This window comes from Haemophilus haemolyticus (assembly GCF_003490935.1).
In the GTDB taxonomy this organism is placed as follows: domain Bacteria; phylum Pseudomonadota; class Gammaproteobacteria; order Enterobacterales; family Pasteurellaceae; genus Haemophilus; species Haemophilus haemolyticus_M.
Genome location: NZ_QQGD01000009.1, coordinates 1 through 57671 on the forward strand (window position 1 = coordinate 1; position 57671 = coordinate 57671).

Here is a 57671-nt window from a genome sequence, read left to right on the forward strand (position 1 = left end):
AGAACATAGATAGAAGTAAGAATACAAGTTATCAAAGAATTATCCTGGCGGCGATAGTGCGGTGGAACCACCTGACACCATACCGAACTCAGAAGTGAAACGCTGTAATGCCAATGGTAGTGTGGGGCATCCCCATGTGAGAGTAGGGCACCGCCAGGTTACCAAATACGAATCTAAATAAAATGAAAACAGAAGAACCCCGTGTCGAAAGATATGGGGTTTTTACTTTTCTATTTTTCACGTAAGGTGAGGCTTATTACATATCCACTATTCCACTATCAATAAAGACCTTCTCAAAACCAATTATACTTTAGGTGCGAATGTTATTTTTCCTACTAACTTAAAATTTTTTAAAGGTAAGGTTTAGCCTACTATTTACATTTCTTTAATCTGTCTTATTTTTAATAATTATTCTCAAATTTTAACCCAGTATACTGGGTTTATTCTTTCTTGACAGAAAGAATAAAACAATACTGTTAAACAATTTGGTAGGTTTTATGTGTGATGTGAATACTCAAAATATTTGCAAGCAGATGCATGTTTACTGGAGAAATGAGCATTTTCAAACTTTGCTCAAAAATAATAAAGGTAATTTAGATCAAAAAGCCATTTCTGAAATAAATAGCCTTATTCGAAAAATTGAATCCTCTAATTTCGTCGTTTGCCAACAAAATGTCGTGCTATTGAATTATATCTATGATGATTTACAGAAGGGAGATTTTTCTGAGATTAATCAATTCCTTCAGGAAATTAAGAAAAATATGTCTAATTTGGCATAATATGAGGCGAAAATAATGATTAGAAAAAGTTTATTTATTTTGATAATAGTAATGGGATTATCCGCTTGCCATTCAGGATTACACGTTTGGTATAACTCATCGCCACAAAATGCAAGACTAATTTGTGGTGGACAATTTGTTGGCTATACGCCTTATAACGCTTATTACAATATCTCTGAGCAAGATATTCAACGTGGTATAGTTCAAGTTGTGCCTTGCCAAGCAGTTTGGATGAGTGGAGTAACCGAACATTATCGTAATCAATTCCCAGTTAATTCAGATAGTCATTCTTATAGCTTAACAGCAGTAAGTAATAATGCATCAGCTGCAGATATTCAATTTGATTCATCGCAACGTGCGGCCGACCAAGCTCAACAAGAGCAAACTAACCAAATTATTCAGGGGATTGGGCAAAGCCGTCCAAAAAACACCTATTGTAACCGAATTGGCAACCAAGTTTTTTGTAACACTTATTAAGGAATAAAAATGAAAAAATTACTTTCCATTACTGCAATTTCTTTGCTCTTATCTGGCTGTTTTAGTAGTGTCGATTTGCCAAATTCAAATAGTTATTCTTCTCCCAATATTCAGCTGTCTTCAAATGAAAGTGATTTTTTAGGAACTCACCTAGCGATTGCGAAGGCTTGTATCGATAGTAGAGCAAAGTTGGCTAAACAATGGGAATCTTTATTTAGTAATTTAGGTGCTTTTTCACAACAATTAGATAGAAAATCAAATAGTGAGGTATTTCGTTTAGTTTTTAACTATTATGGCGCTTATATGACAGAAAAACATATTCCGCTCACAGGGGATAATCTTACTAAAATTATTACGCAGGCAGGAAGTGATAAAAAATTAGCTTATGATGTGGCACGAACATTTTTAAAACAAAGTCCTCCAGGGACGAATCCGTGCGGTACTGTTAATGAAGTTGAAGTTGCTTTCAAGCAATTAGTTGCAAGTAAAATGCGTTAAGATCTCAAATACCTGTTTCCTGAGAAACAGGTATTCTAATCTGCTCCCTTTTTAGCTATCTTTAGCACAACATTTCAATAAATAGGCATTAAATAATTATTCGCATCAAATTTATTAAACTGATGACGTTCTGTTATTACAAAGCTTGAATACGCCCTTTTCTACCCATTTCCCTCTCATTGTGCTAAAATTTCAGGAAATTCTATCCTTAAAAACAAGAGAAATTATGACCGCACTTAATGTATTAATTTATCCTGATGATCACTTAAAGGTTGTCTGTGAGCCTGTTACTGAAGTTAATGATGCAATTCGTAAAATTGTTGATGATATGTTTGATACGATGTATCAAGAAGAAGGTATTGGTTTAGCTGCACCTCAAGTAGATATTTTGCAACGTATTATTACTATTGATGTTGAAGGTGATAAACAAAATCAACTTGTCCTCATCAATCCAGAAATTTTGGCTTCTGAAGGCGAAACGGGAATTGAAGAGGGGTGTTTATCCATTCCGGGGTTCCGTGCGTTGGTTCCTCGTAAAGAAAAAGTGAAGGTGAGAGCGTTAGATCGTGATGGAAAAGAATTTACTTTAGATGCTGATGGTTTGCTTGCGATCTGTATTCAACACGAAATTGATCATTTAAATGGAATTTTATTTGTTGATTATCTTTCTCCACTTAAACGCCAACGTATTAAAGAAAAATTGCTGAAATATAAAAAACAAATTGCGAAACAATAAGTTTCTTATTCTTAATTAAAGTGCGGTTGATTTTAACCGCACTTTTTCCTATCAATCACCATAACGTAGAACATTATGAAATCACTTAATATTATTTTTGCTGGTACGCCAGATTTTGCTGCACAGCATTTACAAGCCATTCTAAATTCTCAACATAATGTGATCGCTGTTTATACTCAACCAGATAAACCAGCTGGTCGGGGTAAAAAACTGCAAGCAAGCCCTGTTAAGCAACTTGCTGAGCAAAATAACATTCCCGTTTATCAGCCTAAATCCTTACGTAAAGAAGAGGCGCAGTCTGAACTAAAAGCGTTAAATGCAGATGTAATGGTTGTTGTCGCTTATGGATTAATTTTGCCTAAAGCTGTATTAGATGCCCCTCGTTTAGGTTGTTTGAATGTGCATGGTTCTATTCTTCCTCGTTGGCGAGGAGCGGCACCCATTCAGCGCTCAATTTGGGCTGGTGATGCACAAACTGGTGTAACCATTATGCAAATGGATGAAGGTTTAGATACAGGTGATATGTTACACAAAGTCTATTGTGATATTTTACCGACTGAAACTTCAACAACTCTTTATAACAAACTTGCTAAGCTTGCTCCATCAGCATTAATTGATGTTTTAGATAATCTTGAAAACGGTAAATTTATAGCCGAAAAACAAGATGACAGCCAAAGTAATTATGCAGAAAAACTTTCTAAAGAAGAGGCACAATTAGATTGGTCACTTCCTGCAATGCAACTTGAGCGTAATATTCGTGCTTTTAATCCTTGGCCGATTGCTTATTTTTCAACAGAAGATAAGGATGGCAATGTACAAACTTTAAAAGTATATCAAGCGGAAGTGTTGCCTCATCAATATAAACCAGCGGGAACTATTTTAAGTGCGGATAAAAATGGCATTCAAATTGCGACTGTTGATGGTGTATTAAACTTATTGAAATTACAACCCGCAGGTAAAAAGCCTATGTCTGCACAAGATTTATTAAATGGCCGTGCAGAATGGTTTACTATTGGTAAGGTGCTTGCATAATGAAAAAATTCTCTTCTAAAACTATCAAAGCAAAAAACTCAGTAAAAATGACCGCACTTTCGACCAGGGCTATTGCAGCAAACTTAATTTTGCAAGTATTAGATGAAGGTAAATCCTTGTCGGCGTTAATTCCAGAAGTGCAACTTTCTGTAAAAGTACAAGATTTGCCCTTACTACAAGAAATTTGTTTTGGCGTGTGTCGTGTATTGCCTCGCTTAGAGCAAATTATCAAACGTCTTGTAGATAAGCCGCTTAAAGGTAAAACTCGCATTGTTCATTGCCTGTTACTTGTAGGGTTATACCAATTGCTTTATATGCGAGTGCCTGCTCATGCAGCAGTTGATGAAGTGGTGAACGCAACAAAATCATTAAAATCTGATAGTTTTAGAGGATTAGTGAATGCGGTTTTGCGTAGATTTTTACGTGAGCAAGATGAAATTTTGGCCATTATCGATAAAAATTGGCAAACGCTTCACCCTGAATGGTTCCTGAATAAATTAAAAAAAGCCTATCCGAATTGGCGTGAGATCATTGAGGCGAACAATCAGAAACCACCAATGTGGCTACGAGTGAATTCACAAAAAAACTCCCTCGAAACTTACCGCACTTTCCTTGAAGAACACGGTGTTTCTGCAAAAACAAGCCATCATCCTAATGCGCTATGTTTAGATATACCGATTGCGGTGCAAAAATTACCGCACTTTGAAGAAGGGGCGGTTACGGTGCAAGATTTGAGTGCTCAATGGGCGGCAACTTTGCTTGAGCCAAAAAATGAGGAGTGGATCCTCGATGCTTGCGCGGCACCAGGTGGTAAGACAACTCATATTTTGGAATTGGCACCTCAAGCTAATGTGATTGCATTAGATGTAGAATCCCATCGCTTAAAACGAGTAGAAGAAAATCTTGAACGTTTAAATCAGCAAGCGATAGTTGTGTGTGGTGATGCAAGTCAACCTGACGAATGGTTAGCTGAAATCGGTAAAAGTGTGGTGAAATTTGACCGAATTTTACTTGATGCCCCTTGTTCTGCAACAGGAGTGATTCGACGCCACCCTGATATAAAATGGTTACGCAAAGAAACCGATATCGCTCAGCTTGTTGAACTACAGAAGAAAATTCTGAGTGCACTTTGGGAAAAACTGAAGCCAAACGGTGTTTTGCTTTATGCGACTTGTTCTGTATTGCCAGAAGAAAATTGCGAACAAATCCAAGCATTTTTAAATGCTCACTCAGATGCGGAGTTATTGCCATTACCCTTTAGTGATGATAAAAGTGCGGTGGGTTTTCAATTCATTCCGCAACCAAATGGTGGCGATGGGTTCTATTATGCGAAGTTACGTAAATGTGCTTAGAGACTAAAATGTTTGCCAATATTGATGTCATTATTCCTTGCTATAATGCAGAACAAACGCTATCTCGCGCAGTGCAATCCGTATTGTCTCAAACTTATTTGGGGAAAATTTGGTTGATTGATGATGGCTCTAAAGATAACACGTTAGCTTTAGCGCAAGAATGGGCTGCGCAATATCCAGAAAAGATAGTTGTCGAGTCTATGCCGAGAAATAGCGGCGTGGCGAAAGCTCGCAATTGGGGCGCTTTGCAATCAAGTAATGAATTTATTGCTTTTTTAGACGCTGATGATGCTTATGAACAGGGCGCATTAGAAGTTGCTGCGGCGACTTTTCATTTTCAACCAGATACATCAGTGGTACGTTTAGCATTAAAACCGATTGATTTGCCAGCGCGTTACGCTGAACATCCTAATTTTGAGTTTGCATGGCAACATATGCGAATGACCTGTGGTGGGAGTGTGGTTTTTCGTCGAGCCTTTTTCTTGGCATGTGGTGGTTTCCCACAAGATGAATTATTTCGTCAATTAGGCGGTGAAGATGGTGCACTTGGTATTGCGACAACTAAGATAGCTAAAGTTGCAACGTTATTTAATGATGTTGGCATACTTCATTACTGCAGAGATGGAATGCATGCAGAACGGATATTGGATGCGATTTTATTCCAAAAAGCGCCACTGGAGATTACTGAAGAACAAATGGCGCAGGCTAATGGGGTGACAGATGAAATTTGTCGTCAAATTAACGCATTAAAGTGCGGTCTAAATTCATCAGAAATAGGCATTCGTCCTCTTGTATTAGAACGAACGGAGTAAGCGATGAAAATTATTATTTTGGGTGCAGGTCAGGTAGGAACAACGCTTGCCGAAAATTTGGTTAGTGAAGATAACGATATCACACTCGTTGATAACGAGTCCCCACAGTTACAAGCCTTACAAGAAAAGCATGATTTGCGTGTGGTGCAAGGCTCTCCATCATCACCAAAAGTGCTTCGTGATGCAGGTGCGGCCGATGCAGATTTAATGGTTGCCGTAACAGCTTCTGATGAAATCAATATGGTAGCCTGCCAAATGGGCTATACATTATTTAATACACCAACGCGTATTGCCCGTATTCGTAATTCAGAATATTTGCGTGAAAAAGATAAGTTATTCAATGATGAGAATGTTCCTATTGATCATTTGATTTCGCCTGAAAATCTTGTGACAGATGAAATTACACGCTTAATTGCTTATCCTGGGGCATTACAAGTTGCCCATTTTGCTAATAATCGTATTAGCATGGTTGTGGTAAGAGCTTATTATGGTGGTCCTTTGGTTGGATATGCACTTTCCGCATTTCGTGAACATATGCCACATATCGATTGCCGTATTATGTCTATTTTGCGTAACGGCAAACCGATTCGCCCACAGGGTTCTACTATTGTTGAAGCTAGTGATGAAATTACTTTTATTTGTGCAACTGAGCATATAAAAGCTGTAATGAGTGAACTTCAACGCTTAGAAAAACCTTATAAACGCGTAATGATTGTTGGTGGCGGAAATGTTGCCGCTGGTGTAGCGAAATGTTTGGAAAATGTTTGTACTGTAAAATTAATTGAGCGTGATGAAGAACGGGCTAATTTGTTAGCTGAAAAACTTTCAAAAACCTTGGTTTTTTATGGTGATGCGTCTGATCAAAATTTATTGTTTGAAGAGCATATTGAAAATGTTGATGTATTCCTTTCATTGAGTAGTGATGATGAAGCGAATATTATGTCCGCTTTATTGGCAAAACGTTTGGGTGCTAAGAAGGCAATGGTGCTGATTCAACGAATTGCTTATATAAACCTGATTCAAGGTGGAAGTATTGATATTGTGGTTTCGCCACAGCAAGCGACAATTTCTGCTTTGCTTGGTCATGTTCGTAAAGGGGATGTGAAAAATGTGGCTACATTACGACATGGTATTGCTGAGGCTATTGAAATTGTCGCGCATGGTGATGAAAGTACCTCCAATGTGGTTGGGCGCAAAATTGGTGAGCTGCGTTTACCTATGGGAACCATTATTGGTGCTTTATTGCGTGGTAATGATGTGATTGTTGCACGACGCCAAGTTGTGATTGAAGAAGGCGATCATGTGGTGATTTATTTGAGTGATAAGAAGAATGTGCCTGAAATTGAAAAATTGTTCCAGCCAAGTGCATTCTTCATTTAACGATTTATTTACTTTTAAGAGCGACTCATTATAATAGGCGCTCTTTTATTCAATCTCTAAAGGAAAAATTATTATGAGTTTTATTAAAGAATTTCGCGAATTTGCAATGCGCGGTAATGTTGTAGATATGGCTGTCGGTGTGATTATCGGCGGTGCGTTTGGTAAGATCGTAAGTTCACTTGTTAGTGATATTTTTATGCCTGTGCTTGGTATTTTAACGGGTGGCATTGATTTCAAAGATATGAAATTTGTATTAGCTCAAGCACAAGGCGATGTTCCAGCTGTTACTTTAAACTACGGTGTGTTTATTCAGAATGTGATTGATTTCATTATTATTGCTTTTGCAATCTTTATGATGATTAAGGCACTTAATAAAGTGAGAAAACCAGAAGAGAAAAAAGCAGGTCCGACATCGGAAGATTTGCTCACAGAAATTCGTGATTTATTAAAGAATAAATAATAAAATTGAAAAATAAAGGTTGGTAAATATGCCAACCTTTTTTATTGTTATTTTTTTAGGCTATAATCGCCCCCTAAAATTTAAGGAATTAAAAATGGAAAAATATAATAAACTCCGTATTGAATGGGATTGCCGCCGAGGAATGTTGGAGTTGGATAAAATCATTATGCCTTTTTATTTGAAGCATTTTGATGAATTAACAGATGACAAAAAAGATATATTTATTCGTTTATTAGCAAGTACAGATCTTCAGCTGTTTTCTTGGTTTTTTAATCGTGGTCAATCATCAGATTCAGAAATTCAATCTATGGTGGAATATATCCAAAACGTACAAAAAATCACAACTAATTAAAATTATTAAGATACGTATGAACTTTTTTCACACACTTGTGTCTGAGATTGCAACAAGAGCTTGCTGTCTTGAATATTAAGGCGTGTTAGATATTGGCATAGGAGAAATATGGCTGAACAGCTAACAGATCAGGCTTTGGTAGAAAGAGTGCAGCAAGGGGATAAGAAAGCTTTCAATTTGTTGGTTTCTCGTTATCAGAATAAAGTGGCGGGGCTTTTGACTCGCTATGTATCACGTAACGATATTCCTGATGTGGTGCAAGAATCCTTTATAAAGGCTTATCGCTCAATTGAATCTTTTCGTGGCGAAAGTGCTTTCTATACATGGCTTTATCGAATTGCCGTCAATACGGCAAAAAATTATTTAACGGCTCAAGGGCGTCGTCCACCTAATGAAGATATTTTAGCTGAGGATGCTGAAAATTATGATGTGGGTACGCACTTGCGGGATGTAGATACACCCGAAAATGAAATGTTATCTAGTGAACTTGAACGAATCGTGTTTAGTACGATTCACAGTTTGCCAGAAGATTTAAAAACAGCAATCACCTTGCGAGAGCTAGAAGGTTTAAGCTATGAAGAGATTGCAGAAATTATGGATTGCCCTGTTGGTACTGTTCGTTCTCGTATTTTCCGTGCAAGGGAAATTATTGAGAATAAAATTCAGCCACTGATGCAACGCGAATAAAAATGTCGGAGTTTACTATGCAAAAAGAGCAACTTTCAGCCTATATGGATGGCGAACAAGTCGAGGCTGGCTTGACAGATGCTTTATTGAAAGACGAAGAATTACAAGAATCTTGGCAGGCATTCCATGCTGTACGAGCAGTGATGCGTAAAGAAAGCGCCTTGTTTCTAGGGGCTGATTTTACCGCTAAAATGGCTGGTTTAATTGAATCTGAAGAAGTGAAGAAAGTCGATGTCATTGCCGTGTCTCAACCTGAACCAGAAGACGCACACAATTCTGCATTTATGCAAAAATTAAAAGCGTTCTTTGCGCCAATGACACAAGTTGCGGTTGCAGCTGGTGTATGTTTAGTGGCGGTACTTGGTGTTCAATCTTTCAATAATAAAAACGATGCGTCTAATTTACCTGAGACTCCAGTATTGCAAACCTTGCCATTTAATAATGCGGTTCAAGAGGTTAGCTATAATGCGCCGAGTAAAGATACATTGACATCGGATCAGCTTGAACAAAAAAGTCGCCGTATTGGTGCGATGTTACAGAACTATGAATTACAACGTCGTATGCATGCAGATGCATTAAATGTAAGTAGTAATAGTCAGAAATAATACGATTAGTTCAGTTAGTTTATGTTAATTCACCACCTAATATATTATTTAGCGTGGTGAATTTTTATCCTTTAAATTTATTTTTATGAAAAAAATCGCGTTAAAATTCACCGCACTTTCTCTTTCTTTGCTATTAAGTAGCATTGTTTCTGCTGAAGATTTTTCTGCTAAGCAGTCTTTAGATAAAATGACACAAGCATTGGATAATCTCAATTATGAAATTGCCTTTGTTCAAACAACGCCATCAAATATGGATTCCTTTCGCTATCGTCATATTAAGAAAGATAATAAAACTTATGCGCAATTAGTGACGCTTGATGGTCGTCAACAAGAAATTATTCAACGTGATAATTTAGTCAGTTATTTTCAGCCAAATACTCAAGCATTTACGCTTAATAGTGGCAATATAGTCGATGCAATGCCGGCTGTTGTTCGCGCTGATTTTGATAAACTTTCTTCAGTTTATGATTTTATAAAAATAGGCAAAGATCGAGTGGCTGGGCGTTTTGCTGACACGATCCGTATAGTCCCTAAAGATGATTTTCGATACCAGTATTTAGTGTTTGTCGATGAAGAAAATGGTTTATTGTTACGCGGCGATATGCTTGATAGCGAAGGTAAATTACTTGATCAGTTTAGAGTTGTAACGCTTTATATCGATGATAGACTAAGAGGGTTGACGGAGTATATTAACAAAGTCTCGATGCCCCCTTTGTTGAAAGAAAGTAAAAATGAACAAAGCTCAGATATAACTTGGTCTGCAGGTTGGTTGCCACAAGGTTTTTCTTTAATTCGATATACTCAAGAAACATTGGAAAATGAAGTTATAGATAGTGCGCTATATAGCGATGGTTTGTTTACTTTTACGCTATTTGTTTCTAACGCAGGATCTAATATTTTGCCGGAAAATACTTGGAAACAAGGGGCCTATACGATTTATAGTGAAGTGAATGGTGGAAAAGAAATTACTTTTATCGGGCAATTGCCCATAGCTGCAGCTAAGCGTATTGTACAAGAAGTTAAATTTCGATAAGAAGTGCGGTGATTTTTCACCGCACTTTTGTCTTTAACGATTAGTGTAATTTTAATCTTGGTTTTAAATAACGATTAAGTTTATCAACCAGAATAATCAATCCAATTTTAATGCAACCATGTAAAGCATGTTGGTGCATTCTATACAAAGATACATAGGCAAATTGTGCAAATTTACCTTGAACGGTAAGGGGATTTTTTCCAAATTTATTCGAAATACTGCCTAATGCAGTAAAACTCGAAAGAGAAACCAAGGTGCCTTTATCGTTATATTTAAATGCTTTTAATGGTTTTTGCTCAAAAAGTGCAAAGATATTTTTTGCACAAGCTTTTGCCATTTGATGTGCGGCTTGAGCTCTTGGTGGGACTAATTTACCGTTTGGTTGCGTTAATGCTGCACAGTCGCCAATGGCAAAAATACTGTCATCAACGGTTGTTTGAAGCGTGTCTTTTACCACTAATTGATTTATTCGATTGAGTTCTAATCCATCAAATTGTTGTGTCACTGTTGAAGTGCGAACGCCTGCCGCCCAAACAATGAGATCTGCTTTAATTTCTTCTCCATCTTTGGTGATAAGGGTATTGGGTTGAGCTTCGGTGATCATTGTATTTAATTTCACGTTCGCGCCCATTTCTTGCAACTCGTCTAATACCGCAGCAGATAAATCTTCGGGTAGTGCTGGCAGTAAGCGAGGTCCCGCTTCAACGAGAGTGACTTGTAAACATGAGTTATCAATTTTGCCATAGCCGTAAGAAGATAAATCTTCCGTGGCATGATAAAGCTCAGCGGTTAATTCCACGCCGGTTGCGCCACCGCCAACAATCGCAATATTGACTTTGCTTTCATCGACTAATTTCTGTTTAAATTCTTCTTCACCAATATCATCTAAAGCACGGTTTTCAGAGAATTTAAGGAATAATTCCAACATTTTTTGCTGAAAGCGTAACGCTTGATCTGAGCTGTCTAAGAAAATACAGTTATCAGCTACACCTTTTGTGTGGAAATCATTTGATTTGCTGCCAATAGCAACCACTAAATAATCATAAGGAATTCGGCGAGCAACAACGAGCATATCGCCTTCTTGCCCATAAACAGGGGCGAGTTCAACATATTTTTGTTCGCGATTAATACGAGTGATTGAACCCTGTTCAAAACTGAAATGGTGATTTTTACCATGTGCGCGGTAGCTAAGAGAATCTACGCCATCATCCATTACGCCAGTTGCAATTTCATGTAATAAGGGTTTCCATAGATGCGTGGCATTGCGATCCACAAGTGTCACTTTAGCTTGTTTTTTTCGACCTAATTTATCACCTAAGAATGTCGCTAATTCAATGCCGCCAGCGCCCCCGCCAACGATCACGACGTTTTTCATAAAGCTCTCCTAAAAGTTTAAATTGTTAAAAATGTTAAATTAATGTAATGATAACATAACAACTAAACAGGGCGAAAAACTTTCATGAAAATAACCGCACTTTTATTGATGGCAATATTCGTAGATTGGTTGTAATGCTTGAATAGTTTGAGTGATAAAAGATATGGGATTTATTTGACTGAGTTCCGATTTTTCAATGCTTTTCCCTATGCACCAAAAATCTTCATCTGAGCGTAAAATGAGATCGTTTTTAGTCATTTGTTTTACTTGGCGAAAATCATCATATTCACTTTCATCCTCTCGCCAAATCTCAAAATCAGCAAATTGTTTGAAATCAAATTGATCAAGCCACTGATTATATTGTTGCACATTAATTTGTGAGCGATCTGCGCGATAGCAATGCCAATCTAAACATACTCTTAGTCGGCGACGATTTAATAACACTGAAAAAATGGCTGCAGAATTTTGATTAAACTCGTATTTAAAATAAGCGAAGAAATGAGCCCGCACTTGCCAACCATTGGTCCAACTTTCAATATGCGGTTTCGCAAAAGGCATGCCAAGTTGCTTTGCCACTTCTTGAATAATCGCTTTCCAATTATCCCAATGTAATTTGTAATCCGCTTTAATTGCCGGAATATCTTCTGGACAGAATTTTTTCATTTGGGCGAATTGATAGAAAGGAATATTGAACAGTTCACAAGATTCAGTAGTAAGCGAGAGCATAGTGTTTCCTTAAAAATCACTGTAATTTTTGACCGCACTTTGCGTGAAGAACTGTTTGTCTTCCCAACGCAACATAGTCATTCGATTATTCCACACACAACCAGTATCCAAAGCATAAATACCTTGTGGTGTAGGTTCATCCACTAAACTTGCCCAATGCCCAAAGACAATGGGAATTTGTTTATAAAGTGGATTATCTAAATTAAACCAAGGCGTGAGCTCCTCTGGTGCATCTTTTAAAGGGGATTTACAAGCAAAATCAAAACGATGATCGAAATAGCAAAAACGCATTCGAGTAAAAGCATTAATGATGTAACGATGACGCGCTAAGCCCTGCAAATCTGGCGACCAGCGATCAGGCTGTTCAGAATACATATTTTCAATAAGATAATGAAAATCACCGTGTTGTAAAATCTGTTCAACTTCAGCTGCACAAGATTTCGCAGTTTCCAAATCCCAATCAGGCGCAATGCCTGCGTGTGCCATCAGGAAATTTAACTCTTTACTATGGACAAGTAATGGCTGATGACGTAACCAATGAATCAGTTCACCAAAATCTGGAGCATTAAAAATGGCATCAACACGATCACGTGGTTTTACTTTTTTAATACCCAGTGCGGTTGCAATTAAGTGTAAATCGTGATTCCCTAGTACGGTTTGCGCTGCATTACCAAGTGATTTTACAAAACGAAGACATTCAAGTGATTTATCCCCACGCGCCACAAGATCCCCCACAAGATAAAGTTTATCTTGCGTAGGATTGAAATCTACACGTTCTAATAAAAGCTGTAATTCATCATAACAGCCTTGCAAATCACCTACGAAATAGGTCGCCATTTTTGCTCTTCTATAAATAAATTTTGAGAATTCTAACACAGACTTTTATTGTTGATTTATTCTTTTCGTATAGTAGAATGAAAAAAATTAGTTATTTCCATTTTTATTTATATATGAGTGCTATTGAAAATATTGTCATTAGTATGGAAAATGCAACTGAACGTCGCAAACATATTACTGAGCAATTTGAATCAAAAAAACTTTCATTTAGTTTCTTTAATGCGTACACTTATCAATCAATCAATCAATCAATCAATCAATCAATCAATCAATCAATCAATCAATCAATCAATCAATCAATCAATCAATCAATCAATCAATCAATCAATCAATCAATCAATCAATCAATCAATCAATTAATCAAACCCATATTACATAATATAGAGGAATCCAAAATACTTACTAAAGGAGAAAAAGGCTGTTTAATTAGCCATTTCTTATTATGGAATAAGTGTGTGGATGAAAATTTGGAATATCTTACAATTTTTGAAGATGATGTAATTCTTGGCGAGAATGCGGAAGTATTTTTGAACCAAAATGAATGGTTAAAAACACGTTTTGATTTTAATGATATTTTTATTATTCGTTTAGAAACTTTTTTACAGCCAGTTAAACTTGAGAAACAAACTAAAATTTCACCTTTTTATTCTAGGAATTTTGATATTTTAAAATCAACTCATTGGGGGACTGCTGGTTATATTATTTCTCAAAGTGCGGCTAAATATGTAATTGAATACTTAAAGAATATTCCTTCTGATGAAATTGTTGCAGTTGATGAACTTATTTTTAATAAATTAGTTGATGCTGATAATTATATTGTCTATCAACTAAATCCAGCAATTTGTATTCAAGAACTCCAAGCTAATCAAAGTAAAAGTGTATTAACAAGTGGATTGGAAAAAGAACGAGAAAAACGTCCAAAAATCCGTAAGAAAAAAACATTGAAACAGCGTTTAACTCGGATAAAAGAAAATATTATACGAGCTTTAAATAGAAAAAAATGGAAAGAACAACAATGCATTAAAGAAATGCAAGGTAAAAAAATTGTTCATTTTATGTAGATAGACTTATGAAGTGATTTGTATAGGCTTAATTGTTTAAGCTTATTCATAGATGACCACTAGACATGATAATTCTCTAAAGTTTGAAATTTACCAGAGAAATTGGCGGTTATAAACTATAAATATAAAATCATCATACAATAAATGAGTAAGATTAAAATATGCGATAGAAAAATTTATATTTTATTTCTTTAATTATTCTTTTAACTTTCTTTCTAAAAGCAACAACATCAAACTCAGCTTTAAAACTCGGATAACTATTACAGATTTCTTTAAATAGTGAATACCCTAAATTGGCTTTTAAGTGAGAACTTCGACTAGACCAAAACTTATCAGGTCCTGGATAATGGTAAATAACTGCAGGAAATTGAATTTCTCGTTCTTTTCGATATTTTATATAGCCAGATTCAGATGGCGTGAAGTTAAATCTTGTATTTATAAATTTAACATCGTCTTTGAAAATACCATTTAAGATACCCTGATCTTGATACTTTATAACATCCTTATATTTATTTAACCAGGTCAGACTCACCTCTAGAACATTCAATTCTCGCCATCTTCGCATATTGATAAGAAGTACACCAGCATTAAAATAATGATGATTTTCTAAGCCAATTTTAGTCTTGTAATCTGCTTGCTCAATTTCAATAAAGAAATCCTTACATGCGGCAAGTGAATACTGTTCGATATCAGTATTCCATAAATCATCTAATGAGCCATTTGTTAGCGTATCAACATCAATATAAAGTAACTTATCTACATCAGGGATATATTGAGTTATATTTAATCTGGCATAGGTTGCTAAAGAAATATAATTTATTGTAATAGGAAAGTTAGCAAATTCATCTTTATCCACGCTTATAAATTTGATACTTTTTCCATGATTGCAAACGATACTTTCTATAATTTCTTTATTGTTATTATCAATCCCAAAATCCAAAACATAGAAACTAATTTCAGATTTCGAATTATTTTTTAATACACTTAATATGCTAATGGCTAAATATGGTGCATAGTTATTATCAGATGAAAACGCGATATTCATATTAGTCTTCACTTAACTCTAAAAATTTATCTCCATCTAAATCAGCTGGTGGATTGTCTGCCAACCAGTTTGCTAAACGCGCATAATCTGCGATAGCCAAATTTTCTGCGCGTGCATTTAAATCAATACCAAGTGCGGTCAGATTTTCAGGTGAAAATAGTGTTGAAAGTGCATTGCGTAATGTTTTTCGACGTTGATTAAACGCTTGGGAGCAAACACGGTTCAGCCAATATAAATCTTTTACAGGGTGTGGCAATTCTTTATGCGGAATTAAACGCACAACGGCAGAATCCACTTTCGGTGCTGGTTTGAATGCAGAAGGCGGCACTTCAAGCACAGGCATTACCTGGCAGAAGTATTGCGCCATAATGGTTAAGCGGCCGTAGGCTTTACTATTTGGTCCTGCACATAAGCGTTTCACCACTTCTTTTTGTAGCATGAAGTGCATGTCTTGAATCACATCATGATACTTAAACAAGTGGAACATCAATGGCGTAGAAATGTTGTATGGCAAGTTACCAAACACACGTAATTTCTGATCTTTTTCTGCCAAATTTGCTTTTGCATAAAGCTCACCAAAATCAAATTGCATCGCATCCGTTTCAATAACAGTCAGTTTCTGATGTAAAAATGGATGATGACGTAAACGTTCTGCAAGGTCTCGGTCAAGTTCTACCACAGTCAGATGATCAACAAGTTCACCAACCGGCTCTGTTAAGGCGCCAAGCCCTGGACCAATTTCCACTAAGAATTGATTGGGTTGTGGGTAAATCGCTGCCACGATACCTTGAATCACAGAGGTATCATGTAAAAAGTTTTGACCAAAGCGTTTACGCGCCGTATGGCCTAAGTGTTTTTTTGAATTCATAAGTATTATTTAATAAGAAAAGTGCGGTTATTATAGAGCCTATATTTCTTTTGTAAATTTTAGTGTAACTGTCATAGGTAATATCATTTAGCGATGAGTTCCAGTATTGCTTTAATATGATGACTCAAACTTGGATTATAACGAATACAGTCCATTGGATTGAGAATACGATGTTGATGTTCAGATGCTTGTTTTACTGATTTTTGAATTGCATCATCCAATGTATCCGTGTTTTCTCTAGAAAATATATAGCCAAATTCGTTTTGTAATACTTCTAGGCACCCCATGTTTTCAGAAAAAATAACTGGCGTACCAGATAATATAGATTCTAGCCCAATCAGCCCAAATGGCTCATATTGAGATGCCATAATGGTGAAATCTGCCGCTTGATATAATTCAGGCATATTTTTGCAAAAACCAAGTGAAGAGATTTTAGGATTTTCTTCTACAGGCGTTCCTGCTACCACTAAGCGAATAGGTAACTGAGTTTTTTCAAAATATTTTTGCAAAATATCGAAACCTTTTCGTGTATGCCCAGTAGAAGGGAATAGGTAAATGATTTCATCTTTTTTGAAACCCAACTTTTCTCTGAGCTTTATTCTTTCTTCTTCATTTATTTGTATGAATTTATCTGTATTAATAGGGGGATAAATCACATCAATTTTGTTTTCTGAGATATGATATAACTCAACAAGTTCTTTTTTCATCAAGGCAGAATGAGCGATGACATATTTGGACTGATTTAAGGATTTTTGTTCACTCATGATTTTAAATCGATCTGACATGCTTGGCTTTTTCTTTGATGCTTGTAGATATCCTTTATGATTTCCACCACAAACGACAACATCAGATAGAGTATAAGAGGTGGTAAGTGAGATTTCTGATGTTTCTTTATATTTATTTGCAAAATAGGAAAGAAACGAGGTCCTCCATTTTTTAGGCACAAAAGAAAGATTAATCTTAACTGGATTAATTAAAGTATATTCAGGTAATGTGGTATCAAACTTGGCAGAGTAAATTTTAGGTGTAATGTTAGCCTGAGATAATCCATTAACAATATCAATAAGATATCGTTCCATACCTCCACCGTATTGAAATTTTTGACAGGTTAATGAAATATTTGGGTGATTATTATTACTTAGTAATGTTTTATTCATTTGTATCTACCTAGTAATGGGGTTATTTATGTTGATTATAGGGGGGGGGGGGGATTTTGTAAATCATTGTTCAGTTATGTCGAATTGAGTTTTTTATGAACAATATTATTTTTTCTTTCGTAGAAAGCTAAAAACGGCTATAATCCGCCCGTTTTTCTTAACTTTTCCGCCTAAAGTGCGGATAAAAAATCGATTATTTTTAGAGGATACAATGGCGAAAGAAGATTGCATTGAGATGCAAGGCACAATTTTAGAGACTTTACCGAATACTATGTTCCGCGTGGAGTTGGAAAACGGTCACGTGGTTACTGCACATATTTCAGGAAAAATGCGTAAAAACTATATCCGTATTTTGACTGGGGATAAAGTGACTGTAGAAATGACGCCTTATGATTTAAGTAAAGGACGTATTATTTTCCGCAGTCGTTAATCATAGAAGATTTGAGATAGGCCGATATTGTTACAATATTGGCCTTCTTTTTTGCTCAAAAAGAACTCAAACTGGTTGCGGAACGTAAAAAAATCGGTATAATCCGCAACCCTTAGCCACATTGAATTTTTCGTTCCTTGCCTTTGCAGATTGGTGGCTAATCTACGTCAAAGGCTGATTAACCCGTAAGGAGCAGTAATGCGTCACTACGAAATCGTGTTTATGGTTCATCCGGACCAAAGCGAGCAAGTACCAGGTATGATCGAACGTTACACCGGTTCTGTAAAAGAAGCTGGTGGTCAAGTTCATCGCCTAGAAGATTGGGGTCGTCGCCAATTAGCATACCCAATTAATAAATTACACAAAGCACACTATGTGCTTATGAATGTAGAAGCGCCTCAACAAGTCATCGACGAGCTAGAAACGACTTTCCGTTATAACGATGCTGTATTACGCAGTCTTGTTATCCATACTAAGCACGCCGTAACAGAAGCGTCCCCAATGAAAGCGGCTAAAGAAGAACGTAAACCTTTAGCTGAAGTTGAAAACAACGATTTTGAGGATGCTGAAGAGTAATTTGAAAATTGATAATCGTTTTTCGGTTATGGGAGTCGTTTCTCAGTTACCAAAGCGATTAAAGAGCCCTAGTGGAATTGAGCATTGCAAGTTTTTGTTAGAACATCGTTCAGATCAGATTGAAAGTGGTTTTACACGTCAAGCTTGGTTAAAAATGCCAGTTCAAATTAGTGGTAATCAATTGATAGAAAAAACTCAAAGCATTACGGTCGGTAGTAAAGTTTTGGTGGTGGGATTTATTACATCACATAAAACCCAAAGTGGTTTATGCCAATTAGTTTTACATGCCGAGCAAATCGAATTTATAGATTAGGAGACTAGCCAAATGGCACGTTATTTCCGTCGTCGTAAGTTCTGCCGTTTCACAGCGGAAAATGTTGTTGAAATCGATTACAAAGATATCGCTACATTAAAGAACTATATTTCAGAAAGCGGCAAAATTGTACCTAGCCGTATTACCGGTACTCGTGCGAAGTACCAACGTCAATTAGCTCGTGCAATCAAGCGCGCTCGCTATTTAGCGTTACTTCCATACACTGACAATCATCAGTAATTAAGGAGACACGGTAATGCAAGTAATTCTTTTAGATAAAATTGTTCACTTAGGTCAAGTGGGCGATCAAGTAAATGTTAAATCAGGTTTTGCACGTAACTTCTTAATCCCACAAGGTAAAGCAGTTATGGCAACTAAAGCTAACATTGAACACTTTGAAGCACGTCGTGCAGAATTAGAAGCAGCAGCGGCAGCAAATCTTGCAGCAGCTCAAGCTCGTGCAGCAGAAGTTACTGCATTAGGTTCTGTGACTATCGCATCTAAAGCAGGTGATGAAGGTCGTTTATTCGGCGCAATCACTACTCGTGATGTGGCAGAAGCAGTAACTGCAGCAGGCGTTAAAATTGCGAAAAGTGAAGTTCGTTTACCAAACGGTCCTATCCGTACTCTTGGTGACCACGATGTTCGTTTCCAACTTCACGGTGAAGTATTTGCAACATTAGATGTAATCGTTGTTGCAGAATAATTTGTCAGATAGGCAAAATAAAACCCGGTCTTAGATCGGGCTTTTATTATTAGTTTAACGTAATAAAAAGGAGCTATAGCTCCTTTTTATTTGTAACTTTTAGTCGTCAAGGAAACTTCTTAATGTTTCTGAGCGGCTAGGATGACGTAATTTACGTAACGCTTTTGCTTCAATTTGACGAATACGTTCGCGTGTAACGTCGAATTGTTTACCCACTTCCTCAAGCGTATGATCGGTATTCATATCGATACCAAAACGCATACGTAATACTTTTGCTTCTCGTGGTGTTAGGCCTTCAAGAACTTCGTGAGTCGCAACTCTTAAGCTTTGTGCTGTTGCAGAATCTAAAGGAAGTTCTAAGGTTGAATCTTCAATAAAATCTCCTAAATGTGAGTCATCGTCATCACCGATAGGCGTTTCCATAGAAATTGGCTCTTTTGCAATTTTCAATACTTTACGAATTTTATCTTCAGGCATTCCCATACGCTCAGCTAATTCTTCTGGTGTTGCTTCACGCCCCATTTCTTGTAATAACTGGCGAGAAATGCGGTTAAGTTTATTGATTGTTTCAATCATATGTACCGGAATACGGATTGTACGAGCTTGATCCGCAATAGAGCGTGTAATGGCTTGGCGAATCCACCAGGTCGCATATGTAGAGAATTTATAACCACGGCGATACTCAAATTTATCTACCGCTTTCATTAAACCAATATTCCCTTCTTGAATTAAGTCTAGGAATTGTAAACCGCGGTTCGTATATTTTTTCGCTATGGAAATTACTAAACGTAAGTTAGCTTCTACCATTTCTTTTTTAGCTCGACGAGCTTTTTGTTCACCTCGAGCGACTGCATCACAAATATCGCGCATTTGGGTAATGGTAAGTTTCGTATTTTCTTCAATGCTAGCTAAGTTGTTTAATGCCTCAAGTATACGTGCTTCATATTTTGGTAAGCGTTTTGCCCATGGTTTGCTTGATTTTAAGGCTTTTTGTACCCATTCAGTATTGCTGCCATTAGTAGTAATGAGTTTCTCAAAATCATCTTTTGGCATTCCTGCAATATCCACTACTATTTTTTGCAACTGACGTTCTTCGTGACGTACAGATTTCATCATTTCTTTCATTGATAAAACGAGTAAATCAAATTGTTTTGGTACTAAACGGAATTGTTTAAAAATTTCACCAAGTTGTGCAATTTGATCTTGGGCACGTTTTCCTGAGCGACCATGTTTTTCAATAACAGCAAGTGTTTTGGTGTGCTGATCTTTTAATTGTTGAAATTTTTCTCTTGCGACTTCTGGATCGATGCTATTATCAGACTCGCTTGAATCTGATGTAGATTCTGCTTCGTTTTCGTCTTCATCTTCGTTGTCTTCAACATCTGCACTTTCTGCTTCTTCTCCGTCTTCAGAAAAGTTTTCATCAATGACATTATGTTCTTCTATTTCTGCATTTGGATCGACAAAACCCGTAATTAAGTCAGCTAAACGGAAGTTTCCTTTTTCCACATCATCATAATTTTTTAGCAACCCATTTAAAGCTTCAGGATAGGCTGCAATGGATGTTTGAACTTCATCAATTCCTTCTTCAATACGTTTTGCAATGCTGATTTCATCTTCGCGAGTAAGAAGATCAACCGTTCCCATTTCACGCATATACATACGGACAGGATCGGTTGTTCGACCGATTTCAGATTCTACATTTGAAAGAATTTGGGTTGCCTCTTCTACCGCATCTTCATCTGGAATGGTGTCATTCAACATCATCTCATCGCTTTCTGGGGCTTCATCTAAGACAGGAATCCCTGCATCATTTTGCAATGTTTGTAGCAACTTATCGTAATATTCAGGGTCGATGACATCTTCTGGTAATAAATCATTAATTTCTGCATAGGTTAAATAACCTTGAGTGCGACCTAATTCCATCAGTTGTTCAATTTGTTCTGAATATTGTTCAGCTGTAGATTGTTGATTTTTTTCCATTTTTATATCCGTTTTGCTTGATGTGATAGTAGCAATATAATTTTTGTTACAAACTTAGAATTTTATCATTGTTATTGCGGATTAACTAACTGTTTTTTCTGCTGTTCTTTACCCGCTAAAAGGTGAATGAGCACTGTTTTTTCCTCGTTAGTAAGTCCTTCAGCTCGTTCTTTAGCAATAAGCATTTCAATATCCCGCTCAATGGCTTGAATATTTAAGCGGCGATAGTTTTGTGAAAATGCATTGATCATTTCTGCTTCGTCTAATAAATGATCCCAAGTTGCCAGTATTTCAAGAGGATTGCTGTAAGGCGTATCACGGAAGTGCTCTAAAATCTGCCCTGTCGTAATCCCTTCTCGTTGGCGACAAAGTGCGGTCAATTTTTCCAGAATTTCAAAACCAGCTTCTGCACGTAATGCTTGCACACCGCTTTCAGACATTCTTTTCACTAATTCAGGATTTTGAAGAAGCAATGAAATGACCATTCGCATTGGTGTCTTCTTGATTTTATTATTAGCAACTTTTTGTTGTGTGTCAGTTTGTTCTAATTGTTTTGGAATAAGATTTTCTAGCTGAGTTTGATCAAAAATCCCAAGTTTCTGAGCAAGCATATTGCGTAGTGATAAGCGCAGCATTTCCCCTGGAATTTGGCGAATTAACGGTGCAGCCAGAGCAACTAATTTTCCGCGCCCTTCTTTGCTAGAAAAATCAACTTGTGGGCTTAAGTGAGCGAACATAAACTCGCTTAAAGATTGTGCACTTTCGATATATTCTTCAAATTTTTCTTTGCCATATTGGCGAATGTAAGTATCAGGATCTTCTCCATCAGGCAAGAAAATAAATTTGAGTTGTCTGCCATCTTCTAAATAAGGCAATGCATTTTCTAATGCCCGCCAAGCTGCATCACGCCCTGCACGGTCACCATCGTAACAACAAACAACTTGCTCAGTCGAACGAAAAATAAGTTGAATTTGTTCTGATGTCGTGGACGTACCTAAAGAAGCTACCGCATAATCCACGCCAAATTGCGCTAATGCGACCACATCCATATAACCTTCAACAACAAGTAATTGTTTTGGTTCATCGTTGGCTTGTAAGGCTTCGTACAAACCATAAAGCTCGTTACCTTTATGATAAGTAATGGTTTCTGGCGAATTCAGATATTTCGGCTTTTCATCCGTTAATACCCGCCCTCCAAAAGCCACTGTACGCCCACGTTTATCGCGAATTGGAAACATAATGCGATTTCGGAATTTATCGTAAATATTGCCACGATCATTTTGAGAAAGCATGCCTAGCTCAATGAGTTTTTGTTGTTCTTCACGATTAACACCAAATTTACGCAGTACCGTATCCATTGCATTCGGTACAAACCCAATTTGGAAACGCTCAATAATTTCAGCCGAAAGCCCGCGTTGTTGTAAATATTCTTGCGCTTGCGTATTTAATGGCAATTGGCTTTGATAAAACTTGGCAATCTCTTGCATTAATTCATAGAGATTTCGTTTGGTTTGATAATTCGCTTGAGGTTTCCCGCTGTTATTCGTGCGTTTTTCGTAAGGTACTTCAAGCCCAGCCATCGCTGCAAGTTCTTCAATAGCCTCTACAAATTCAAGTTTGTCATAATCCATTAGAAAGGAAATGGCATTACCATGTGCGCCACAACCAAAGCAATGATAAAACTGTTTTTTTTGACTAACCGTGAAGGATGGTGTTTTTTCGTGATGGAAAGGGCAACAGGCTTGATAATCGCGGCCAGCTTTTTTTAGTTTTACGCGCGTGTTAATCACATCGACAATATCGGACTTTGTCAGCAAATCATCAATAAAGGGGCGTGGAATAGAACCTTTCATTGTAGAGCCTCCGTGATCGTGGTGTGACAGTGCGGTCGTTTTTGGCGTAGATTTTTGTTGTGCTTAAAGTAACAAAACCGTGAGTCCAAAGGATTCACGGTTTGTCTTAACTCGAGTCAGAAAATACTATAAATTAGTATAAACGGGTATTGCGCGCGTTTTCGCGAGCGTTGCGTTTTGCGTGACGTTTTGCAAGTGTTGCATTTTCACGTTTACGAATTGTAGTTGGTTTTTCGTAAAATTCGCGAGCGCGTACTTCAGCTAAGATTCCCGCTTTTTCACAAGAGCGTTTGAAACGACGTAAAGCTACGTCAAATGATTCGTTTTCACGTACTTTAATTACAGGCATAAGCCAATCACCTCAATGAGTTTAATTTAATTGCAATTTAAAATTTTATTTCCACCAAAGCACCACTGTGCAAATGGTAAATTTAATAAAGGACACAATTCTAATCTACTTTTAGGGAAAAAGTAAAGGAAAGAATGCCAATTCACCTTAATATTTGTGGTTTCAACTGGTTAAAACCGCTTAAACAGGGTAAAATCGCGCAACATTTTAGGTAATAAATTAAGAAAATCAATGAAAATCTTAGGCATTGAAACCTCGTGTGATGAAACGGGCGTGGCGATTTATGATGAAGAAAAAGGGTTAATTGCTAATCAACTTTATACTCAAATTGCCCTGCATGCAGATTATGGTGGTGTAGTTCCTGAATTAGCATCACGCGATCATATTCGTAAAACAGCTCCTCTCATTAAAGCTGCGTTAGAAGAAGCTAAGTTAACGGCGAGCGATATTGATGGAATTGCTTATACGAGTGGCCCAGGGCTTGTCGGCGCATTGCTCGTCGGCGCTACGATTGCGCGTTCTTTAGCTTATGCGTGGAATGTTCCTGCGATTGGTGTTCATCATATGGAAGGGCATTTACTTGCGCCAATGCTTGATGAAAATTCACCGCACTTTCCTTTTGTCGCTTTGTTAGTATCGGGTGGTCATACTCAATTGGTACGTGTAGATGGTGTAGGAAAATATGAAGTGATTGGTGAATCCATTGATGACGCTGCAGGCGAAGCCTTTGATAAAACAGCAAAATTACTTGGATTAGATTATCCAGGTGGCGCAGTACTTTCTCGTTTAGCAGAAAAAGGCACAGCAAATCGTTTCACATTTCCACGTCCAATGACAGATCGTGCAGGCCTTGATTTTAGCTTTTCAGGTTTAAAAACATTTGCCGCGAATACGATTAATCAAGCGATTAAAAACGATGGTGAACTGACAGAACAAACTAAATCGGATATTGCTTATGCTTTCCAAGATGCGGTGGTGGATACACTTGCCATTAAATGTAAGCGCGCGTTAAAAGAAACAGGTTATAAACGTTTAGTGATTGCGGGAGGGGTGAGCGCAAATAAAAAACTCCGAGAAACGCTTGCGCACTTAATGCAAAATTTAGGTGGTGAAGTGTTTTATCCTCAACCTCAATTTTGTACAGATAATGGCGCAATGATTGCTTACACAGGTTTTTTACGTTTAAAACAAGGTCAGCATAGTGATCTGGCTATTGATGTTAAGCCTCGCTGGGCAATGACGGAATTACCGGCAATTTAGGAGAAACAATGGCAAAACTCTACTTCTATTACTCCACAATGAACGCTGGAAAATCAACGACGTTGCTACAATCTTCCTATAACTATCGCGAGCGCAATATGAACACAGTAGTTTATACGGCTGCGATTGATGATCGTTTTGGTGTGGGGAAAGTCACATCGCGTATTGGCATTTCGCAAGATGCCTTTTTATTTCGCTCGGAAACCAATTTGTTTGATGAAATCAATGAGCACTTAAAAAAAGAAAAAGTGCATTGCGTGCTGGTGGATGAAGCTCAATTTCTTAGCAAACAACAAGTTTACCAGTTGAGTAATGTCGTTGATAAACTTAAAATCCCTGTGCTTTGTTATGGCTTGCGTACAGATTTCCAAGCGGAACTTTTTGAAGGAAGTAAATATTTACTGGCTTGGGCGGATCAACTCGAAGAATTAAAAACAATTTGTTATTGTGGCCGTAAGGCTAACTTTGTTTTGCGCTTAAATGATCAAGGCGAGGTTATTAAAGAAGGCGCGCAAATTCAAATTGGCGGCAATGACTCTTACCTTTCTGTTTGCCGTTTACATTATAAAGAAAAGTGCGGTCAACTTTAAATTAGTTTTCAAACACAACACTATAAGGATAATTTTATGTTACAGAATAAAACATTTGGGAGTGCGTTGATTATTGCAGGCACAACCATTGGCGCAGGTATGCTTGCTATGCCGCTTACATCAGCAGGCATGGGCTTTGGTTACACCGTGTTATTGCTCGCGGGCTTGTGGGTTTTGTTGGTTTACAGTGGATTGTTGTTTGTAGAAGTGTATCAAACAGCGGATCAGTTGGATGACGGTGTGGCCACGCTAGCTGAAAAATATTTTGGCGTTCCAGGACGTATTTTAGCAACGTTGAGTTTGTTAATTTTACTTTATGCACTTTCAGCCGCTTATATTACGGGTGGTGGATCTTTACTTTCAGGTTTGCCAACTGCTTTTGGAATGGAAGCGATGTCGCTTAAAACCGCGATTGTTATCTTTACTGTGGTATTAGGTTCTTTTGTCGTTATAGGAACGAAAGGCGTAGATGGTTTAACTCGCGTGTTATTTATTGGTAAGTTAGTCGCCTTTGCTTTTGTGCTCTTTATGATGCTTCCCAAAGTGGCAACAGATAATTTAATGGCATTGCCTTTGGATTATGCTTTTGTAGTTTCTGCTGCACCGATATTTTTTACCTCTTTCGGTTTCCACGTCATTATGGCGAGTGTAAATAGCTACTTAGGTGGAAGTGTAGAAAAATTCCGTCGTGCTATTTTGATTGGTACCGCGATTCCATTAGCTGCTTATCTTGTATGGCAGTTAGCAACTCATGGTGTATTAAGTCAAAGTGAATTTGTGCGTATTTTACAAGCTGACCCAACGCTAAATGGCTTAGTGAATGCAACACGTGAAATCACAGGTTCTCATTTTATGGGGGAAGTGGTGCGCGTGTTCTCATCACTCGCTTTAATTACTTCATTCTTGGGTGTAATGCTTGGTGTGTTTGAAGGATTAGGTGATTTATTCAAACGCTATCACTTGCCAAATAATCGCTTTGTATTAACCATTGCCGCATTTTTACCGCCACTTGTATTTGCATTGTTTTATCCTGAAGGATTTATTACTGCGTTAAGTTACGCTGGTTTGTTGTGTGCGTTCTATTGCTTAATTTTACCAATTGGCTTGGCATGGCGTACACGTATTGAAAATCCAACATTGCCATATCGTGTTGCTGGCGGTAATTTTGCTTTGGTGTTTGCGTTATTGATTGGCGTGGTGATTATGGTCATCCCATTTTTAATTCAATGGGGATATTTACCGGCCGTAGCGGGATAAGGTAAAGAAAAGTGCGGTGAAAAAGATAATAAAAATAAACTGAAAATTAACCGCACTATTTAGCTTAAAAGATATAACAAGTTAAATTACAACTTGTCTGAATGATGAATCATCACAAAGCGTTCCCAAAGCTGTTCTTCGGTTTCTTGATGTTCTGGATCGGGCTTAATGCAGTTCGTGATTGGGCAAACTTTTTGGCAGGTTGGCGTGTCGTAATGGCCGACACATTCCGTGCAAAGTACAGGATCGATCATATAAATCTCATCGCCAATGGAAATGGCTTCGTTCGGGCATTCTGGTAGGCACATATCGCAGTTGGTACATTTGCTAGTGATGAGTAATGCCATTGTGATCCTTAATAGAAAGTTGAAAGCGGCGAATTATAGCTGACAAAAACTTGATTGACAAAAACTAAACAAAATTTATGAAAAAATTCACTTCCACCCTTTCTCTTATTGTCCTCGTTGTATTAGCAATTTGGCAATATTTTACCGATTCAACCAAAACTAAAAATCAATCATCTTCTCCCATAATAGAACAGACTAAGCGAACACAAGTATCTGAGCCTAAATTTGAGACAAAACAGACGGATATTGAAAAAAGTGCGGTGAAAAATCCGAATGTTTTTGCCAATTATGATGTGATTATGCGCGATGATCCTATCGGGCAAAATGCAAAGGCGCCTGTCGATTATTATATGTTGGCATTATCTTGGTCACCTGGGTTTTGTGATATTCAGCGTGAAAAATATGGTAATCAGCTGCCTTCCTCCGCTCAATATCAATGTGGAAGTAACCGCGCTTTAGGTTGGGTCGTTCATGGGCTGTGGCCTCAAAATGCAAATGCACTTTCAGTGACGGATCATCCACGTTTTTGCAAGGGCGATTTACCCGCATTGCCAAAAGATTTATTAGCACGATATTTGGCTATTTCACCAGGTGAACAATTATTGCAAGGTGAATGGGAAAAACATGGCAGCTGTGCGTTTGATTCTGCCCAGCAATATTTTGCTAAGGAGCAGGAATTATTTAGCTCATTAAAATTACCGAATCAAAATTTAAGCCGCAATGAACTTTTTCGTTGGATGAAACAACATAATCCACAATTAAAAAATGCTTATTTAGGTGCAAGCCGAAACGAATTATTCATTTGTTATGATAAAAAATGGCAAGTAATTAATTGCCAAAGTAAATAAGAATTTCTTTGATCTAAATCGTTACAACCTAGCGCGAAGTAGGTATAATACGAGAAGTTTTCAATTTTAATTTTAACTTAACAAGAGGATAGATTATGTCAGTAATCAAAATGACCGATTTAGATTTAGCCGGTAAACGTGTATTTATCCGTGCAGATCTTAATGTGCCAGTAAAAGATGGCAAAGTGACCTCAGATGCGCGTATTCGTGCGACCATTCCTACTTTAAAATTAGCCTTAGAAAAAGGCGCAAAAGTGATGGTGACTTCTCACTTAGGTCGTCCAACTGAAGGTGAATTCAAACCAGAAGATTCTTTACAACCAGTTGTTGATTACTTAAAAGACGCAGGCTTTAATGTTCGTTTAGAACAAGACTATTTAAACGGCGTAGATGTTAAAGAAGGCGAAATTGTTGTTTTAGAAAACGTACGCGTGAACAAAGGTGAAAAGAAAAACGATCCTGAATTAGGTAAAAAATATGCCGCACTTTGTGATGTATTCGTTATGGATGCATTCGGTACAGCTCACCGTGCGCAAGCATCAACTTACGGTGTTGCAGAATTTGCACCAATCGCTTGTGCAGGCCCATTATTAGCTGCTGAATTAGATGCATTAGGTAAAGCCTTAAAAGAGCCAGCTCGTCCAATGGTGGCTATTGTTGGTGGTTCTAAAGTTTCAACTAAATTAGAAGTATTAAATTCTCTTTCAAAAATCGCTGATCAAATTATTGTGGGCGGTGGTATTGCAAATACTTTCATTGCGGCAGCAGGCCACAATGTAGGTAAATCTTTACATGAAGCTGATTTAATCCCAGTTGCGAAAGAATTAGCTGCAAGCACAGATATTCCTGTGCCAGTTGATGTACGTGTTGGTTTGGAGTTCACAGAAACTGCAGCTGCAACAGAAAAATCAGTGACTGAAGTGAAAGATGATGAGTCTATCTTCGATATCGGTGATAAATCTGCAGAACAATTGGCTGAAATCATCAAAAATGCAAAAACCGTTTTATGGAATGGCCCAGTTGGCGTGTTCGAATTCCCTAATTTCCGTAAAGGGACTGAAATCATTTCTCACGCAATTGCAAACAGCGATGCATTCTCTATCGCAGGGGGTGGTGATACTTTAGCGGCTATCGATCTATTCGGTATTGCAGACAAGATCTCTTATATTTCAACGGGTGGCGGTGCGTTCTTAGAATTCGTAGAAGGCAAAGTATTACCAGCAGTAGAAATTCTTGAAAAACGTGCGAAAAACTAACCGCACTTTTCCTATGTGACATATCGATGTCGATCATTAAAAATGTCGCCATCAATAAAAAGTCAAAAAATTCTCAAATTGCGGGCTTGTCCCGCTAAACATAAAAAGGAAACACAAGTATGGCTAAATTATTAGATATCGTGAAACCTGGTGTCGTAACAGGTGAAGATGTGCAAAAAATCTTTGCTTATGCAAAAGAGCATAACTTTGCTATCCCAGCAGTAAACTGCGTAGGTTCTGACTCAGTTAATGCCGTGTTAGAAACTGCTGCACGCGTAAAAGCGCCAGTTATTATCCAATTTTCTAACGGTGGTGCAGCGTTCTATGCGGGTAAAGGTATTAAACCTGCAAGTGGTGCTCGTCCTGATGTACTTGGTGCGATCGCCGGAGCGAAACACGTTCATACTTTAGCTAAAGAATACGGTGTTCCTGTTATTCTTCACACTGACCACGCTGCGAAAAAATTACTTCCATGGATTGATGGTTTACTTGACGCTGGTGAAAAACACTTCGCAGAAACTGGCCATCCATTATTCTCTTCTCACATGCTTGACCTTTCTGAAGAGCCAATGGAAGAAAATATGGCAATCTGCCGTGAATATCTTGCTCGCATGGATAAAATGGGCATGACCCTTGAAATCGAAATTGGGATTACTGGTGGTGAAGAAGATGGCGTAGATAATTCTGGTGTTGATGAGTCTCGTTTATACACTCAACCATCTGACGTGCTTTATGTTTACGACCAATTAAATCCAGTAAGCCCTAACTTTACCGTTGCAGCAGCATTCGGTAACGTACACGGTGTTTACAAACCAGGTAACGTAAAATTAAAACCATCTATTTTAGGTGCATCACAAGAGTTCGTTGCGAAAGAACGTAATCTTCCTGCTAAACCAATTAACTTCGTTTTCCACGGTGGTTCTGGTTCTAGCCGCGAAGAAATCCGCGAAGCAATTAGCTACGGTGCAATCAAAATGAACATTGATACTGATACTCAATGGGCATCTTGGAATGGTATTTTGAATTTCTATAAAGCAAATGAAGCTTATCTTCAAGGTCAATTAGGTAACCCAGAAGGTCCAGATGCACCAAACAAAAAATACTACGATCCACGTGTTTGGTTACGTAAAATGGAAGAATCTATGTCTAAACGCTTAGAACAATCTTTCGAAGACTTAAATTGTGTTGATGTTTTATAATCCACAAAAATAACATAAAATACGACCGCACTTTCAAGTGCGGTTTTTTATTTTAGCGGAGAATTTATGGAAAAGATCTTAGTTATTCGTAACGATAAATTAGGCGATTTTATGCAAGCATGGCCCGCTTTTGCTATGCTGAAGTTATCGAATCCTTCTTTAAAATTAACCGCACTTGTTCCGAGTTACACAGCGCCTCTAGCGGAAGCTTGTCCGTTTATTGATCATGTTATTATTGATAGCAAAAAAAATAATAAAACGGATTTCAATCGTCTTGTGCAGGAAATCAAAGCGCAGCAGTTTGATGGAATGATTAGTTTCTTTTCCAATACCCATAATGGAAAGCTCGCTTGGAAAAGCGGGATTAAATATCGCCTTGCACCTGCGACTAAATGGGTTCAAATTCTCTATAATCACCGTTTAACACAACGCCGTTCTCGTTCTGAAAAATCGGAAGCTGAATACAATCAAGATTTAGTCCGCGCTTTTTTGCACAAGCATAATATGCCAGTTGTTGAACCTAAACCGCCTTATTTAACCTTTGAGAAAAGTGCGGTGGAAAATCAACGTGTTTTCTTGCAAGAGAGCTTAGGGCTTTCTGCAAATAAAAAATGGATCTTTGTGCATAGTGGTTCTGGTGGCTCAGCAACGAATCTTTCTTTAGCGCAATATGCAGATTTAATTAAAGGCTTATTGGCTGAGTTTGATTGCAATGTTGTGCTGACAGCAGGACCGGGAGAAAGTGAAAAAGCCCACGAATTGGCAAATTTGGTGGATGATTCACGTGTAGCCATTTACGATAAGAATAAAGGTTTAGTGGATTTTGCTCATTCTTTAGCTTGTGCGGATTTATTTATTGCGGGATCTACTGGGCCATTGCATTTGAGCAGTGCGTTTAATATTCCGACAATCGGGTTTTATCCAAATAGCCGTTCTTCTCAGCCGAGACGCTGGAAACCGATTAATGATGTCGATAAGCATCTCTCATTTTGCCCACTCGCAGGAAAAGAGACTCAAATGAATCTAGGGTTAATTTCTATTCAACAAGCATTACAAGAGATAATCCCTTTTGTTAAGAAAATGTGTTATTCTAGTGATAACATTTAAAATTCACCAATCAAATTAAAACTGGCGGACATTTTCTGTTACTGCCAGTAAAATCCTTTTCTCTCTACCATCTAAATTCTATATTTCTTATTTTAATGGTTAATCGTTTGCTTCAGTTTTTATTTCTGAAAATGTGATCTCGCTCACATTTTCAAAATTGTCTATTTTGTTACCATTGCGTACAATACAAGACCATTTTAAAAGGGGGACATTATGTTAGCTTCACTTCAAGATATTCTCGATACTGTTAAAGCCAATAATCTGACTTATCATCAAAAATTAATGACATTAGGTAATATTGCTGAGCGTTTATTTGATCCTCGCGATTTGCTTGGCTATACTGATGAAGAATGGGGCTTTTTACAGAATCAGATGATTTGTGATTTATGTGAAGGTTACGCAATTTATCGTCCTCGTTATATCCTGCCTGATTATAATGTGTATATCCAAAGAGGCTGCGAATTTTTAGAGTTGCCGCCACCAAAAGATCTTGATGAGGCGCTTGATGGATTATTGATTCTTTACTCTCACGTACCATCCATTACAACTTACCCTGTTTATGTTGGTCGTCTTGATGTATTGCTCGAACCTTTCATTACTGATGAAGAAAAAGACTACATCAAAATTAAACGTTTCTTAAATCATATCGACAAAACTGTGCCTGATTCATTCTGTCATGCCAATATTGGGCCTTATGATACGAAAGCGGGTCGCTTGATTTTACGCGCGGTGATTGAGCTTGAAGCGCCAACACCGAATATGACGATTCGTTATGATAAATCCAAAACGAGCCGTGAGTTTGCTGAACTTGCAGCAAAAGCCTGTTTATTAGTTTCTAAACCATCTTTTGCGAACGATGCTTACTATATTTCTGATCTAGGTGAAGAATATGGCGTAGCAAGTTGCTATAACGCACTTCCCGAATGTGGCGGCGCTTACACATTAACACGTTTACGTCTAGGGACGATTGCGCGCGCGTGTAAAAGTGCGGATGAAATGGTGAACGAATTATTACCACGTGTGGCGAAATGTGCTCTTTCAACCATGGATAAACGCCATAAGTTTGTAGTGGAAGAAAGTAATTTCTTTAACAGTTCATTCCTTGAAAAAGAAGGCTTTATCAAACGCACTAATTTTACGGGGATGTTCGCAATTGTGGGCTTGGCAGATGCAGCAAACCACTTATTGCAATGTGAAGGCTTAAATGAAACCTTTGGTAAGAGTGCTCGTGGTGATGAAATTGCGACAGCAATTATGGATAAACTTAAAGAAATCACCGATGCACATGAAGGGGTTTATGCAGAACGCACAGGCAATCGTTATTTATTACATGCGCAAGTCGGTGCAAGTAACCACGAAGAAGACAAACGTAACGCACCGGCTCACCGTATTCGTGTAGGCGAAGAACCAACGTTACTTACACATTTGAAACAGTCTGCACCGTTCCATAAATATTTCCCATCTGGTACAGGGGATTTATTCGCCTTTGATCAAACTTATGTAGATCACTGCGATGCGGTGGTGGATATTATTGATGGTGCATTCTCTTTAGGCTATCGCTACATTACTACCTATTTGAAAAATACAGATTTAATTCGTGTTACAGGTTATCTAGTGAAGAAAAGCGAAGTTGAAAAATACCGTAAAGGCGAAGTCGCATTACGCGATACAACCTGGTATGGCTCGGGTACGGATGAATGTGCCAACGTGTTTGATCGCCAGTTACGCGATGAAAAAGATGTCACTGCTGAAAAATAATTGGAAAAATGACCGCACTTTCTGAGATTTTTGTGCCGTTGCATCGGATTATTCCTTTTTCAAATGTAGAGGGGCAAGGCAATCGTTCGAGTATTTTTCTGCAAGGTTGTAAGTTAAATTGCTTGTATTGCCATAATCCAGAAACTATTCCTCGTTATACGGAAAATGCGAAATTGGTTAGTTTGCAGTATTTGTATGAACAGGTTATGGAGGCGGTTCCATTTATTCGCGGCGTAACAATTTCAGGCGGTGAACCGACTATCCATCATAAAAAACTCGTCCCGCTATTTGAGGCTTTACGTTCGCAAGGATTAACCTGTTATTTGGATAGTAGTGGTTTTTTTGAATTTGATCGTATTCGTTCGTTAATCGATGTCACTGATAAATTTTTATTCGATCTGAAAGGAGAGGGCGCTGGTTTACAAACGCTCTGTTTTGACCGACAAAATCAAACAGGAATCGTGCCACAGAAAGTGATACCAGAACGTTTACATATAAAAAACGATAAGCTTGAGCGAAATTTGCAAAATCTGGCTGCCTTGTTACCGTTAAATAAAGTGGAAGAGGTGCGGTTAGTTTTTTTAAAGAATTTTTTTGATGCTGAACATTTGGTGGGCAACGTTGCGCTACTTTTACGAAATTATCCTGATGTGGCATTAAAAATTATCCGTGTGCATAGTAAAGGTGCGCGCGATGAAACTGGGTTATCAACGCACATTCCAAGTGCGGAAGAAACTAATGCATTGGCTGCTTATGCGCGTCAATGTGGAATTAACAAGGTTTTGACTATTTTGTAGTCGCTTACAAGAAAGTGCGGTGAAAATTCGCCGACTTTTTGTAAGAAAACAAGTAGAATAAGCCGACTTTTTTATTAACTTAACCAATCTAGGGGAATCAAATGAGTGTGTTAAGCAGCATTTTGGGAATGGTCGTATTAATCGCTATTGCCGTGTTACTTTCCAATAATCGTAAAGCGATTAGTATCAGAACCGTACTCGGGGCGTTAGCAATCCAAGTTGGATTTGCCGCCCTTATTTTATATGTGCCAGCAGGTAAACAAGCACTTGGTGCAACTGCTGATGCCGTATCAAATGTTATTGCTTACGGTAACGAAGGTATTAACTTTGTATTTGGTGGTTTAGCTGATCCAAGCAAACCTTCAGGTTTCATTTTTGCAGTGAAAGTATTACCAATTATTGTGTTCTTCTCTGGCTTAATTTCTGTGCTTTACTATCTCGGCATTATGCAAGTGGTAATTAAAGTATTAGGCGGTGCATTACAAAAAGCATTGGGTACGTCAAAAGCAGAATCCATGTCAGCAGCTGCTAATATTTTCGTCGGTCAAACTGAAGCACCATTGGTTGTTCGCCCTTACATTAAAAATATGACCCAATCTGAATTATTTGCCATCATGGTGGGTGGTACGGCGTCTATCGCGGGTTCAGTGATGGCTGGTTATGCTGGAATGGGCGTGCCATTGACATACTTAATCGCTGCGTCATTTATGGCGGCACCAGCAGGTTTGTTGTTTGCGAAATTAATGTTCCCACAAACAGAACAATTCTCTGATAAACAACCAGAAGACAATGATTCAGAAAAACCAACTAACGTACTTGAAGCAATGGCGGGCGGTGCGAGTGCAGGTATGCAACTTGCGTTAAACGTAGGTGCAATGTTAATCGCATTCGTTGGCTTAATTGCATTAATTAACGGTATTTTAAGTGGTGTTGGTGGCTGGTTCGGCTATGGCGACGTAACTTTACAATCTATCTTTGGTTTAGTTTTCAAACCATTAGCATACTTAATCGGTGTGACTGACGGTACCGAAGCGGGTATCGCAGGACAAATGATCGGTATGAAGTTAGCGGTTAACGAATTCGTAGGGTACCTTGAATTTGCAAAATATTTGCAACCGGATTCTGCGATTGTATTAACTGAAAAAACCAAAGCAATTATTACTTTTGCACTTTGTGGTTTTGCTAACTTCAGCTCAATTGCAATCTTAATCGGTGGTTTAGGTGGAATGGCGCCAAACCGTCGTAGTGATGTTGCACGTTTAGGCTTAAAAGCGGTAATCGCGGGTACTTTAGCAAACTTAATGAGTGCAACGATTGCTGGCTTGTTCATCGGACTCGGTGCAGCAGCGCTTTAATTCTCGGATAAGTGCGGTGAAAAATGACCGCACTTTTTATTTTTACATTTGAAAAAAGGAAGAAAAATTATGACTCCACATATTAACGCGCCTGAAGGCGCATTTGCTGATGTTGTTTTAATGCCAGGTGATCCACTTCGTGCAAAATACATTGCAGAAACGTTTTTGCAAGATGCAGTAGAAGTAACAAATGTTCGTAATATGCTTGGTTATACTGGTACTTATAAAGGTCGTAAGATTTCTATTATGGGCCATGGTATGGGGATTCCATCTTGCTCTATTTATGCGAAAGAATTAATCACTGAATACGGTGTGAAAAAAATTATCCGTGTAGGTTCTTGTGGCGCTGTTCGTATGGACGTAAAAGTGCGCGATGTAATTATCGGTTTAGGCGCATGTACTGATTCAAAAGTAAACCGTATTCGTTTCAAAGATAACGACTTTGCAGCTATTGCTGACTTCGATATGGCACAAGCCGCTGTTCAAGCTGCAAAAGCAAAAGGCAAAGCTGTTCGTGTCGGTAACTTATTCTCGGCGGATTTATTCTATACGCCTGATGTTGAAATGTTCGATGTAATGGAAAAATACGGCATCTTAGGCGTGGAAATGGAAGCTGCAGGAATTTATGGTGTGGCTGCAGAATATGGTGCAAAAGCATTAACAATTTGTACCGTGTCTGATCATATTCGTACTCACGAACAAACCACAGCAGAAGAACGTCAATTAACATTCAATGATATGATTGAAATTGCGTTGGATTCAGTATTAATTGGTGATGCACAATAATATCTTCTAGCGGATTTAAGAAGTGCTTGAAAAACAACCGCACTTTTTATATAATCCGCGCCCATTATGAGCCGTTCTCGGCTCATATTTTTGTGTGGTGCAATATGTTGCACTGAAAATTATCGGGGAGCTATTTAATAGCGTTATGACCCAATTAGAGGAAAACTAAAATGGCAAAAAAAGTCCAAGCCTACGTTAAGTTGCAAGTTGCAGCTGGTATGGCAAACCCATCACCACCAGTTGGTCCTGCATTAGGTCAACAAGGTGTGAACATCATGGAATTCTGTAAAGCATTCAACGCTCGTACTGAGAGCTTAGAAAAAGGTTTACCAATTCCAGTTGTTATCACTGTATATGCAGACCGTTCATTTACTTTCGTAACTAAAACTCCACCAGCAGCAGTATTATTGAAAAAAGCTGCAGGTATCAAATCTGGTTCTGGTAAACCGAACAAAGAGAAAGTGGGTAAAGTAACTTTAGATCAAGTTCGTCAAATCGCTGAAACTAAAGCAGCAGATATGACTGGCGCGTCTATCGAAACCAAAATGAAATCAATTGCTGGTACTGCTCGCTCAATGGGCTTAGTGGTGGAGGAATAATACGATGGCTAAATTGACTAAAAAAATGAAAGCAATCAAAGCTGGCGTAGATTCTACTAAAGCATACGAAATCAACGAAGCGATCGCGGTATTAAAACAATTCGCAACAGCTAAATTTGTTGAAAGTGTTGACGTTGCAGTAAACTTAGGTATCGATCCTCGTAAATCTGACCAAAACGTGCGTGGTGCAACTGTATTACCACACGGTACTGGTCGTGAAGTACGCGTAGCTGTGTTCACTCAAGGTGCTAACGCAGATGCAGCGAAAGAAGCTGGTGCTGATTTAGTCGGTATGGAAGATTTAGCAGAGCAAATCAAAAAAGGCGAAATGAACTTTGATGTTGTTATCGCTTCTCCTGATGCAATGCGTGTTGTTGGTCAATTAGGTCAAGTATTAGGCCCACGTGGTTTAATGCCAAACCCTAAAGTTGGTACTGTAACTCCAAACGTTGCTGAAGCAGTTAAAAATGCTAAATCTGGTCAGATCCGTTATCGTAATGATAAAAACGGTATCATCCACACCACTATTGGTAAAGCAAACTTCTCTGAAGTTCAATTAAAAGAAAACCTTCAAGCATTATTGGCCGCTTTAAACAAAGCAAAACCAACTACTGCAAAAGGTATCTTCATCAAGAAAGTAAGCATCTCTACCACTATGGGTGCAGGTGTTGCTGTTGATCAAACTTCTTTATAATTTAAAGAATTGATAGATTTTAAACCGCACTTTTTGAAGTGCGGTTTTTTATTTCATAAAATTTCTCCATAAGTTTTAAACTTGACGAGAAAGCTGCATTCATTTAAAATCTACCGCCTTAAAATTAGCAAAGATTCAGATTGATTTTCAATCAATTTTTACCTTTTATTGTTTAATTTAACCGTGTTTTTGATATAAAGCACATCCATGCAATGGCAAATTCACCGTTATTTGTTGTTGTTTTGCTCAAGTTGTCGTCCAATGTAATTTGAGTTGTCACCCCACTACAGAAGTAAGGTTCAGAGTGCGGTCATTTTAACGGTCATTCACGTCACAGTTAGTTTGTGGCTAAGTCACTGAACAGTTAGCAGAGGAAAACCAATGGGTTACTCCTATTCTGAAAAAAAACGAATTCGTAAAGATTTCGGTAAACGTCCGCAAGTTTTAAATGTTCCTTATTTATTAACCATTCAGTTGGATTCTTTTGATAAATTTATTCAAAAAGATCCTGAAGGTCAGCAAGGTTTAGAAGCGGCATTCCGTTCTGTATTCCCTATTGTAAGCAATAATGGCTATACAGAATTACAATATGTAGATTATCGTTTAGAAGAACCTGAATTTGATGTACGTGAGTGCCAAATTCGTGGATCAACTTATGCAGCAGGCTTACGTGTAAAATTACGTTTAGTGAGCTACGATAAAGAATCTTCTTCACGCGCAGTTAAAGATATTAAAGAAAATGAAGTTTATATGGGTGAAATCCCATTAATGACTGATAATGGTACTTTCGTAATTAATGGTACCGAGCGTGTTATCGTTTCACAATTACACCGTAGTCCAGGCGTATTCTTCGATTCTGACAAAGGTAAGACCCATTCTTCAGGTAAAGTGCTTTATAACGCACGTATTATCCCTTACCGTGGTTCTTGGTTAGATTTTGAATTCGATCCAAAAGATAACTTATTTGCACGTATTGACCGTCGTCGTAAATTACCGGCAACAATTATTCTTCGTGCATTAGGCTACACCACTGAAGAAATCTTAAACTTATTCTTTGATAAAATTACCTTTGAAATCGCTGGCGATAAATTGTTAATGACTTTAGTGCCAGAACGTTTACGTGGTGAAACGGCTTCTTTTGATATTGAAGCAAATGGCAAAGTTTATGTTGAACGAGGTCGTCGTATTACCGCACGTCATATCAAGGCATTAGAAAAAGATAAAATTTCACAAGTCGTTGTACCTTCTGAATATATTTTAGGTAAAGTTGCATCGAAAGATTATGTTGATTTAGAGTCTGGCGAAATTATTTGTCCTGCAAATGGCGAGATTTCTTTAGAGACTCTTGCAAAATTAGCACAAGCAGGTTACACCACGATCGAAACTTTATTTACTAATGATTTAGATTACGGTCCATATATTTCTGAAACACTACGTGTAGATCCAACTTATGACAAAACCAGTGCGCTTTACGAAATTTATCGTATGATGCGTCCAGGCGAACCACCAACACCAGAATCTTCAGAAGCGTTATTCAATAATTTATTCTTCTCTGCAGAGCGTTATGATTTATCTGCTGTTGGTCGTATGAAATTCAATCGTTCTTTAGCGATCGCAGAAGGTGAAGGTTCAGGCACTTTAACCAATGAAGATATTATTGCGGTAATGCGTAAATTGATCGACATCCGTAATGGTCGCGGCGAAGTGGATGATATTGACCACTTAGGTAACCGTCGTATCCGTAGCGTAGGTGAGATGGCGGAGAACCAATTCCGTATTGGTTTAGTGCGTGTAGAAAGAGCGGTGAAAGAACGCTTATCTTTAGGTGATTTAGATGCAATCACACCGCAAGACTTAATTAATCCAAAACCAATTTCTGCAGCGGTGAAAGAATTCTTTGGTTCTTCACAACTTTCGCAATTTATGGACCAAAATAACCCATTATCAGAAGTCACGCACAAACGTCGTATTTCTGCATTAGGTCCAGGTGGTTTAACTCGTGAGCGCGCAGGCTTTGAAGTGCGTGACGTACATAATACCCACTATGGTCGTTTATGTCCGATTGAAACCCCTGAAGGTCCAAACATCGGTTTGATCAACTCACTTTCTGCGTTTGCACGCACTAATGATTATGGTTTCTTAGAAACGCCATATCGTAAAGTGGTTGATGGCCAAGTTACTGAAGAAATTGAATACTTATCTGCAATTGATGAAGCAAACTATATCATTGCACAGGCAAACTCAAACTTAGACGAAAATAACCGTTTTACTGATGCCTTTGTTACTGCACGTGGTGAACGTGGTGAATCAGGTTTATATAAACCTGAAGATATTCACTATATGGACGTTTCGACACAACAAGTGGTATCTGTTGCGGCTGCATTAATTCCATTCCTTGAGCATGACGATGCGAACCGTGCGTTGATGGGTGCGAACATGCAACGTCAAGCAGTTCCAACATTACGTGCGGACAAACCATTAGTTGGTACAGGTATGGAAAAACCAATCGCACTTGACTCAGGTGTTGCGGTTGTTGCAAAACGCGGTGGTACAGTTCAGTACGTCGATGCTTCTCGTATCGTTATTAAAGTAAATGAAGATGAAACCATTGCAGGTGAAGCAGGTATTGATATTTATAACTTAATCAAATATACCCGCTCTAACCAAAATACTTGTATTAACCAAATTCCTTGTGTGAATTTAGGCGATCCAATTAATCGTGGTGAAGTATTAGCAGATGGTCCTTCTACTGATTTAGGTGAGCTTGCATTAGGTCAAAATATTCGCGTGGCGTTCATGCCTTGGAACGGCTATAACTTCGAAGACTCAATGTTAGTTTCTGAACGTGTTGTTCAACAAGACCGTTTCACTACCATTCATATTCAAGAATTATCTTGTGTTGCGCGTGATACCAAGTTAGGTGCAGAAGAAATTACTGCAGACATTCCAAACGTAGGTGAGTCAGCGTTAAGTAAACTTGATGAATCTGGTATTGTTTATGTTGGCGCTGAGGTTAAAGGTGGTGACATCTTAGTCGGTAAAGTAACGCCTAAAGGTGAAACTCAATTAACCCCAGAAGAAAAACTTTTACGTGCAATCTTTGGTGAAAAAGCTTCTGATGTTAAAGATTCTTCATTACGTGTGCCAAACGGTACATCAGGTACGGTTATTGATGTTCAAGTCTTCACTCGTGATGGCGTAGAAAAAGATAAACGTGCATTAGAAATCGAAGAAATGCAACTTCGTGAAGCGAAAAAAGATTTAACTGAAGAGTTAGAGATTTTAGAAGCTGGCTTATTTGCTCGTGTTCGTAATCTTCTTATTTCTAGTGGTGCTGATGCAGCGCAATTAGATAAATTAGATCGCACTAAATGGTTAGAACAAACAATTGCAGATGAAGAAAAACAAAATCAATTAGAACAGCTTGCAGAGCAATACGAAGAACTTCGTAAAGAGTTTGAACATAAACTTGAAGTGAAACGTAAGAAAATCATCAAAGGTGATGATCTTGCACCGGGCGTGTTAAAAGTGGTTAAAGTTTACCTAGCGGTGAAACGTCAGATCCAACCGGGTGATAAAATGGCAGGTCGTCATGGTAACAAAGGTGTTATCTCAAAAATTAACCCAGTTGAAGATATGCCATACGATGAGAATGGCCAACCAGTTGAGATCGTATTGAACCCATTGGGCGTACCATCTCGTATGAACATTGGTCAGATCCTTGAAACCCACTTAGGTTTAGCAGCGAAAGGTATTGGTGATCAAATCAATGCAATGCTTAAACAAAAGCAAGAAGTGGAAAAATTACGTGGTTATATCCAAAAAGCGTATGACTTAGGTAATGGCTCACAAAAAGTGGATTTAAGTACCTTCACAGATGAAGAAGTATTACGTTTAGCTGAAAATCTACGTAAAGGTTTACCAGTTGCGACACCAGTATTTGATGGTGCAGCTGAAGCTGAAATCAAAGAGCTATTAAAACTTGGTGGATTACCAACGTCAGGTCAAATCACTTTATATGATGGCCGTACAGGTGAGAAATTCGAGCGACCAGTAACAGTAGGTTATATGTACATGCTCAAATTGAACCACTTAGTTGATGACAAAATGCATGCTCGTTCAACTGGTTCTTATAGCCTTGTTACACAACAACCATTGGGTGGTAAAGCTCAATTCGGTGGCCAACGTTTCGGTGAGATGGAGGTATGGGCTCTTGAAGCATACGGTGCAGCTTACACCTTACAAGAAATGTTAACGGTGAAATCTGATGATGTGAATGGTCGTACGAAGATGTATAAAAACATCGTAAGTGGTAACCAACACATGGACCCAGGTACACCGGAATCTTTTAATGTAATTATGAAAGAAATCCGCTCACTTGGTTTAAATATCGAGTTAGACGAAGAGTAATCAGTAGGGGAGTGAAGAATTTATGATTCACTCGCCTTACGAAAGAAAAATCGCCGAAGTGCGGTGGAAAAATATCGAAATTTTTAACCGCACTTTAAACCTTTAACTCCGACAGGAGAACATTTGTGAAAGACTTAGTTAAGTTTTTAAAAGCACAATCAAAAACCAGTGAAGATTTTGATGTGATTAAAATTGGGTTAGCTTCCCCAGATATGATCCGTTCTTGGTCATTTGGTGAAGTGAAGAAACCTGAAACCATTAACTACCGTACGTTCAAACCTGAACGTGATGGTCTTTTCTGTGCACGTATCTTCGGGCCTGTAAAAGATTACGAATGTTTATGTGGTAAATATAAACGTTTAAAACACCGTGGTGTGATTTGTGAAAAATGTGGTGTTGAAGTTACTCAAACTAAAGTTCGTCGTGAACGTATGGGCCACATTGAACTTGCATCACCAGTTGCACATATTTGGTTTTTAAAATCATTACCGTCTCGTATTGGTTTACTTTTAGATATGCCATTGCGCGATATTGAACGTGTACTTTACTTTGAAATGTACATCGTGACCGAACCTGGTATGACGGACTTAGAGCGCGGTCAATTATTAACAGAAGAACAATACCTTGACGCAGAAGATCGTTGGCAAGATGAATTCGAAGCGAAAATGGGTGCTGAAGCGATTCAAGATCTCTTAAAAGGTATGGATCTTGAAGTTGAATGTGAAAAATTACGTGAAGAATTACAAGAAACTAACTCTGAAACTAAACGTAAAAAAATCACTAAACGCTTAAAATTATTAGAAGCATTTGTTCAATCTGGTAATAAACCAGAATGGATGGTAATGACTGTATTGCCAGTACTTCCACCAGATTTACGTCCATTAGTACCACTTGATGGTGGTCGTTTTGCGACTTCAGATCTGAACGATTTATATCGTCGTGTGATCAACCGTAACAACCGTTTAAAACGTTTATTAGACTTAATTGCGCCAGATATTATTGTGCGCAACGAAAAACGTATGTTACAAGAATCTGTTGATGCGTTATTAGATAATGGTCGCCGCGGTCGTGCGATTACGGGTTCTAACCGTCGTCCATTAAAATCATTAGCTGACATGATTAAAGGTAAACAAGGTCGTTTCCGTCAAAACTTATTAGGTAAACGTGTTGACTATTCAGGTCGTTCTGTAATCACTGTTGGTCCATACTTGCACTTACACCAATGTGGTTTACCTAAGAAAATGGCCTTGGAATTATTCCGTCCGTTTATCTACGCTAAATTAGAAAGCCGTGGTTATGCAACGACAATCAAAGCGGCGAAGAAAATGGTTGAGCGTGAAGATGCGATCGTTTGGGATATTCTTGCAGAAGTTATTCGTGAACACCCAATTCTATTGAACCGTGCGCCAACACTTCACCGTTTGGGTATCCAAGCATTTGAACCGATCTTAATCGAAGGTAAAGCGATTCAATTACACCCACTCGTTTGTGCGGCGTTCAACGCGGACTTCGATGGTGACCAAATGGCGGTACACGTTCCATTAACGCTTGAAGCTCAATTAGAAGCTCGTGCGTTGATGATGTCAACCAATAACGTGCTTTCACCAGCAAACGGTGATCCTATTATCGTTCCATCACAAGACGTGGTATTAGGTCTTTACTATATGACCCGCGAAAAAGTGAACGGTAAAGGCGAAGGTATGTTATTGCAAGATCCTCGTGAAGCTGAAAAAGCATATCGTACAGGTGAAGCAGAATTACATTCTCGCGTGAAAGTACGTATTACTGAATATGTGAAGAATGAAGCTGGCGAATTTGATGCGAAAACCACTCTGACTGATACAACTATCGGTCGTGCGATTTTATGGATGATTGCACCACAAGGTATGCCTTATTCATTGTTCAACCAAACATTAGGTAAAAAAGCAATTTCTAAACTGATTAACGAAGCTTATCGTCGTTTAGGTTTAAAAGAAGCGGTAATGTTTGCTGACCAAATTATGTACACCGGTTTTGCTTATGCGGCACGTTCTGGTTCATCAGTTGGTATTGATGATATGGAAATTCCAGCGAAGAAATACGAAATTATTTCTGCAGCGGAAGAAGAAGTGGCAGAGATCCAAGAACAATTCCAATCAGGTCTTGTGACGGCAGGCGAACGCTATAATAAAGTAATCGATATTTGGGCCGCAGCGAATGAGCGCGTAGCCAAAGCGATGATGGAAAACTTATCTCAAGAGGAAGTTATCAATCGCGAAGGTAATACTGAAAAACAAGCATCCTTTAACAGTATCTTTATGATGGCTGATTCTGGTGCGCGTGGTTCTGCAGCTCAGATTCGTCAGTTAGCAGGTATGCGTGGTTTGATGGCTCGTCCAGATGGTTCGATCATTGAAACTCCAATTACAGCAAACTTCCGTGAAGGTTTGAACGTATTACAGTACTTTATTTCAACCCACGGTGCGCGTAAAGGTTTGGCGGATACCGCATTAAAAACAGCGAACTCAGGTTACTTAACTCGTCGTTTAGTTGACGTAGCACAAGACTTAGTGATCGTAGAAGATGACTGTGGTACGCACGAAGGCTTAGTTATGACCCCATTAATCGAAGGTGGTGATGAAAAAGTTCCACTTCGTGAATTAGTGTTAGGTCGTGTAGCTGCAGAAGATATTTTAAAACCAGGTACAGAAGAAGTATTAATCCCTCGTAACACGTTATTAGATGAAAAACTCTGTGATGTGTTGGATGCAAACTCTGTAGACAGCGTAAAAGTACGTTCTGTTGTAACTTGTGATACTGATTTTGGTGTATGTGCGAAATGTTATGGTCGTGATCTTGCGCGTGGTCATTTAATTAACCAAGGTGAAGCAGTGGGGGTTATTGCTGCTCAATCTATCGGTGAGCCGGGTACACAGTTAACCATGCGTACGTTCCATATCGGTGGTGCGGCATCTGCGGCAGCGAAAGAATCTAGTGTACAAGTTAAAAACACTGGTACATTACACTTAATGAATGCAAAATTCGTTACTAACGATGAAGGTAAATTAGTATTAACGTCTCGTAATACTGAATTAACTATTACCGATGCATTTGGCCGAACTAAAGAACACTATAAAGTGCCTTACGGTGCGGTGTTAAGTAAAGGTGACGGCCAAGATGTAACAGCAGGCGAAACTATCGCAAATTGGGATCCACATACAATGCCAGTTGTCTCTGAAGTATCTGGTTTTGTGAAATTCGTTGATATTATTGATGGCTTAACTGTAACGCGTCAAACTGATGAATTAACAGGTTTATCATCAATCGTGGTTCAAGATGTGGGTGAACGAGCTACTGCGGGTAAAGATTTACGTCCAACCATTAAATTAGTTGATGTGAATGGTAACGATATTTTCTTACCTGAAACTGATGTTCTTGCACAGTACTTCTTACCGGGTAAAGCAATCGTAAGTTTAGACGATGGCGCGGCAGTGAAAGTGGGTGAACCATTAGCACGTATTCCGCAAGAATCTGTGGGTACTAAAGATATTACCGGTGGTCTACCACGTGTTGCGGATTTGTTTGAAGCACGCAAACCAAAAGAACCAGCTATTTTGGCTGAAATTTCTGGTATCGTGTCTTTCGGTAAAGAAACCAAAGGTAAACGCCGTTTATTAATTACTCCTGCGGAAGGCGAAACTTACGAAGAAATGATTCCAAAATGGCGTCAGCTCAACGTATTTGAAGGTGAAATGGTACAACGTGGTGACGTAATTTCTGATGGTGCTGAAACACCACATGATATTTTACGTTTACGTGGCGTGCGTGCAGTAACTGAATACATTGTGAACGAAGTACAAGATGTTTACCGCTTACAAGGGGTAAAAATCAACGATAAACATATCGAAGTTATCGTTCGTCAAATGTTACGTAAAGCGGTAATTACTAAAGCTTACGACTCAGAATTCCTAGAAGGGGAACAAGTCGAAGTCGCTCGCGTGAAAATCGTTAACCGTCAACGTGAAGCAGAAGGCAAACCACCAGTTGAGTTTGAACGCGAATTATTGGGTATAACCAAAGCGTCTCTTGCGACTGAATCCTTCATCTCTGCTGCATCGTTCCAAGAAACTACTCGTGTTCTTACCGAAGCAGCAGTGGCAGGTAAACGTGATGAATTACGTGGCTTGAAAGAGAACGTAATCGTAGGTCGATTAATTCCTGCAGGTACAGGTTTTGCGTATCATCAAAATCGTCACAAACATCGTTTAGTAGATGATGTCGTAGCGAAATTATCTGAAGAAGATGAAGCAGCTATCGCTGATGAATTTGTCATGACTGCAGACGATGCAAGTACAAACTTAGCTGAAATGCTTAACATGGCAGATGATGCGGAATAATTAATTCCTACATAAGAAAACCCGAATGAAAGTTCGGGTTTTTTATTTGTATGAAAATTGGTAGACGCTTTATTCCAGAACAATAAGTATGTTTCTCTATAGAAATTTCACAAAAATTTGAGATTTTTAGAAAAGTCTGTTGTTGATAGCTATGCTAAACTTCACTCAAATTTTTCAAAATAAGGATAATATTATGAGTACAACAAAACCTTTTCCTCTTCCAACGGGATATTTCGGTATTCCTCTTGGTTTAGCTGCCTTATCTTTGGCTTGGTTTCATCTAGAAAACTTATTTCCTGCTGCGCGAATCGTAAGTGATGTTCTTGGCATCGTAGCAAGTGCGGTCTGGATTTTATTTATTTTACTGTATGCGTATAAACTTCGTTATTACTTTGAAGAAGTTCGTGCAGAGTATCATTGCCCAGTTCGTTTTTCCTTTATTGCGTTGATTCCTATTACAACCATGTTAGTGGGCGATATTATTTATCGTTGGAATCCTTTAATAGCTGAAGTGATGATTTGGATTGGTACAGTAGGACAGTTACTTTTCTCATCATTGCGTATCAGTGAATTATGGCAAGGTGGTGTATTTGAACAAAAATCCACTCGCCCTCCATTTTATTTGCCTGCGGTAGCGGCAAATTTCACAAGTGCAAGTTCATTGGCATTACTCGGTTACCATGATTTAGGTTATTTGTTCTTCGGTGCAGGAATGGTTGCATGGATTATTTTTGAGCCAGTATTATTACAACATTTGCGAATTTCATCTCTTGAGCCGCCATTTAGAGCCACAATGGGCATTATTCTTGCGCCTGCATTTGTGGGAGCGTCTGCTTATTTATCACTTAATCATGGCGAAGTGGATACTTTAGTTAAAATCCTTTGGGGATATGGATTCTTGCAATTATTTTTCTTATTGCGATTATTCCCTTGGATTGTGGAAAAAGGACTTAACATTGGCTTATGGGGATTCTCATTCGGATTAGCGTCTATGGCAAACAGTGCTATCGCTTTCTATCATGGTAATGTTTTACAAGGCGTGTCTATTTTTGCCTTTGTTTTCTCGAATTTAATGATTGGCTTATTAGTTCTAATGACAATTATTAAATTAGCTAAAGGGCAGTTTTTCTTAAAATAAGGCATTAAATCGACTAAGGCAGGGATTCCCTGCCTTATTTACATATTCCATCTATTTGTCTTTTTCTATTTCAATTACTTCTACACAATCAAGCGTACCCGCTTTAATTCGCCATTTCACATTAAATTCATACAAACTCATTCCATAAATACGATCACTCGGTTTTCCTTGTTGATAGGCTGGGCGAGGATCTTGTTCTAGCACTTGGCGAATGAAACGACTTAAGTGCGGTCGTTTTTCTTCTCGTTTTTTTACCGCACTTTGGGCTTGTTCGGTAAATTCAACAGTCAATTTTGCTGGTGGTTTTTCTTGGGCAAAGCTCGATTGCGCATTTGGTTCACTATCCGCATAGGCAATATAGGGTTTGATATCGAAAATGGGTGTGCCATCCACTAAATCCACCGCACCTAAATGGAGAAAAACGTTACCGTTGATGCATTCTACTTGACGTAATTTGACTTTGGATAAACCGAGAGGATTCGGGCGGTGTGTTGCGCGCGAAGCAAACACGCCAACTCGTTGATTACCGCCCAACCGCGGTGGGCGTACGGTGGGTTGCCATTTTCCTTGTTGGATTTGATCAAACTGAAAAATTAACCAAAGATGACTGAATTGTTCCAATCCTCGTACGGCTTCAGGCGAATTATAAGGCGGTAAGAGTTCTACAATGCCTACGCCGTCTTCAACTAAATTAGGTTGGCGTGGTACGGAGAATTTTTCTTTATAAGGCGTGTGGATAATGGCGATAGGCGATAAGGTTAAATCATTCATAAATTGGGTGTCTTAGTGTAGAATACGCGGCTTATTGTAATCAAAAGTGCGGTCAAAAAAAATGACAAATGAAAAATTGAAAATGTGGTGGGAAACAGCTCGACCAAAAACTTTGCCCTTAGCGTTGGCATCGATTTTTACTGGCTCCGCATTAGGTTATTGGGCGAATCCACAAGGTTTTAATGGGCTTGTAATGGCACTTTGTTTACTCACGACAATTTTATTACAGGTGCTTTCTAATTTTGCCAATGATTATGGGGATCATCAAAAAGGTTCAGATACTGAAGAACGAATTGGGCCATTGCGTGGTATTCAAAAAGGTGCCATTTCAACAAAAGAACTGAAATGGGGATTAATTCTAATGGTGGTAGCCAGTTTTCTTTCAGGCAGTTTTTTGATTGGTATCGCTTATGAAAGCCTCTCCGATTTATTCGTTTTTGCTGCGCTTGGCATTTTAGCTATTGTTGCTGCCATTACTTACACGGTGGGCGCAAAACCTTATGGCTATATGGGCTTGGGCGATATTTCTGTATTAGTCTTTTTTGGTTTGCTTGGTGTTGGTGGCACTTATTATTTGCAAACGCATAGCATTGATAGCCACATTATTTTACCTGCTATTGGCTCCGGCTTATTGGCAAGTGCGGTATTAAATATCAATAATTTACGCGATATTGAACAGGATGCGAAAGCGGGCAAAAATACCTTAGCCGTTCGTTTAGGTGCATATAAGGGGCGAGTTTACCACTGTATTTTATTAAGTGTGGCGGCCTTATGTTATTTAGCATTTGTGGTGGCAACGGCCATTTCTTGGACAAATTATTTATTTGTATTGGCAATGCCATTGTTAGCTAAACATGCGATCTTTGTTTATCGCAGTCAGCAGCCAAGTGAATTACGTCCAATGTTGGCTCAAATGTCTATGATTTCGTTATTAATCAATATCTTGTTTAGTTTAGGCTTGCTTATCGGCTAAATCGGCATATACTAAAGCAAACAAAATTTCAACAATCGATAGGGGAAAGTTATGTTTATTGATACTTCAGAACTTTGCGATCTTTATGCAGAACAAGTGGATGTAGTAGAGCCAATTTTTTCAAGCTTTGGTGGCGTAAGTAATTTTTACGGTAAAGTCACTACGGTAAAATGCTTTGAAAGTAATGGATTAATTGCTGAAGTATTAGAAGAAAACGGCGAAGGTCGAGTGCTTGTCATTGATGGAGGTGGTGCGGTACGCCGTGGTTTGATTGATGCAGAATTGGCTCAACTTGCTGTTGATAATGGTTGGGAAGGCATTATTGTATATGGTGCAGTACGCCAAATTCAGCAATTAGAAAATCTCGATATTGGTATTCATGCCCTTGCGCCAATTCCAGTTAGTGCAGATGAGGGCAGCGCTGGTGAGAGTGATGTTCCAGTGAATTTTGGTGGTGTAACCTTTTTCCCAGAAGATTATATTTACGCAGATCTGACAGGAATTATACTTTCGCAAGAGCCCTTAGATTTAGATGATTCGGACGAATAATACTGAAAAGCAAAAGTGCGGTGAAAAATAACCGCACTTTTTTTATCGAAATTTATTGCACTAGATCACATTTCTGAAAATTGAGCATTGCAACTTATTAACATTCATTTAACATTGTAGTCCGTTCGAGTTAGAACACTAACGGAGGAGCTTTATGACTGAGATGAAATCTTTCAAAAATCACAAAAATGGCATTATTTTTATTTTAGATATAGTGCTGTTTTTTGTGTTATTAAAAGTGCTACCTTATGAGCCAAAGGCCAGTGCTGGTTTAGCTTTATTGGCTTTTGTCGCAGTGCTTTGGTTAACCGAGGCATTGCATGTTACGGTTACCGCATTATTGGTGCCATTATTGGCGATTGCGCTAGATTTAGTGAGTACTAAGCAAGCTTTAGTGGCTTTTGCTGATCCTACAATCTTTTTATTCTTTGGTGGCTTTTCTTTGGCTACAGCCTTGCATATTCAAAAACTTGATAAAATGATTGCTAATAAGATTATGGCATTAGCGCGCGGTAATTTATTTATTGCCATTATTTATCTCTTTTTGATTACAGCCTTCCTCTCTATGTGGATGAGTAACACGGCAACTGCAGCCATGATGTTACCTCTTGCAATGGGAATTTTAAGCCAACTTGATCGTGAGAAAGAACATAATACTTATGTGTTTGTGTTGTTAGGGATTGCTTATAGTGCATCAATTGGTGGTATGGGAACCCTTGTGGGGAGTCCACCGAATGCGATTGTAGCCAGTAACTTGCATTTAACTTTTGCAGATTGGTTATGGTACGGTTTACCAATAATGATCATTTTGCTACCACTGATGATTGGTACGCTTTACATTATTTTTAAGCCAAAACTTAATATTAATTTTGAGCAATCTTTTGAAAGCATTGAAATGAATTCAGTGCGTGTATTAACACTTGTTATTTTTGTTGTGATTGCCTTAACTTGGGTATTTAGTGGGCAAATTAATCCGCTGATTTCAGGCTTACTTGGTTTGCAGAAAAATATTGCAAGCTTCGATAGTGTCGTCGCTTTATTAGCGGCTATTGTGATTTGTTCTACGGGAATTGCAAGCTGGAAACAAATTCAAGAAAGTACCGATTGGGGCGTATTAATGCTTTTCGGTGGTGGATTGACGCTAAGTGCGGTATTGAAGGATTCTGGAGCAAGCAAGATTTTAGCAGATAGTATTGTCTTTATGATTGAAGGACAACATTTCTATCTTATTGGCTTGTTAGTTGCAGCATTCATTATTTTCTTAACTGAATTTACCTCTAACACAGCAAGTGCGGCATTACTCGTCCCAATCTTTATTTCTATTGCCCAATCATTGGGTATGCCAGAAATTGGTTTAGCATTAATTATTGGTCTTGGTGCATCGTGTGCCTTCATGCTACCAGTTGCAACGCCACCAAATGCTATTGTATTCGGTTCTGGTCAAGTGAAACAAAGTGAAATGGTAAAAGCTGGTTTCGTATTGAATTTAGTGTGTATCGTCGTAATTGCGACTGTCGGTTATATGTTCTGGTTGAACTAATTTAGATTTGATTATTTACTGAATTCAGTGATTAAAATAAATGGGTTAAAGCTAATCAGACTTTAACCCATTTTTTTGTTATAAGATTCTTTTATACAAAGCTATTTGTTGTGTTCATAAGCGTAAAGCGTATTGCTCATTAACATTGCAACGGTCATTGGTCCAACACCGCCAGGAACGGGGGTAATATAAGCTGCTTTTTCGGCTGCTTTGTCAAACTCTACATCGCCTACTAATTTTCCATCTACACGGTTAATTCCGACATCAATGACGACCGCACTTTCTTTGATCCAATCGCCAGGAATCAAATTTGGCTTACCCACCGCGACGACAAGTATATCTGCTTGGCGAACATGGCTTTCTAAATCTTTGGTGAATCGATGAGTTACTGTGACAGTTGCGCCTGCTAATAATAATTCTAAAGACATTGGGCGACCGACAATATTGGATGCGCCTACAATTACTGCGTGTTTGCCATGTAAGTCAATCCCCGTTGTTTCTAATAGTTTCATTACGCCATAAGGGGTGCAGGCACGTAAAGTTGGAATGCGTTGACATAAAAGCCCAACATTGTAAGGATGGAAACCATCCACATCTTTTTTCGGATCGATTCTTTCAATTATTGCTTCTGTGTTAATTTGTTTGGGTAATGGTAGTTGCACCAAAATACCATCAATATTTTTATCAGCATTAAGCTGGTCAATAATCGATAACAATTCATCTTGTGTGGTGGTATCTGGCAGATCATAAGATTTAGAGAGAATGCCAATTTCTTCACAGCTTTTACGTTTATTACCGACGTAGATTTGCGAAGCAGGATCGGCACCTACGAGAATGACTGCAAGCCCAGGTGCGCGTTTTCCTTGCTTAACGTAATGGGTAATTTTATCTGCCACATCGGCTTTAATTTTTTTTGAAAGTGCGGTACCAGAGATAATTTGTGCGGTCATTGGGCTGTCCTTTTGAATGATGGGAAAGAAAGCGTTTGCTATTTTAGCGGACAATGATTTTTTTACAACGAAAAAGGGGGCGTTTTTCCTAAAGTGGAATAATTTTGAACAATTAAATTAAAAAATCAAAAAATTAATTGACTGAGATAAAAACAAACCTATAATTGACCGCACTCGTCGGCGAGTAGCGCAGCTTGGTAGCGCAACTGGTTTGGGACCAGTGGGTCGTAGGTTCAAATCCTATCTCGCCGACCACTTCTTTTATATTGTCTTGAAATTCCGTACAAAAGAAATCCTTTGAATGCGCCCTTAGCTCAGCTGGATAGAGCAACGCCCTTCTAAGGCGTGGGTCAAAGGTTCGAATCCTTTAGGGCGTGCCATTTATTTCTTCAATCTATTTTTTTATTCTCTTTTATTAATTTCTTTTGCTATTTAAGCAAGCTACAATACGCCCCCAAATTTTATCAATACAAATCAGAAAGAGAATTATTATGCCCTTTGCTATTGGTCAGCGCTGGTTGAGTGAAAGTGAAAACGCTTTAGGATTAGGTGTCATTACCGCATTAGATCAACGAACCGTCACGATTTATTTCCCCGCTGCAGATGAAACGCGTATATATGCTGCTGTACAAGCGCCTTTAAGCCGAATTGTATTTAGTAAAGGTGAAACATTATCCCATCAAGCTGGCTGGCAAGGTGAGGTTTTAGACGTTCAAAATATGAACGGTTTGCTATTTTATTTAGTTAAAAATCCACAAGGTGAAGATGTCATTGTGCAAGAACGTGATATTTCACCGATTATTTCTTTTAGCCAAGCGAAAGAGCGTCTGTTTTCAGCGCAAATTGATCGCAGCAGTCATTTTGCATTGCGTTATCGCACGCTTTGTCATCAGCAAGCACAATTTAAATCACCATTGCGTGGTTTACGCGGAACACGTGCGGGTTTAATTCCTCATCAGCTTCATATTGCAGCTGAAGTCGGTAATCGAGTTAATCCTCGCGTGTTATTGGCGGATGAGGTTGGTTTAGGGAAAACCATTGAAGCAGGAATGATTTTGCAGAACCAACTTTTTGCTGAGAAAGTGCAACGTGTTCTTATTATCGTGCCAGAAACGTTGCAACATCAATGGTTGGTGGAAATGCTTCGTCGTTTTAATTTGCATTTTTCACTTTTTGATGAAGAACGTTGCAACGATTTTGATCTTGATACCGTTAATCCATTTACAACGGAAAGCTTAATTATTTGTTCGCTGAATTGGTTAGAAACTCATCCAAATCGAGTAGAGCAGGCGCTCAATGCTCAATTTGACTGTTTAATTGTGGATGAGGCACATCACCTCGTGTGGTCAGAATCTTCACCAAGTGCAGCTTATTTATTAGTTGAACAGCTTGCTTGTATCATTCCCTCTGTATTGTTACTTACGGCAACCCCAGAACAACTTGGGCAAGAAAGTCATTTTGCTCGTTTGCGCTTACTGGATCCAGAACGTTTCTTTGATTATCAAACCTTTGTGAAAGAGCAGGAACGCTATCAACCTGTGGTTAATGCTGTTGAATCTTTGCTGGCAAATAAGGCATTAAGTGCGGTAGAAAAAAATCATATTTCTGATTTGTTGCTTGAACAAGATGTCGAGCCACTTTTTAAAGCGATTGCATCAAATAATGATGAAGAACAGCATCGAGCCCGTCAGGAACTGATCCAAGCCTTAATTGATCGTCACGGCACGGGGCGAATGTTATTCCGCAATACACGTCAAGGCGTGAAAGGTTTTCCGCACCGTGTTTACCACCAAATTACACTCTCGGAAGAGAATGATAAAATTGATTGGCTGATTGATTTCCTCAAACTACATCGCGATGAAAAAATTTTTGTGATTTGTAAGACTGCGGCCACGGCGATTCAGTTAGAACAAATTTTACGTGAACGTGAGGCGATTCGCGCCGCAGTGTTCCACGAAAAAATGTCGATTATTGAACGGGATAGAGCCGCGGCGTATTTTTCGGATTTAGAAAACGGCGCACAGGTTTTACTGAGCTCGAGTATTGGCTCGGAAGGGCGTAATTTCCAATTTGCGGCAAATTTAGTGTTATTTGATTTACCGACAAATCCTGATTTATTGGAACAATGTATTGGCCGATTAGATCGTATTGGACAAAAACGTGATGTGCAAATTTATGTGCCTTGTGCGAAAGATTCGCCTCAAAGTCGTTTAGCTCGTTGGTACAATGAGGGACTCAATGCTTTTGAACAAACTTGTCCAATGGGAATGGCATTATTTGCGCAGTTTTCCGATGAGTTGGAAAAAGTGCGGTCAAATTCTACCGCACTTTCAGAGAATGAATTTTCCGAATTATTAAAACAAACTAAAACCGTGCGGGAAAGACTCAAGATTGAGTTAGAAAAAGGTCGTGATCGTTTATTAGAGCTAAATTCTCATGGCGGTGAGCAAGCACAAGCGTTAGCGGACCAAATTGCTGATGAAGATAATTCGCCAGAGCTTGTGAATTTTGCTTTAAAATTATTTGATATTATTGGCGTAGAGCAAGAAGATCTTGGGGCAAATAGTATTGTGATTAGCCCAACTGGGACAATGCTTGTGCCCGATTTTCCGGGTTTAAAAGAAGAAGGTGTGACGGTTACCTTTGATCGAGAACTTGCCCTTGCTCGCGAAGAAATGGAATTCTTGACTTGGGATCATCCTATGATTCGTCAAGGTATTGATCTTGTTGCTTCGGGTGATATTGGCAAAGCCGCAATGGCATTGCTTGTGAATAAGCAACTGCCCGCTGGCACCTTATTAATTGAATTGATTTATGTAGTGGAAAGCCAATCGCCAAAAGGGTTACAGCTCAATCGTTTCTTGCCGCCAACGCCTATTCGTCTGCTGCTTGATAACAAAGGAAATAACATTGGTGAGCAGGTTGCCTTTGAAACATTGCATAGCAAATTGAAACCACTCGGTAAAAATATTGCCAATCAAATGGTGAAAATGGCACGGAGCAACATTGAATCCTTGATCACGCGAGGTGCTCAACTCGTAAAATCTTTAGCTGAACCGATTATTGCTGAAGCTAAAAATCAAGCAGATCAACAATTAAGCGCAGAAATTAACCGTTTACAGGCTTTGCGAGCGGTGAATAAAAATATTCGTCAAATCGAAATTGATATTTTGGAACAACAACGAACACAATCACTGGACGAGCTTTCTAAAGCAAATTGGCGTTTGGATTGCTTGCGTGTCATTGTGACGAACAAGGAATAAAAATGGCATTGATTGAATACAATCCGCCTCTTGAACCTTATTTAGATATTATTTATCAAGATAATCATTTGTGCGTGGTGAACAAACCTAGCGGTTTGCTTTCTGTGCCTGGCAATCAACCACAATATTACGATAGCGCAATGAGTCGAGTAAAAGAAAAATTCGGCTTTTGTGAGCCTGCCCATCGTTTGGATATGGCCACGAGCGGCATTATTGTGTTTGCTTTAAGTAAGGCGGCGGATCGTGAATTAAAACGTCAATTTCGCGAACGTGAACCGAAAAAACATTATCAAGCGATTGTTTGGGGGCATTTGGAGAAAGCTTATGGCGAGGTAAATTTGCCGATGATTTGTGATTGGGAAAATCGACCTCGCCAACGTTTGGATTTCGTTTTAGGAAAAAGAGCGGTCACAAAATTCGAAGTTTTAGCACGTTTGCCCAATAACAGTACTCGTGTGAAACTGACGCCCGTGACAGGCCGATCTCATCAATTACGCCTGCATATGTTAGCATTGGGACATCCAATTTTAGGCGATAAATTTTACTCTCATCCTCAGGCTAAAGCTATGTCGCCAAGATTATGTTTGCACGCAGAAGAATTGATGATTACCCACCCTATTACAGGGGAAACAATGACATTTAATGCGAAGTCCGATTTTTAAATTTGCGCAGAAGCACGAGATCACGAATGAAAAACTTTTTAGCTCAACAAGGAAAAATCACGTTAATTCTCACCTCACTTTGTGCGCTTATTTATATTGCTCAACAGCTGGGTTTTGAAGACGATATTATGTATTTGATGCATTACCCCGCTTACGAAGAGCAAGATAGCGAAGCGTGGCGTTATATTTCACATACATTGGTACATTTATCTAATTTGCATATTTTGTTTAATCTGTCTTGGTTTTTTATTTTTGGCGGAATGATTGAACGCACTTTTGGTTCGGTCAAATTATTGATGTTGTATGTTGTAACCTCCGCCATAACAGGATATGTGCAAAATTATGTGTCTGGCCCCGCTTTCTTTGGACTTTCTGGTGTTGTATATGCTGTGTTGGGGTATGTATTTATATGCGATAAATTGAATCATCATTTATTTGATCTGCCAGAAGGTTTTTTCACAATGTTATTGGTGGGGATCGCATTAGGTTTTATTAGCCCCTTATTTGGTGTTGAAATGGGAAATGCAGCGCATATTTCAGGCTTGATTGTTGGCTTGATTTGGGGATTTATCGATAGCAAATTACGTAAAAATTCGCTACAGTAGGTGTATTCAATTTGGATAAGGGATTCTCTATGAAGCAGTCATTACGGCATCAACAAATTATTAAACTGGTGGAACAATCCGGCTATTTAAGCACGGAAGAATTGGTTGCTGCCTTAGATGTTAGCCCTCAAACGATTCGCCGTGATTTGAATATTTTGGCGGAGTTAGATTTAATTCGCCGCCATCACGGTGGTGCGGCATCGCCATCTTCTGCAGAAAATTCTGATTACGTGGATCGTAAGCAATTCTTTTCATTACAAAAAAATAATATTGCACAGGAAGTTGCGAAGTTGATTCCTAACGGTGCATCGTTGTTTATTGATATTGGTACGACGCCTGAGGCTGTCGCCAATGCATTGCTTGGCCATGAAAAACTCCGAATTGTGACGAACAATCTGAATGCCGCTCATCTTTTACGCCAAAATGAAAGTTTTGATATTGTCATGGCGGGCGGATCGTTACGAATGGATGGGGGAATTATTGGCGAAGCTACGGTGAATTTTATTTCTCAATTTCGCCTAGATTTCGGGATTTTAGGGATTAGTGCGATCGATGCTGATGGTTCATTATTGGATTATGATTACCACGAAGTACAAGTAAAACGAGCGATTATTGAAAGTTCACGTCATACGTTATTAGTGACCGATCACTCTAAATTTACGCGCCAAGCGATTGTTCGATTGGGCGAATTAAGTGATGTGGAATATTTGTTTACGGATGATGTTCCCGAAGGAATTGTTAATTATCTGAAAGGTCAGAAAACGAAATTAGTTTTATGTTAGGGATGAGAAAGTGCGGTAAAAATAAGGTGTTTTTACCGCACTTTTTATATGTTTTATGGGCAAGATTTATTTTGTTGTTACTTGGCAAATTAGGTAGAATAAGCCCACATTTATATAAGGATTCAAAATGAAAATAAAGACGATTTTGACCGCACTTTTCGGCGTGATTGTGCTGACAGGTTGTGCAAATAAGAACGACACAAAACAAGCGACTGAGCGTAATGATACCCTTGAAGGGTTCAATCGAACCATGTGGAAATTTAACTATAACGTTATGGATCGCTATGTGTTAGAGCCTGCTGCAAAAGGTTGGAATA

At 38.5% G+C, this 57671-nt stretch carries 54 protein-coding genes, 2 tRNA genes and 1 rRNA gene (1 of these 57 running past the window's edge); 45 read left to right on the plus strand and 12 right to left on the minus strand.

Annotated features, from left to right (window positions below; translation table 11 throughout):
• Positions 1-43 precede the first annotated feature (43 nt).
• From rrf to rseB, 13 genes are all read left to right on the plus strand, one after another.
• Positions 44-159 (plus strand): 5S ribosomal RNA (gene rrf, locus DV417_RS08850).
• 635 nt (positions 160-794) lie between these two features.
• Positions 795-1256, plus strand: a complete 462-nt coding sequence (locus DV417_RS08860; RefSeq protein WP_118879420.1) for a hypothetical protein — start codon at positions 795-797, stop codon at positions 1254-1256.
• 9 nt (positions 1257-1265) lie between these two features.
• Positions 1266-1754: a hypothetical protein gene (locus tag DV417_RS08865; RefSeq protein WP_118879421.1), complete on the plus strand. Its 489-nt coding sequence runs from the start codon at positions 1266-1268 to the stop codon at positions 1752-1754.
• A 226-nt stretch (positions 1755-1980) separates the two neighbouring features.
• Positions 1981-2490 (plus strand): peptide deformylase, encoded by a 510-nt coding sequence (gene def, locus DV417_RS08870; RefSeq protein ID WP_065246764.1) that lies wholly within the window; start codon positions 1981-1983, stop codon positions 2488-2490.
• A gap of 75 nt (positions 2491-2565) precedes the next feature.
• The gene (gene fmt / locus DV417_RS08875; RefSeq protein ID WP_118879422.1) at positions 2566-3522 is read left to right on the plus strand and encodes a methionyl-tRNA formyltransferase; all 957 of its coding nucleotides are present in this window, start codon (positions 2566-2568) and stop codon (positions 3520-3522) included.
• Positions 3522-4874 (plus strand): 16S rRNA (cytosine(967)-C(5))-methyltransferase RsmB, encoded by a 1353-nt coding sequence (gene rsmB / locus DV417_RS08880; protein ID WP_118879423.1) that lies wholly within the window; start codon positions 3522-3524, stop codon positions 4872-4874. Before fmt ends, rsmB begins: the two co-directional genes overlap by 1 nt.
• A gap of 8 nt (positions 4875-4882) precedes the next feature.
• Positions 4883-5686: a glycosyltransferase family 2 protein gene (locus tag DV417_RS08885; protein ID WP_118879424.1), complete on the plus strand. Its 804-nt coding sequence runs from the start codon at positions 4883-4885 to the stop codon at positions 5684-5686.
• A gap of 3 nt (positions 5687-5689) precedes the next feature.
• Complete coding sequence (trkA, locus tag DV417_RS08890; RefSeq protein WP_118879425.1) at positions 5690-7066, plus strand: Trk system potassium transporter TrkA; 1377 nt, start codon at positions 5690-5692, stop codon at positions 7064-7066.
• A gap of 73 nt (positions 7067-7139) precedes the next feature.
• A complete protein-coding gene (mscL, locus tag DV417_RS08895; RefSeq protein WP_005630888.1) occupies positions 7140-7526 on the plus strand; it encodes a large-conductance mechanosensitive channel protein MscL in 387 nt (128 codons plus the stop codon).
• A 94-nt stretch (positions 7527-7620) separates the two neighbouring features.
• Positions 7621-7878 carry an FAD assembly factor SdhE gene (locus tag DV417_RS08900; RefSeq protein ID WP_005643996.1) on the plus strand — a complete coding sequence of 86 codons (258 nt, stop codon included), beginning with the start codon at positions 7621-7623 and terminating at the stop codon, positions 7876-7878.
• A 108-nt stretch (positions 7879-7986) separates the two neighbouring features.
• The gene (gene rpoE / locus DV417_RS08905; RefSeq protein WP_005627595.1) at positions 7987-8565 is read left to right on the plus strand and encodes an RNA polymerase sigma factor RpoE; all 579 of its coding nucleotides are present in this window, start codon (positions 7987-7989) and stop codon (positions 8563-8565) included.
• A gap of 17 nt (positions 8566-8582) precedes the next feature.
• Positions 8583-9170, plus strand: coding sequence for a sigma-E factor negative regulatory protein (locus tag DV417_RS08910; RefSeq protein WP_046942659.1), 588 nt, complete (start codon positions 8583-8585; stop codon positions 9168-9170).
• Between the two features lie 85 nt (positions 9171-9255).
• The gene (gene rseB, locus DV417_RS08915; RefSeq protein WP_118879426.1) at positions 9256-10203 is read left to right on the plus strand and encodes a sigma-E factor regulatory protein RseB; all 948 of its coding nucleotides are present in this window, start codon (positions 9256-9258) and stop codon (positions 10201-10203) included.
• A 40-nt stretch (positions 10204-10243) separates the two neighbouring features.
• Here rseB and DV417_RS08920 read toward each other — a convergent pair whose 3' ends face one another.
• The 3 genes from DV417_RS08920 to apaH all read right to left on the minus strand — a co-directional run bounded on the left by DV417_RS08920 (position 10244) and on the right by apaH (position 13141).
• Positions 10244-11578 carry an NAD(P)/FAD-dependent oxidoreductase gene (locus DV417_RS08920; protein ID WP_005633012.1) on the minus strand — a complete coding sequence of 445 codons (1335 nt, stop codon included), beginning with the start codon at positions 11576-11578 and terminating at the stop codon, positions 10244-10246.
• Between the two features lie 102 nt (positions 11579-11680).
• Entirely contained in the window at positions 11681-12304 is a 624-nt protein-coding gene (locus tag DV417_RS08925) for a glucose-6-phosphate 1-dehydrogenase family protein (RefSeq protein WP_118879427.1), read from the minus strand.
• A gap of 9 nt (positions 12305-12313) precedes the next feature.
• Positions 12314-13141, minus strand: a complete 828-nt coding sequence (gene apaH, locus DV417_RS08930) for a bis(5'-nucleosyl)-tetraphosphatase (symmetrical) ApaH (RefSeq protein WP_118879428.1) — start codon at positions 13139-13141, stop codon at positions 12314-12316.
• Between the two features lie 113 nt (positions 13142-13254).
• Between apaH and DV417_RS08935 the strand changes: the two genes are divergently transcribed.
• Entirely contained in the window at positions 13255-14202 is a 948-nt protein-coding gene (locus DV417_RS08935; RefSeq protein WP_118879459.1) for a glycosyltransferase family 25 protein, read from the plus strand.
• A gap of 154 nt (positions 14203-14356) precedes the next feature.
• On the opposite strand, the gene DV417_RS08940 is transcribed toward DV417_RS08935, so the two are convergent.
• The 3 genes from DV417_RS08940 to DV417_RS08950 all read right to left on the minus strand — a co-directional run bounded on the left by DV417_RS08940 (position 14357) and on the right by DV417_RS08950 (position 17272).
• Positions 14357-15247 (minus strand): glycosyltransferase family 8 protein, encoded by an 891-nt coding sequence (locus DV417_RS08940; protein ID WP_118879429.1) that lies wholly within the window; start codon positions 15245-15247, stop codon positions 14357-14359.
• Position 15248: 1 nt separating this feature from the next.
• Positions 15249-16115 (minus strand): 16S rRNA (adenine(1518)-N(6)/adenine(1519)-N(6))-dimethyltransferase RsmA, encoded by an 867-nt coding sequence (rsmA, locus tag DV417_RS08945; RefSeq protein WP_118879430.1) that lies wholly within the window; start codon positions 16113-16115, stop codon positions 15249-15251.
• Positions 16116-16198: 83 nt separating this feature from the next.
• Positions 16199-17272, minus strand: coding sequence for a glycosyltransferase family 4 protein (locus tag DV417_RS08950; protein WP_239990496.1), 1074 nt, complete (start codon positions 17270-17272; stop codon positions 16199-16201).
• 211 nt (positions 17273-17483) lie between these two features.
• On the opposite strand from DV417_RS08950, the gene infA reads away from it, so the two are divergent.
• The 5 genes from infA (at position 17484) to rplI (ending at position 19297) form a co-directional block, all read left to right on the plus strand.
• The gene (infA, locus tag DV417_RS08960; RefSeq protein ID WP_005627617.1) at positions 17484-17702 is read left to right on the plus strand and encodes a translation initiation factor IF-1; all 219 of its coding nucleotides are present in this window, start codon (positions 17484-17486) and stop codon (positions 17700-17702) included.
• Between the two features lie 198 nt (positions 17703-17900).
• On the plus strand, positions 17901-18278 hold the full coding sequence (gene rpsF, locus DV417_RS08965; RefSeq protein WP_005627620.1) for a 30S ribosomal protein S6: 378 nt from the start codon (positions 17901-17903) through the stop codon (positions 18276-18278).
• A complete protein-coding gene (gene priB, locus DV417_RS08970) occupies positions 18265-18591 on the plus strand; it encodes a primosomal replication protein N (protein ID WP_118879431.1) in 327 nt (108 codons plus the stop codon). Before rpsF ends, priB begins: the two co-directional genes overlap by 14 nt.
• Positions 18592-18603: 12 nt before the next feature.
• Complete coding sequence (gene rpsR / locus DV417_RS08975; protein ID WP_005598105.1) at positions 18604-18831, plus strand: 30S ribosomal protein S18; 228 nt, start codon at positions 18604-18606, stop codon at positions 18829-18831.
• 16 nt (positions 18832-18847) lie between these two features.
• Positions 18848-19297, plus strand: a complete 450-nt coding sequence (gene rplI / locus DV417_RS08980; protein ID WP_005627626.1) for a 50S ribosomal protein L9 — start codon at positions 18848-18850, stop codon at positions 19295-19297.
• Between the two features lie 99 nt (positions 19298-19396).
• On the opposite strand, the gene rpoD is transcribed toward rplI, so the two are convergent.
• The 3 genes from rpoD to rpsU all read right to left on the minus strand — a co-directional run bounded on the left by rpoD (position 19397) and on the right by rpsU (position 23482).
• Entirely contained in the window at positions 19397-21280 is a 1884-nt protein-coding gene (gene rpoD, locus DV417_RS08985; RefSeq protein ID WP_118879432.1) for an RNA polymerase sigma factor RpoD, read from the minus strand.
• Positions 21281-21351: 71 nt separating this feature from the next.
• The gene (gene dnaG / locus DV417_RS08990; protein WP_118879433.1) at positions 21352-23133 is read right to left on the minus strand and encodes a DNA primase; all 1782 of its coding nucleotides are present in this window, start codon (positions 23131-23133) and stop codon (positions 21352-21354) included.
• Positions 23134-23266: 133 nt separating this feature from the next.
• Entirely contained in the window at positions 23267-23482 is a 216-nt protein-coding gene (gene rpsU / locus DV417_RS08995) for a 30S ribosomal protein S21 (RefSeq protein ID WP_005627632.1), read from the minus strand.
• A 231-nt stretch (positions 23483-23713) separates the two neighbouring features.
• Here rpsU and tsaD point away from each other — a divergent pair, with 231 nt between their 5' ends.
• The 3 genes from tsaD to DV417_RS09010 are packed head-to-tail and all read left to right on the plus strand — an operon-like array spanning position 23714 to position 26589.
• Positions 23714-24742: a tRNA (adenosine(37)-N6)-threonylcarbamoyltransferase complex transferase subunit TsaD gene (gene tsaD / locus DV417_RS09000; RefSeq protein ID WP_118879434.1), complete on the plus strand. Its 1029-nt coding sequence runs from the start codon at positions 23714-23716 to the stop codon at positions 24740-24742.
• An 8-nt stretch (positions 24743-24750) separates the two neighbouring features.
• Positions 24751-25332: a thymidine kinase gene (locus DV417_RS09005; RefSeq protein ID WP_118879435.1), complete on the plus strand. Its 582-nt coding sequence runs from the start codon at positions 24751-24753 to the stop codon at positions 25330-25332.
• Positions 25333-25368: 36 nt separating this feature from the next.
• Positions 25369-26589: an aromatic amino acid transport family protein gene (locus tag DV417_RS09010; protein WP_118879436.1), complete on the plus strand. Its 1221-nt coding sequence runs from the start codon at positions 25369-25371 to the stop codon at positions 26587-26589.
• 86 nt (positions 26590-26675) lie between these two features.
• Here the strand turns inward: DV417_RS09010 and DV417_RS09015 are convergent, their stop codons facing one another.
• Entirely contained in the window at positions 26676-26936 is a 261-nt protein-coding gene (locus DV417_RS09015; RefSeq protein ID WP_118879437.1) for a YfhL family 4Fe-4S dicluster ferredoxin, read from the minus strand.
• 77 nt (positions 26937-27013) lie between these two features.
• On the opposite strand from DV417_RS09015, the gene DV417_RS09020 reads away from it, so the two are divergent.
• The 13 genes from DV417_RS09020 (at position 27014) to tehA (ending at position 47259) form a co-directional block, all read left to right on the plus strand.
• A complete protein-coding gene (locus DV417_RS09020; RefSeq protein WP_118879438.1) occupies positions 27014-27784 on the plus strand; it encodes a ribonuclease T2 family protein in 771 nt (256 codons plus the stop codon).
• A gap of 95 nt (positions 27785-27879) precedes the next feature.
• A complete protein-coding gene (gene pgk, locus DV417_RS09025; RefSeq protein ID WP_065246783.1) occupies positions 27880-29040 on the plus strand; it encodes a phosphoglycerate kinase in 1161 nt (386 codons plus the stop codon).
• 119 nt (positions 29041-29159) lie between these two features.
• Entirely contained in the window at positions 29160-30239 is a 1080-nt protein-coding gene (fbaA, locus tag DV417_RS09030; protein ID WP_118879439.1) for a class II fructose-bisphosphate aldolase, read from the plus strand.
• 66 nt (positions 30240-30305) lie between these two features.
• The gene (locus tag DV417_RS09035) at positions 30306-31346 is read left to right on the plus strand and encodes a glycosyltransferase family 9 protein (protein ID WP_118879440.1); all 1041 of its coding nucleotides are present in this window, start codon (positions 30306-30308) and stop codon (positions 31344-31346) included.
• Between the two features lie 213 nt (positions 31347-31559).
• Positions 31560-33104, plus strand: coding sequence for a YjjI family glycine radical enzyme (locus DV417_RS09040; RefSeq protein ID WP_118879441.1), 1545 nt, complete (start codon positions 31560-31562; stop codon positions 33102-33104).
• 8 nt (positions 33105-33112) lie between these two features.
• Positions 33113-33901 carry a 4Fe-4S cluster-binding domain-containing protein gene (locus tag DV417_RS09045; RefSeq protein ID WP_118879442.1) on the plus strand — a complete coding sequence of 263 codons (789 nt, stop codon included), beginning with the start codon at positions 33113-33115 and terminating at the stop codon, positions 33899-33901.
• Between the two features lie 101 nt (positions 33902-34002).
• Entirely contained in the window at positions 34003-35256 is a 1254-nt protein-coding gene (locus DV417_RS09050) for a NupC/NupG family nucleoside CNT transporter (RefSeq protein WP_005633049.1), read from the plus strand.
• Between the two features lie 69 nt (positions 35257-35325).
• Positions 35326-36042: a purine-nucleoside phosphorylase gene (gene deoD / locus DV417_RS09055; RefSeq protein ID WP_005643966.1), complete on the plus strand. Its 717-nt coding sequence runs from the start codon at positions 35326-35328 to the stop codon at positions 36040-36042.
• 170 nt (positions 36043-36212) lie between these two features.
• Positions 36213-36641, plus strand: coding sequence for a 50S ribosomal protein L11 (rplK, locus tag DV417_RS09060; protein ID WP_005633053.1), 429 nt, complete (start codon positions 36213-36215; stop codon positions 36639-36641).
• A 4-nt stretch (positions 36642-36645) separates the two neighbouring features.
• Complete coding sequence (rplA, locus tag DV417_RS09065) at positions 36646-37335, plus strand: 50S ribosomal protein L1 (protein WP_005627655.1); 690 nt, start codon at positions 36646-36648, stop codon at positions 37333-37335.
• Positions 37336-37716: 381 nt separating this feature from the next.
• The gene (gene rpoB, locus DV417_RS09075; RefSeq protein ID WP_118879443.1) at positions 37717-41745 is read left to right on the plus strand and encodes a DNA-directed RNA polymerase subunit beta; all 4029 of its coding nucleotides are present in this window, start codon (positions 37717-37719) and stop codon (positions 41743-41745) included.
• A 125-nt stretch (positions 41746-41870) separates the two neighbouring features.
• Positions 41871-46121 carry a DNA-directed RNA polymerase subunit beta' gene (gene rpoC / locus DV417_RS09080; RefSeq protein ID WP_118879444.1) on the plus strand — a complete coding sequence of 1417 codons (4251 nt, stop codon included), beginning with the start codon at positions 41871-41873 and terminating at the stop codon, positions 46119-46121.
• Positions 46122-46314: 193 nt separating this feature from the next.
• Entirely contained in the window at positions 46315-47259 is a 945-nt protein-coding gene (gene tehA, locus DV417_RS09085; protein ID WP_192878578.1) for a dicarboxylate transporter/tellurite-resistance protein TehA, read from the plus strand.
• A gap of 51 nt (positions 47260-47310) precedes the next feature.
• On the opposite strand, the gene tsaA is transcribed toward tehA, so the two are convergent.
• Positions 47311-48030: a tRNA (N6-threonylcarbamoyladenosine(37)-N6)-methyltransferase TrmO gene (tsaA, locus tag DV417_RS09090; protein ID WP_118879446.1), complete on the minus strand. Its 720-nt coding sequence runs from the start codon at positions 48028-48030 to the stop codon at positions 47311-47313.
• Positions 48031-48091: 61 nt separating this feature from the next.
• Between tsaA and menA the strand changes: the two genes are divergently transcribed.
• The 3 genes from menA (at position 48092) to DV417_RS09105 (ending at position 51092) form a co-directional block, all read left to right on the plus strand.
• Positions 48092-49003, plus strand: a complete 912-nt coding sequence (gene menA / locus DV417_RS09095; protein ID WP_118879447.1) for a 1,4-dihydroxy-2-naphthoate octaprenyltransferase — start codon at positions 48092-48094, stop codon at positions 49001-49003.
• A 51-nt stretch (positions 49004-49054) separates the two neighbouring features.
• Positions 49055-49552 carry a ribonuclease E activity regulator RraA gene (gene rraA / locus DV417_RS09100; RefSeq protein WP_118879448.1) on the plus strand — a complete coding sequence of 166 codons (498 nt, stop codon included), beginning with the start codon at positions 49055-49057 and terminating at the stop codon, positions 49550-49552.
• A gap of 154 nt (positions 49553-49706) precedes the next feature.
• Positions 49707-51092 (plus strand): DASS family sodium-coupled anion symporter, encoded by a 1386-nt coding sequence (locus tag DV417_RS09105; protein WP_118879449.1) that lies wholly within the window; start codon positions 49707-49709, stop codon positions 51090-51092.
• Positions 51093-51193: 101 nt separating this feature from the next.
• On the opposite strand, the gene folD is transcribed toward DV417_RS09105, so the two are convergent.
• Positions 51194-52042, minus strand: a complete 849-nt coding sequence (gene folD, locus DV417_RS09110; protein ID WP_118879450.1) for a bifunctional methylenetetrahydrofolate dehydrogenase/methenyltetrahydrofolate cyclohydrolase FolD — start codon at positions 52040-52042, stop codon at positions 51194-51196.
• A gap of 178 nt (positions 52043-52220) precedes the next feature.
• Here folD and DV417_RS09115 point away from each other — a divergent pair.
• The 7 genes from DV417_RS09115 to DV417_RS09145 form a co-directional block, all read left to right on the plus strand.
• Positions 52221-52297, plus strand: a tRNA-Pro gene (locus DV417_RS09115).
• A gap of 48 nt (positions 52298-52345) precedes the next feature.
• Positions 52346-52422: transfer RNA gene (locus DV417_RS09120), tRNA-Arg, on the plus strand.
• 111 nt (positions 52423-52533) lie between these two features.
• On the plus strand, positions 52534-55305 hold the full coding sequence (rapA, locus tag DV417_RS09125; RefSeq protein WP_118879451.1) for an RNA polymerase-associated protein RapA: 2772 nt from the start codon (positions 52534-52536) through the stop codon (positions 55303-55305).
• Between the two features lie 2 nt (positions 55306-55307).
• On the plus strand, positions 55308-55967 hold the full coding sequence (rluA, locus tag DV417_RS09130) for a bifunctional tRNA pseudouridine(32) synthase/23S rRNA pseudouridine(746) synthase RluA (protein ID WP_118879452.1): 660 nt from the start codon (positions 55308-55310) through the stop codon (positions 55965-55967).
• A gap of 26 nt (positions 55968-55993) precedes the next feature.
• The gene (locus DV417_RS09135) at positions 55994-56572 is read left to right on the plus strand and encodes a rhomboid family intramembrane serine protease (RefSeq protein ID WP_118879453.1); all 579 of its coding nucleotides are present in this window, start codon (positions 55994-55996) and stop codon (positions 56570-56572) included.
• 29 nt (positions 56573-56601) lie between these two features.
• Complete coding sequence (locus DV417_RS09140; RefSeq protein WP_118879454.1) at positions 56602-57354, plus strand: DeoR/GlpR family transcriptional regulator; 753 nt, start codon at positions 56602-56604, stop codon at positions 57352-57354.
• A 127-nt stretch (positions 57355-57481) separates the two neighbouring features.
• A protein-coding gene (locus DV417_RS09145; RefSeq protein ID WP_118879455.1) for an MlaA family lipoprotein crosses the window boundary here: on the plus strand, positions 57482-57671 show its 5' portion. 563 nt of this gene lie beyond the right edge of the window; 190 of the gene's 753 nt are visible here — the first part of the coding sequence; it begins with the start codon at positions 57482-57484; the stop codon falls past the right edge of the window.

Excerpts from the sequence above, each read along its gene's own strand:
- rpsU (WP_005627632.1), bottom strand. The coding sequence starts at position 23,482 with ATGCCTGTAATTAAAGTACGTGAAAACGAATCATTTGACGTAGCTTTA.
- tsaD (WP_118879434.1), top strand. The coding sequence starts at position 23,714 with ATGAAAATCTTAGGCATTGAAACCTCGTGTGATGAAACGGGCGTGGCG.
- DV417_RS08920 (WP_005633012.1), bottom strand. The coding sequence starts at position 11,578 with ATGAAAAACGTCGTGATCGTTGGCGGGGGCGCTGGCGGCATTGAATTA.
- DV417_RS09045 (WP_118879442.1), top strand. The coding sequence starts at position 33,113 with ATGACCGCACTTTCTGAGATTTTTGTGCCGTTGCATCGGATTATTCCT.
- DV417_RS09140 (WP_118879454.1), top strand. The coding sequence starts at position 56,602 with ATGAAGCAGTCATTACGGCATCAACAAATTATTAAACTGGTGGAACAA.
- DV417_RS09015 (WP_118879437.1), bottom strand. The coding sequence starts at position 26,936 with ATGGCATTACTCATCACTAGCAAATGTACCAACTGCGATATGTGCCTA.
- rpoB (WP_118879443.1), top strand. The coding sequence starts at position 37,717 with ATGGGTTACTCCTATTCTGAAAAAAAACGAATTCGTAAAGATTTCGGT.
- apaH (WP_118879428.1), bottom strand. The coding sequence starts at position 13,141 with ATGGCGACCTATTTCGTAGGTGATTTGCAAGGCTGTTATGATGAATTA.
- fbaA (WP_118879439.1), top strand. The coding sequence starts at position 29,160 with ATGGCTAAATTATTAGATATCGTGAAACCTGGTGTCGTAACAGGTGAA.
- DV417_RS08925 (WP_118879427.1), bottom strand. The coding sequence starts at position 12,304 with ATGCTCTCGCTTACTACTGAATCTTGTGAACTGTTCAATATTCCTTTC.
- folD (WP_118879450.1), bottom strand. The coding sequence starts at position 52,042 with ATGACCGCACAAATTATCTCTGGTACCGCACTTTCAAAAAAAATTAAA.
- rpsF (WP_005627620.1), top strand. The coding sequence starts at position 17,901 with ATGCGTCACTACGAAATCGTGTTTATGGTTCATCCGGACCAAAGCGAG.
- DV417_RS08950 (WP_239990496.1), bottom strand. The coding sequence starts at position 17,272 with ATGAATAAAACATTACTAAGTAATAATAATCACCCAAATATTTCATTA.
- DV417_RS08940 (WP_118879429.1), bottom strand. The coding sequence starts at position 15,247 with ATGAATATCGCGTTTTCATCTGATAATAACTATGCACCATATTTAGCC.
- rplI (WP_005627626.1), top strand. The coding sequence starts at position 18,848 with ATGCAAGTAATTCTTTTAGATAAAATTGTTCACTTAGGTCAAGTGGGC.
- DV417_RS08885 (WP_118879424.1), top strand. The coding sequence starts at position 4,883 with ATGTTTGCCAATATTGATGTCATTATTCCTTGCTATAATGCAGAACAA.
- fmt (WP_118879422.1), top strand. The coding sequence starts at position 2,566 with ATGAAATCACTTAATATTATTTTTGCTGGTACGCCAGATTTTGCTGCA.
- rsmB (WP_118879423.1), top strand. The coding sequence starts at position 3,522 with ATGAAAAAATTCTCTTCTAAAACTATCAAAGCAAAAAACTCAGTAAAA.
- tehA (WP_192878578.1), top strand. The coding sequence starts at position 46,315 with ATGAGTACAACAAAACCTTTTCCTCTTCCAACGGGATATTTCGGTATT.
- DV417_RS08935 (WP_118879459.1), top strand. The coding sequence starts at position 13,255 with ATGAGTGCTATTGAAAATATTGTCATTAGTATGGAAAATGCAACTGAA.
- DV417_RS08900 (WP_005643996.1), top strand. The coding sequence starts at position 7,621 with ATGGAAAAATATAATAAACTCCGTATTGAATGGGATTGCCGCCGAGGA.
- rpoD (WP_118879432.1), bottom strand. The coding sequence starts at position 21,280 with ATGGAAAAAAATCAACAATCTACAGCTGAACAATATTCAGAACAAATT.
- infA (WP_005627617.1), top strand. The coding sequence starts at position 17,484 with ATGGCGAAAGAAGATTGCATTGAGATGCAAGGCACAATTTTAGAGACT.
- mscL (WP_005630888.1), top strand. The coding sequence starts at position 7,140 with ATGAGTTTTATTAAAGAATTTCGCGAATTTGCAATGCGCGGTAATGTT.
- DV417_RS08860 (WP_118879420.1), top strand. The coding sequence starts at position 795 with ATGATTAGAAAAAGTTTATTTATTTTGATAATAGTAATGGGATTATCC.
- DV417_RS08865 (WP_118879421.1), top strand. The coding sequence starts at position 1,266 with ATGAAAAAATTACTTTCCATTACTGCAATTTCTTTGCTCTTATCTGGC.
- DV417_RS09005 (WP_118879435.1), top strand. The coding sequence starts at position 24,751 with ATGGCAAAACTCTACTTCTATTACTCCACAATGAACGCTGGAAAATCA.
- rplK (WP_005633053.1), top strand. The coding sequence starts at position 36,213 with ATGGCAAAAAAAGTCCAAGCCTACGTTAAGTTGCAAGTTGCAGCTGGT.
- DV417_RS09010 (WP_118879436.1), top strand. The coding sequence starts at position 25,369 with ATGTTACAGAATAAAACATTTGGGAGTGCGTTGATTATTGCAGGCACA.
- trkA (WP_118879425.1), top strand. The coding sequence starts at position 5,690 with ATGAAAATTATTATTTTGGGTGCAGGTCAGGTAGGAACAACGCTTGCC.
- rpsR (WP_005598105.1), top strand. The coding sequence starts at position 18,604 with ATGGCACGTTATTTCCGTCGTCGTAAGTTCTGCCGTTTCACAGCGGAA.
- rsmA (WP_118879430.1), bottom strand. The coding sequence starts at position 16,115 with ATGAATTCAAAAAAACACTTAGGCCATACGGCGCGTAAACGCTTTGGT.
- DV417_RS09135 (WP_118879453.1), top strand. The coding sequence starts at position 55,994 with ATGAAAAACTTTTTAGCTCAACAAGGAAAAATCACGTTAATTCTCACC.
- menA (WP_118879447.1), top strand. The coding sequence starts at position 48,092 with ATGACAAATGAAAAATTGAAAATGTGGTGGGAAACAGCTCGACCAAAA.
- deoD (WP_005643966.1), top strand. The coding sequence starts at position 35,326 with ATGACTCCACATATTAACGCGCCTGAAGGCGCATTTGCTGATGTTGTT.
- rpoE (WP_005627595.1), top strand. The coding sequence starts at position 7,987 with ATGGCTGAACAGCTAACAGATCAGGCTTTGGTAGAAAGAGTGCAGCAA.
- def (WP_065246764.1), top strand. The coding sequence starts at position 1,981 with ATGACCGCACTTAATGTATTAATTTATCCTGATGATCACTTAAAGGTT.
- rluA (WP_118879452.1), top strand. The coding sequence starts at position 55,308 with ATGGCATTGATTGAATACAATCCGCCTCTTGAACCTTATTTAGATATT.
- DV417_RS09035 (WP_118879440.1), top strand. The coding sequence starts at position 30,306 with ATGGAAAAGATCTTAGTTATTCGTAACGATAAATTAGGCGATTTTATG.
- rraA (WP_118879448.1), top strand. The coding sequence starts at position 49,055 with ATGTTTATTGATACTTCAGAACTTTGCGATCTTTATGCAGAACAAGTG.
- DV417_RS09040 (WP_118879441.1), top strand. The coding sequence starts at position 31,560 with ATGTTAGCTTCACTTCAAGATATTCTCGATACTGTTAAAGCCAATAAT.
- rapA (WP_118879451.1), top strand. The coding sequence starts at position 52,534 with ATGCCCTTTGCTATTGGTCAGCGCTGGTTGAGTGAAAGTGAAAACGCT.
- DV417_RS09020 (WP_118879438.1), top strand. The coding sequence starts at position 27,014 with ATGAAAAAATTCACTTCCACCCTTTCTCTTATTGTCCTCGTTGTATTA.
- priB (WP_118879431.1), top strand. The coding sequence starts at position 18,265 with ATGCTGAAGAGTAATTTGAAAATTGATAATCGTTTTTCGGTTATGGGA.
- pgk (WP_065246783.1), top strand. The coding sequence starts at position 27,880 with ATGTCAGTAATCAAAATGACCGATTTAGATTTAGCCGGTAAACGTGTA.
- DV417_RS08910 (WP_046942659.1), top strand. The coding sequence starts at position 8,583 with ATGCAAAAAGAGCAACTTTCAGCCTATATGGATGGCGAACAAGTCGAG.
- dnaG (WP_118879433.1), bottom strand. The coding sequence starts at position 23,133 with ATGAAAGGTTCTATTCCACGCCCCTTTATTGATGATTTGCTGACAAAG.
- DV417_RS09050 (WP_005633049.1), top strand. The coding sequence starts at position 34,003 with ATGAGTGTGTTAAGCAGCATTTTGGGAATGGTCGTATTAATCGCTATT.
- DV417_RS09105 (WP_118879449.1), top strand. The coding sequence starts at position 49,707 with ATGACTGAGATGAAATCTTTCAAAAATCACAAAAATGGCATTATTTTT.
- tsaA (WP_118879446.1), bottom strand. The coding sequence starts at position 48,030 with ATGAATGATTTAACCTTATCGCCTATCGCCATTATCCACACGCCTTAT.
- rplA (WP_005627655.1), top strand. The coding sequence starts at position 36,646 with ATGGCTAAATTGACTAAAAAAATGAAAGCAATCAAAGCTGGCGTAGAT.
- rseB (WP_118879426.1), top strand. The coding sequence starts at position 9,256 with ATGAAAAAAATCGCGTTAAAATTCACCGCACTTTCTCTTTCTTTGCTA.